This is a genomic window from Acidovorax sp. LjRoot66 (assembly GCF_964253305.1).
Taxonomy (GTDB): Bacteria; Pseudomonadota; Gammaproteobacteria; order Burkholderiales; family Burkholderiaceae_C; genus Acidovorax.
In genome coordinates this window covers 57,672-113,944 of record NZ_CAXUQU020000002.1, presented here as the reverse complement: position 1 = coordinate 113,944, position 56,273 = coordinate 57,672, and the positions used below count along the sequence as shown (strand labels likewise).

Here is a 56,273-nt window from a genome sequence, read left to right as displayed (position 1 = left end):
CCGCGGTGGCAAGCGCCGCTGGTTTCAAGCAGCCCATCCTGCACGGCCTGGCCACCTACGGCATCGCCGGCTGGGCACTCACCCAGCACGTCTGCGGCGGCGACCCGAGCGCCCTGCAGTCGCTGGATGTGCGTTTTTCGTCACCCGTTTACCCCGGCGAAACGATACGCACCGAGCTCTGGGTGGATGGCAAGGTCGTTTCCTTTCGCGCCCGCGCCGTCGAACGCGACATCGTCGTGCTGAACAACGGACGCGCCGAGCTGCGCTGACCGTCCTTTGCCTTTCATTTTCGTTTTCGTTTTCAATTTTTTTCAAGGAGCCTCAACATGAACTACGCTGACTTTCAATTCCTCAAGTTCGACCACAAGCCCAACGGCGTGCTGGTCATCACCATCAACCGCCCCGAGGTCATGAATGCCACCAATGGCCGGCTGCACTGGGAGCTGACCAAGATCTGGGGCGTGGTCACTGACGATGCCAAGACCAAGGTGGCGGTCATCACCGGCGCGGGCGACCAGGCCTTCTCGGCCGGCGGCGACCTGGAATGGGTGGCCGGCATGGTCGGCAACCCGAAGGAAATCGCCAACACCATGACCGAGGCTTCGGACGTGGTCTACAACATGATGGCCTGCGACAAGCCCATCATCTCGGCCATCAACGGCGTTGCCGTCGGTGCCGGTCTGGCAGTCGCCTTCCTGGCCGACATCAGCATCATGGCCGAGGAGGCCAAGATTACCGACGGCCATGTCAAGATCGGCGTCGCCGCCGGCGACCACGCAGCCATTCTGTGGCCGCTGCTGTGCGGCATGGCCAAGGCCAAGTACTACCTGATGACGGCCGAGTTCGTGAACGGCAAGGAAGCCGAGCGCATCGGTCTGGTCAGCCTGTGCGTGCCGCGCGCTGAGCTGATGGACAAGGCCATGGCCGTGGCCAACAAACTGGCCAATGGCAGCCAGCAGGCGATCCGCTTCACCAAGCGCTCGCTCAACGGCTGGATGAACGTGGCGCGCCCGATCTTCGAGAGCTCGCTGGCGATGGAAATGCTGTGCTTCCTGGGCGAAGACGCCAAGGAGGGCGTGGCCTCGGTGCGCGAGAAGCGCGCGCCCAAGTTCCCCTCGGCCCAGGTCTGATTGAGTTCGCTCCTTCTCCCGCTGGGGGAAGGAGCCAAAACGCCCTACCACACAGGAGAACACCCCATGGATTTCGCACTGACCCAAGAACAACGGATGATCTACGAGTACGGCGACCGTATCTCGAAGCAGTTCGACCACAATTACTGGCGCGGCTACGCCGACAAGAACGAGCGCCCCACCGAGCTGTACCAGCAGATCACCAACGACGGTTTTCTCGGCATCATGGTGCCCGAGGCCTATGGCGGTGCCGGCCAGGGCATGACCGAGATGCTGCTGTTCATGGAGGGACTGGCCAACAACGGCATTCCGCTGCTGAACTTGGTGGTCGGCCCGACCATGACCATGGGTTTGCTGGCCAAGCACGCCAGCGAGGACATGAAGCGCCGCTTTCTGCCGGGCGGCTGCTCCGGCGACATCAAGTTCTGCTTCGCCATCACCGAACCGAACGCCGGCTCCAACTCGATCGAGATCACCAGCATCGCCAAGTCCGATGGCCAGGGCGGCTTCAAGCTCAACGGCCAGAAGGTCTACATCACCGACGCCAACTGCGCCGACTACGCCATGGTCGTGACCCGCACCACAGCGCGCGCTGACGTGAAGAAAAAGACCGACGGCTTCACCATCTTCATGGTCGACATGAAGAAAAAAGGCATCAGCAAGACACTGATTCCGATTGCCTTCCCGGTGCCAGAAACGCAGTGGCAGCTGTTCTTTGACAACGTGGAGCTCACCGAGGCCGATGTGCTGGGCGAAGTCGGCAAAGGCTTCAACATCCTGTTCGACACGCTCAACCCCGAGCGCATCATCCTGTCGGGCTTGTGTACCGGCGTCGGACGCTTTGCCTTGAAGAAGGCCGTGGCCTATGCCAACGACCGCAAGGTGTTCAACAACACCCCCATCGGCGCCTACCAGGGCGTGCAGCACCCGCTGGCGATTGCCCGCTGCGAGATCGAGATGGCCTCACTGATGGCGCTAAAGGCCGCCTGGGCCTTCGACCAGGGCCTGCCTGCCGGGGAGTTTTCCAACATCGCCAAGTACGCGGGTGCCGAAGCCGGCATCCACGCCGTTGACGCGGCGATCCAGACCCATGGCGGCAACGGTTTCACCAAGGAATACGGCATTTACGACCTGTACGGTCTGGTGCGGTTGCTGCGCACGGCCCCGTTGAACCGCGAGCTGGTGTTGAACTACATCGCGGAGCATGTGATGGGCCTGCCGCGCTCCTATTGACAGGCCACCATGGGTAACAACGCTCCCCTGCCCGCCTTTGGTGCCCTGGCCGGCCTGAAGGTGATTGACCTCTCACGCGTGCTCGGTGGCCCGTACTGCGGACAGATTTTGGCCGACCACGGCGCGCAGGTCATCAAGGTCGAGCCGCCCGCTGGCGACGAGACCCGCGCCTGGGGCCCACCCTTTGCCGACGACGGCACGGCGGCCTACTACAACGGCCTGAACCGCAACAAGCGCGACATCGTGATCGACCTGTCCAAGCCCGAAGGGCGCGAGATTGTGCTCAAGTTGCTGGCAGACGCTGACGTGCTGATCGAGAACTTCAAGATCGGCACGCTGGAGCGCTGGGGCATCGGCTATGAACAGACGCTGCGCGAGCGCTTCCCGCGCCTGATCCACTGCCGGGTCAGCGGCTTCGGCGCCGATGGGCCGCTCGGCGGCGCGCCTGGCTACGACGCGGTGGCACAGGCACTGGGCGGCCTGATGAGCGTCAACGGCACGCCGGACACCGGCCCGCTGCGGGTCGGTGTCCCGGTGGTCGACATCACCACCGGCCTGTCGGCCGTGATAGGCGTGCTACTGGCGGTGATCGAGCGGCAGCGCTCCGGGCGCGGGCAGTTCGTCGAGGCCACGCTGTACGACACCGCCGTGTCGCTGCTGCATCCGCAAAGTGCAAACTGGTTGCAGTCGGGCCAGACACCCAGGCTCAGCGGCAATGCGCACTCCAACATCGTGCCCTACGACAAGTTTCCGACCCGGACCTGCGAGGTCTTCCTGGGCATCGGCAACAACGGGCAGTGGAAAAAACTGTGCGAGTTCCTCGGCCATCCCGACATGGCCAGCGAGCCGCGTTTTGCCACCAACGCCGAGCGTTTTCGCCATCGCGACGAACTGCGCGCCTTGCTAGAGGCGCAGTTGCAAGAGGTGGATGGCGAACAGCTGTGCCGTGACCTACTGGCCGCCGGTATTCCGGCCGGCGCCGTCAGGGCCATTCCGCAGGTATTGACGGACCCCCACACCCTGCATCGGGACATGGTGGTGCAGGTCGAGGGTGTGCCTGGCATCGGCATCCCGGTCAAGCTGTCACGCACACCGGGGCGCGCCCACAGCGCGCCGCCGCGCTTCGGCCAACACACACGTGAGCTGCTGACGGAGCACGGCTACGGCGCCGCCACCATTGATGCCCTGATCGCACGGGGAAGCATCGTAGAACACGTTGCGACATGAACTCTGCCTGCCAGAGGCTAGGGCAAACCCCGTAGATCTAACTAATGTTAGGTGAAACAATAAAATCCTTTATGCAGAACAGAAAATCGGATCGGCAAGCTGCGCACAGGCAGGTGGTCGACCGTGCTATGTCATAGGCACCCTCAGTGATAAACACCATCAGTACCAAAGAGCAGCGGCCAACTCCGATGAAAGCCAGCAACGCGGCGGCAGTGCCCGCCCTCGAATGCCGAGGGCTGGAGCGGCGATTCGGCGGACTCGTCGCGTTGAAGGATGCCAATTTGCGCATTGAGCGTGGGGAGATCTTCGGCTTGGTCGGCCCCAACGGCAGCGGCAAGACGACCATGACCAACGCCATCACCGGCTTCTTTCCACCCCAGGTCGGCAGCATATGGCTCAATGGCCGCGACATCACCGGCATGGCGCCGCACAAGGTCGCAGCTCTGGGCGTCGCGCGCACGTTCCAGAACCTGGCGCTCTTCAACGGCATGAGCGTGCTTGACAACATCCTGCTGGGGCGTCACATCCACATGAAGCCCGGCGTGGCAAAAACCGCCCTCTACTGGTGGCTGGGTCGCAAGGATGAGATGGCGAGCCGGCTCAAGGTCGAAGAGATTATCGATTTCCTGCAGCTGCAGAGCGTGCGCGACGAGCTGGTGGACAGCATTCCGATCGGGCTGAAAAAGCGCGTCGAACTGGCACGCGCGTTGGTGGCCGAACCCAGCTTTCTGGTTCTTGACGAACCGATGGCTGGCATGAACCAGGAGGAAAAGGAATACATGGCCCGTTTTATCCTCGATGCGCGTGCCGAGCGCAATGTCTCTGTGCTGCTGATCGAGCACCACATGGATGTGATCACCGGTATCTGCGACCGCATGATGGTGCTCAGCTATGGTGAAACCATCGGAACCGGTATTCCTGCCGACGTGATGAAGGATGAACGTGTGATCAAGGCCTACCTGGGGGGTGCGCATGCAAAGCACTGAAACCAATGCTGCCAAGGGCAGCAACACCACATGGGATATGGGCACCGACACCACCCTCATCCACATTCTGGCTCGCAACGCCGAGTTGCTGGGCAATCGCGTGGCCATGCGCGAAAAGCACCTGGGAATATGGCAGGAGACCACCTGGTCGCAGATGCTGGATACCACGCTCGCCTACGCGGCCGGTATGGAAAGCCTGGGTTTTAGCGCAGAGGATGCCTTGCTGGTCCTGGGCGACAACCGACCCCGGCTCTACATGGGCATGCTCGCGGCCGGCGTGCTGGGCGGCTACGCGATGCCCGTCTACTCTACTGCAACACCCGACGAAATCCGTCACTTCATGCATGAGACGCATGTCCGCTTTGTCCTGGCAGAAGACCAGGAGCAAGTCGACAAGGTGCTTGATCTGGGCGATCAGGGTGCAACGATCAAGAACATCATTTACGACGAGCCACGCGGCTTGACCAACTATTCGAATCCCGGACTGATTTCGTGGGAAAAGTTGCAGGCCATCGGTGCAGATCGCTTGCGTGCCGAGCCGAAACTGCGAAATGCCTTGATCGAACGGGCGTTGCCCGACGGACCGGCGGTGTTCGTGCACTCGTCGGGGACCACGGGCAAGCCGAAGGGCGTGGTACTGAGCCACCGCAATTTCCTCGCGGGGGTGCGCAACGCCCATCGCGGGGGCGCCTTCACATTTGGCGAGACCATCCTCGCCTATCTGCCCATGGCCTGGGTGGGCGACTTTGCCATCACGGTCGGCGCCGGTGTTGCGCTGCACTTCACCATCAATATCCCCGAACGCCAGGAAACGGTGCTGCACGACCTGCGCGAGGTGGCTCCCACTTTCTATCTGGCGGCACCCCGCAGCTGGGACAACATGCTTACCACCATCCAGGTTCGCATGGAGGATTCGACGCCGCTCAAGAAATGGCTCTACGATGTTTTCATGAACTCGGCGCTGGCGTCCGAACGACGCAAGCTCGAGGGAAAACAGCCCAGCCTGACAGAGCGTCTGATGCGGCAACTGGGAGAGTGGTTGATCTTCGGACCGATCAAGGACCAGTTGGGCCTCACCCGCCTGCGAGGTGCTTTCACCGGCGGCGAGGCCATTGGCGAAGACACTTTTGTTTTTTACCGCGCACTGGGCGTGAAATTGCGACAGTTTTATGGTCAAACTGAAAGCAGCGCCTTCACTGCCTTGCAGGACACCGAAGAAGTACGCCTGCACACGGTCGGCAAACCGCTGCCCGGTGTGGAAGTCAAGATCGGCGACAACGGAGAGGTCTTGATTCGCTCCGGGAGCGTGTTTTCCGGTTACTACAAACTTGAAAATGCCACCCGTGAAGCACTTGAGGACGGCTGGCTGCACACGGGCGATGCAGGTTATATCGAGCCTGATGGACACATGGTGGTGCTCGGACGGTTGTCGGAGGTGGTGTATACCTCCAAAGGCGAACGCTACATTCCGAACTACATTGAGAACCGCCTCAAATTCAGTCCGTACATCAAGGATGTGGCCGTGCTCGGGAGCGGCCGCGACACGCTGGCGGCCATCATCTGCATCGACATGGAGCCGGTGGGCCATTGGGCTGAGGTACGGGGCATTTCCTACATGTCCTATGCCGACCTGTCGCAAAAACCCGAGGTGATCGAACTGGTCACGGCAGCGGTCAAGCGCGTCAACAGCATCCTGCCAGACGGGTTGAAACTGCATCACTTCGTGTCCTTACACAAGGAGTTCGACCCCGACGACGGAGAGGTCACGCGAACCCGCAAGCTGCGCCGCAACGTGGTCGAGGAGCGTTATGCGCCCATCATTGATGCGATCTACGGCGGCCAGCAGACGGTCACGATGAAGGCGCAGATTACGTATGAATCCGGTGAAGTCGGCACCATCGAGCGCCAACTCTCGGTGCAGGAGATTTAAATTATGGATTTTTCACTGTTTGCCGAATTGGCCATCAATGGCGCGCTGTCGGGGCTCATGTATTCACTGGTCGCCATGGGCATCGTGATCATCTACAAGTCATCCTCGGTGCCTAACCTGGCGCAAGGTGCGATGACTATGCTGGGTGCCTATGTCGTGCTGGCCATCGCCAATGGATTGGGCGTGTCGATGTGGGTCGCCATCCCGCTGGCCATGGGAACGATGTTCTTTCTCGGAATGGGCATCGAGCGGGTGGCGTTGCGCCGGCTGGCGGGCCGCCCCATCATCATGATCCTGATGATGACACTGGGGCTGGACATCTTTATACGCGCGACAACAATGGCCATCTGGGGCGGCTCTGGCCTTCCGCTGTCCATTGGCATTAGCGACGACCCGCTGTTTCTGGGGCCGGTGCTGCTCAGTCGGGCTAATGTGGTGGGCGCCGTGGTGGCCATCGCGCTGTTTTTGGTCTTGATGTTCTTCTTTCGCACGCGCAGGGGCATTGTTCTGCGCGCCATCTCCGACGATTACATCGCATCGTGGTCGATCGGTATTTCGGTTGAACGCGGGGTGGCGTTTTCCTGGGCCATGTCCTCGGTTCTGGCCACCACGGCCGGCGTGTTGTGGGGCTCGGTTCAAGGGGTCAGCCAGGCGCTGGCGCTGCTTTTGCTCAAGGGCTTGACCGTCGCCGTTTTGGGCGGACTTGACAGCATCGGCGGCGCCATTCTGGCCGGCTTGCTGCTGGGCCTTCTTGAAGGCGTGGCATCTGGCTATCTCGACCCCTTGGTTGGCGGTGGTAGCCGCGACCTGGTGGTTGCCACAATACTGATTCTGACCATCCTGATTCGGCCGCATGGCCTGTTCGGGCGCCACGACATTGAAAGGATCTGAAGGTCATGCTATTTCGTCAATCAGGAATTTTCCATACCGATTACGCCAACGCGCGCTCGCTTTTTCCGCTCCCCGCGGATCGCTGGATGATCGGCTTGTTGCTGGCCTTTGCGTTAACTGCGCCATTCACCATGAGCACGCTCGTCCTCAGCACCCAGTTGTTACCGTGGCTGGTGTGGACTGCGGCCGTGCTCGGCTTGAACCTGATCCTGGGCTGGACCGGACAGTTCCACTTCGGCTATGCCGCCATCATGGGCATCGGCGCCTACACGGCGGTGCACGGCGTACGCAACGGCATTCCCTGGGAGATCGCGATGGTGCTCGGCGGCGTGATGGCCGCTGTGATCGGCATCGTTTTCGCTTTCGCGGCGCTGCGCGTGAAAGGCCTGTATCTGGCGCTCAGCACGCTGGCCCTGCAGTTCGTGATGGACTGGGTGATCTCCCACGTGCCGGCCATCAGCGGCGGCACCCAGGCCACACTGCAGGCACCTGACATCAGCCTGCTCGGCCAGGCCATCACCTCGGATACCGGACTCTATTACGTGGCGCTGGGCTGGTGCCTGATCGTCACCGTGTTCATGCTCAACTTGCGCCGCACCGGGCTTGGCCGCGCGCTCATTGCGGTGCGTGAAAAGGACTTCGCTGCAGCGGTCATTGGCGTGCACAGCCTGTATTACAAGCTGGTGGCGTTCGCCACCTCGTCCTTTATTGGCGGCATCAGCGGCGCCATCCTGATCTTCACCTTCTACCGAGCAGCCACACCGGAGCAATTTGCCGTCAATGTCTCCATCGAGTTGCTGGCCATGGTGATCGTCGGCGGACTGGGCAGCATTATCGGCAGCTATTTTGGGGCCGCCTTCATTCTGTTGATGCCCGGCCTGATGAACAGTCTGATCGGCTGGCTGGCGCAGCTCCTGGGCATCTCGCTCGGGATCGAAACGCTGGCCCACATTCCACATGCGGTTTATGGCGCGCTGATCATTATTTTCCTGCTGGTTGAGCCTATGGGGCTGGGCAAGATGTACACCAATCTGCGCAACTACCTGCTGGTCTGGCCCTTCGGCTACGCCCGAAAGTAAAAACGACATCATGGCGACTGACAACTTGACTTCCACCCCAACGCTGATGCAAAACCAGACTGCGGAACCTGCCTTGATATTGTCACTGAACAACGTCGAGGTCATCTACGATCACGTATCGCTCGCCATCAAGGGCGTTTCGATCGATGTGCCGCAAGGCGCCATGGTGGCACTGCTGGGCGCCAACGGCGCTGGCAAAAGCACGACGCTGAAGTCGATCAGCGGCCTGCTGCGCCCTGAGCGCGGCCTGGTAACCCGCGGTGAGGTGCAATTCCTGGGTCAGAACATCGATGCACTGGCGCCGCAGGAGCGCGTCAGGCTCGGTATCGTGCATGTGCTGGAAGGGCGGCGTGTGTTCGAACACATGACGCCTGACGAAAACCTGGTGGCGGCCTCGGCGGTTCGTGGCACCCGCCAAGACATGCTGCGTAACAAGGATATGGTTTACAGCTATTTCCCGCGCTTGCATCAGCGGCGCACCGCGCAGTCCGGCTACCTGTCAGGCGGCGAGCAGCAGATGCTGGCCATTGGCCGTGCCTTGATGACGCAACCCAAGCTGCTGATGCTTGACGAGCCGAGTCTTGGTCTCGCGCCTTTTCTGGTGGCCGAGATTTTCGACATTGTTCGGCGCATCAACAAGGAAGAAGGCCTGTCCGTTCTGCTGGTGGAACAAAACGCAATTGCAGCTTTAGAGGTCGTCTCGCATGGCTATCTGATCGAGAACGGACGCGTGGTGATGCATGACAGCGCAGAAGCCATGAAGAAAAACCCGGACATCCAGGAGTTCTATCTAGGAGGCACCGAAGGGCGAAGCTTCCATGACATCAAACACTATAGTCGGCGCAAACGCTGGCTCACCTGAAACTAGTTTCTCGTAGCATGGACACCTCCACATCGCGTCGAGCTCTCGCATTAAGTCTTGGGCACGACCGGCATGCCTACTACAGACTGCATTTCACCCCGTGCTAGCTAAACAGGAGACATCACCATGAAAATCAAACTGCTTTCAATTCTTGCTGGCGTGGGGATGGCGATGTCCAACGTCCAGCCCGCGCTGGCCCAGGCCCAGACCGAACCGATTAAATTTGCGCTATGTTACGACCTGAGCAAGGTTTACGCCTTCGCCGTACCGCAAGTTGCCCAGGCCGCGCGCGACTATGCGCAGATACTCAACCAGAAAGGCGGCATCGAAGGCCATCCGGTCGAGATTCTGGTTCAAGACCATGGCAACGAACCGCAGCGGGGCATCGAGTGCTATGAAAAGATGAAGCGCGAGGGTGCGATCACCTTCGACTTCTTTTCCACGCCGGTCGGGCGCGCGCTGCTGCCGCGCGCAATGCAGGACAACAATGTGATGATTTCATCCTTTACTGGCCGCAGCGATGCAGTCGACGGCGATGTGTTCAAGTGGATATTCCCCATCGGGCCCACCTATTGGAGCCAAGCAGCCAATAACATCCAGTACATCAAGTCCAAGTCGAACAACAACCTGAAGGGGGTGAAGATCGCATTCTTTTACCTGGACACCGCGTTTGGGTTGGAACCCATCGGCGTGTTGAAGACACTCGCGGCCAAGGAAGGCTTCGACCTCCAATTGTTCCCGAACCCGCTGCCTGGTAACAATCAGTCAGGGGCGTGGTCCCAGATCCGCCGCTTCAACCCCGATTGGGTCATCAGCTGGAATCTGGGCAACATGCACGTTGTTGCCTCGCGCGAAATGAAGCGCAACGCCATGCCGATGGACAAGTACATCGCCGTCAATTGGTTCAACGAAGTGGACATCGCGAACATTGGCGCCGACGCAGCCAAGGGCATCAAGCGCGGCACTAATGTGGTGGGCGGTCAGGAGCACCCGCTGATCCAGCAGATCCTGAAGGATCTGTATGACAAGGGAAAGGGCAACGGCGACCGAAAGCATACCAATGACATATTCTACAACACTGGGCTGGCCACCTACGCTCCTGTTTTCGAAGGCGCGCGTGTGGCAATCAAGCAGTATGGCTGGCCTCTGACATCCGACAAGATGAAGCGCGGGCTGGAGAGCCTGCGCAACTTCGACGCTAACGGCCTCATCGCCCCTGTAACTGTGACGACCAAGGACCATGGCGGCGGCGGCAAGACGCGCATCGACATGTGGGATGGCGCGAAGTGGGTGCCAGAGACTGACTGGTTCTCCGCATACGACGATGTAGTCCAGGAAAGCGCCAAGAAGGAATCGGCGGAGTTCGCCAAGTCGAAGCAGTAGCGATACGCCTCGGTCAGGCCTCGGACACGACTGTACGGCGTGCCTTCTACAGACTGCATTTCACCCCGTACTAACTAAACAGGAAACATCATCATGAAAATCAAACAGCTTTCCATTCTTGCTGGCCTGGGATTGGCGCTGGCCGGTCTGCAGTCCGCGCAGGCGCAGGCACCAGCCCAGCCCGTCAAATTCGCGCTTTGTTATGACCTGAGTAAATCCTACGGCTTTGTGACGCCACAAATTGCCCAGGCGGCGAATGACTATGCCAAGATATTGAATCAGAAAGGCGGCATTGAAGGCCACCCAATCGAGATACTGGTTCAAGACCATGGCAACGAGCCGCAGCGTGGCATTGAGTGCTATGAAAAGATGAAACGCGAAGGCGCCGTTGCCTTTGATTTCCTGTCCACGCCGGTTTCCCGCGCCGTTCTGCCGCGCGCCATGGCGGATGGCAATGTGATGGTGCAATCCTTTGTAGGTCGTGGCGATGCGGTCGATGGTGATGTGTTCAAGTGGATTTTCCCCATTGGGCCCACCTACTGGGGTCAAATGGCCAACAATATCCACTACATCAAAACCAAGTCCAACAACAACCTCAAGGGCGTGAAGATTTCGTTCATCTACCCCGACTATCCGTTCGGGCAGGAACCGATCGGCGTGTTGACGACACTTGCGGCCAAAGAGGGCTTTGACCTGCAGTTGGTTCCCAACCCGATGCCGGGCAATGACCAGGCCGCCGCTTGGTCCCAGATCCGCCGCAACAACCCCGACTGGGTGATCAGCTGGAACCTGGCCGGCATGCACGTCGTCGCCTCGCGCGAAATGAAGCGCAACGGCATCCCGATGGACAAGTACATTTCCGTCAATTGGCTCAACGAAGTTGACCTTGCCAACATTGGTCTGGAAAACGCAAAAGGCCTCAAGCGCGGCACCAACGTGACGGGTGGACAGAGCCACCCGCTGATGCAGCAGATCATCAAGGACCTGTATGAGAAAAACAAGGGCAGCGGTGACCGCAAGCATCTCAACGATGTTTACTACAACACCGGTCTGGCCATCTATGCCAGCGTTTTCGAAGGCGCTCGCCTAGCCATCAAACAAAGTGGCTGGCCCGTCAACCCTGACAAAATGAAGCGCGGACTGGAAAGCTTGAAAAACTTTGATGCCGAAGGCCTGATCGCCCCCTTGACGGTGACCGCCAAAGACCATGGCGGCGGCGGCAAAACCCGCATCGACATGTGGGACGGCGCCAAGTGGGTGCCCCAGACTGACTGGTTCTCGGCGTATGACGACGTGGTCCAGGACATAGTGAAGAAAGAATCTGGCGAGTTCGCCAAGAACAAACAGTAATTGCCTTCCCTTGGGATGGATCACGGTCAGACGCGTTGCGCACTGATAGTGAACCATCCCATCTTGTTTCTCGGATTTTCATCCCTCTCTTGAATCGATAGGTGGCAGCCTATGCCACAGTGGATTGCAGTGGTAGCTGCCAGGCGCACCATCCAACACAGGAAATCTCGCCCGCTATCTAACTATCGTTAGATAGTTATAATTTCATCCTCACCAATGTGGCGCCTAAAGCGCAAGGAGCAAGCAGTATGAATCTCGAACTAAAAGGAAAATCGGTCATCGTCACGGGTGGCGGCTCGAACATTGGCCGCGGCATCGTGCTCGGCTTCGCCGCGGAAGGCGCCAACATCACCATTGGCGACATCGACGAAAGTCAGGCGCAAAAGACGGCACAACTCGCGCTGGCGAGCGGCGCGGCGTCGGCGCAGGTTGTCAAGACCGATGTCACCCAACTTGACCAGGTGCAAGCCATGTTCAAGGCAGCCTCGGACAAGTTCGGCGGCGTCGATGTCCTCGTCAACAACGTCGGCTGGGACCAGTTGATGTTCTTCACGCAGACGACCCCCGATCTGTGGCAAAAGATCATCAACATCAACTACCTCGGCGTTCTCAACTGCACCAAGACCGCGCTTGAAGTCATGGTTCCTCGCAACGCTGGCTCAATCGTCTCCATCAGCTCTGATGCCAGTCGGCAAGGTGAGCCACGTGAAGCGGTGTATGGCGGCGTCAAGGCTGCCATCAACAGCTTCATGAAAACGATCGCCAAGGAAAACGGGCGTTACGGCATCCGCTGTAACGTGGTATGCCCCGGCGTCACTATCCCCAGTACCACCGACGAAGTGGGCGGAAGCAGCATGTGGATTGATGCTGACAGTATGTTCACGCCGGAGCAACTGGAAAAAGTCGCCAAGGCGCTGCCGTTGCGCAAGGTGGGACGGCCGCAGGATATTGCCAATGCCGTCGTCTTCCTGTCTTCAGCGAAGGCTGCGGGCCATGTCACCGGGCAGGTTCTTTCAGTGTCTGGCGGTTACAGCATGATTGGGTAAACGCCCGGGCACGGTCGAAAGACATGCGGCATTGAAATAACAGACAAAAAGGAAAACCCATGGAATTCAAGGACATCCTCTACGAAGAACTCGACTCGGTGGCCTACATCGCGATCAACCGCCCCGAAGTGATGAATGCGTTTCGCGGCCAGACCGTCGAGGAACTGCTGCAGGCATTCATGAAAGCAGGCTGGGACAAGCGAATCGCCGCCATTGTGCTCACCGGGACGGGTGACCGTGCTTTCTGCACCGGCGGCGATCAGTCGGCTCATGCCGGCCAGTACGACGGCCGGGGCACCATCGGTATCCCGGTGGAAGAGTTTCACAGCGCCATTCGTGACGTGCCCAAGCCCGTGATCGCCCGCGTGCAGGGTTACGCCATTGGCGGCGGCAATGTCCTGGCCACCTTGTGCGACATGACCATTGCCTCGGAAAAGGCCGTGTTTGGCCAAGTCGGCCCGAAAGTAGGCTCGGTCGACCCTGGCTGGGGCACGGCTTACCTGAGCCATGTGGTTGGCGAAAAGAAAGCCCGCGAGATCTGGTACATGTGCCGCCGCTACAGTGCACAGGAGGCCTTGGCCATGGGTCTGTGCAACACCGTCGTGCCCCACGACCAGCTCGACGCCGAAGTCGCCCGCTGGTGCAAGGAAATTGTCGAAAAAAGTCCGACGGCTCTGGCGATCGCGAAACGTTCGTTCAATGCATCCACCGAGCACATTCGCGGGATCGGCAGCCTGGGACTTCAAGCGCTGAGCCTGTACTACGACACGGCAGAGTCCAAAGAAGGCGTGAGCGCTTTCCTGGAAAAACGCCGGCCTGATTTCAGGCAGTGGACCAACGGGAGCAAGTGAGCAACTACTTGCGACGCGCCAGTGCACGAGTCTGCCCCTTCGACCAAAGCCAAGTTTGATACGATTTGCTTTTTTGGATCTAACTATTGGTCATTATGAAGCCAAGTACAGAAGCAAATCTCAGCAAAAATAACGCAGATGGCCCCGCTACACGTGAACGGGTGCTGCTCGAAGCTGCACGGCTGTTCAGGCATCATGGCTATGCGGCAACTACTTTGCGCGAGGTTGCGGATGCTGCCGGCGTCAAAGCCGGCAGCATCTACTATCACTTCGAATCGAAAGAGCAGATCCTGGGCGAGGTACTGGACAAAGGCATCACCATCGTCGCCGATGCCGTGCGCACCCGTGTTGCGGCTCTTCCCGAAAGTGCACCCTGGCGAGACCGAATCGCCGCTGGCATTGAAGGCCATCTCTGGGGAATGCTGCATTATGGCGACTTTACGTCAGCCAACATCCGCATCTACGGCCAAATCCCGACCAACGCAAAAAATCGCCACCGGATCGTGCGGCGGGCCTACGCAGACTATTGGGATCGGCTGTTCGAATCAGCGCTCGCCAGCGGCGAGTTGCGCCAGGACACCAGCATGGCCATGATTCGGCTTTTCGTGATTGGGGCATTGAACTGGACCGTTGAATGGTACAACCCCCAACGCGGCTCTTTTCAGGACTTCTCACGGCAAATCACAGCGATAGTGTTCGATGGAATCCTCATGCATGACAAAGCATAGCCGCAATGCATTTCCGGCAACTTCAATAGGCTGCGCTGAGAGACGGACAACCATGGTCCCCATGTCGCCTACGTGGCTCAGTGGCACGCAAACCGACTGCATCTTGGAAATCGCAAATTGAACAACACACCGAAGGATCAAAAAATGACTGTCAAGGAAGGGTGGCGCGGCCGGTTCTATGAAGACTTAGAGGTCGGCGACGAGTATCGGCATGGCCTCGGTCGCACACTGACCCAGAACGACAACATCTGGTTCACGTTGCTGACGCAAAACACGGCTCCGCTGCACTTCGATGCCCACTACGCCGCGCAGACGGAGTTCGGCCGTCCGCTCATCAATTCCTGCCTCACGCTGGCCCTCGTGACGGGGCAGACGGTGAGCGATGTCTCGCAAAACGTCATGGCCAACCTGGGGTGGGACGAAGTTCGACTTCCGAATCCGGTGTTTGAAGGCGACACGCTCTATTCACGTTCCACGGTGCTGGACAGGCGCGAGTCGCGGTCGCGAACCAATGTCGGCGTCGTCACGGTGCGCACCGAAGGCTGTAACCAGAGCGGCGTCATTGTCTGCACCTTCAAACGCACGGTGATGGTCTACAAACGTGACGGCGCACCGCGCACCGCACAGCCGCTGCCGGTCGCCAACCGACCCTAACCCCCCCTTTTTTTCGTCAACTTCGGCCCCAGGGTCGCCACCTTTTTGACCCTCTCCGCATGAAGCCCACCTCCCTGCTCGAACAATACGGCCCGCGCGAGGCGATGGAATACGACGTGGTGGTGGTGGGTGCCGGCCCCGGCGGTTTGGCCACAGCCATCCGCCTCAAGCAGCTCGCGGCAGCAAAGGGCGCGGACGTCTCCGTGGTGCTGCTGGAGAAAGGCTCCGCGCCCGGTGCTCACATTCTCTCCGGCGCGGTCATAGACCCCATCGCGCTGAACGAACTCTTCCCCAACTGGAAGGAGCTGGGCGCACCGCTGAACCAACCCGTCACCGGTGACGACGTGCTTTTCCTGAGCGAAACCGGCTCCAGGCGCACGCCCAACTTCCTGGTGCCCGACTGCTTCCACAACGAGGGCAATTACGTCATCAGCCTGGGCGCCCTGACCCAGTGGCTGGGCGAGCAGGCGGAAGCCCTGGGCGTGGAAATCTTCCCCGGCTTCACAGCCGCCGAGGTGCTGTACAACGACAACGGTTCGGAGAGCGGGAATTTACCTTCGGTAAAGGGTGTCGCCACCGGCAACCTTGGCATTGGCAAGGACGGCCTGCCGCACGACGGCTTCCAGCTCGGCATGGAGTTGCATGCCAAATACACCATCTTTGCCGAAGGCGCGCGTGGCCATCTGGGCAAACAGCTCATCACGAAATACAAGCTCGACGAAGGCCGCGATCCACAAAGCCATGCCATCGGCATCAAGGAACTGTGGGAGATCGACCCGGCCCGCGCCCAACCTGGTCGGGTGGTGCACACGGCCGGCTGGCCGATGGACAGCCAGACCTACGGCGGCGGTTTTCTCTACCACTTGGAAGGCAACAAGGTCACGCTGGGCTTCGTCACCGGGCTCGATTACAAGAACCCATGGCTCAGCCCCTTTGAGGAAATGCAGCGCTGGAAGGCCCACCCTGCCATTCGCGCCCACATCGAAGGCGGCAAGCGCATCGGCTACGGCGCGCGCGCCATCACCGCCGGTGGCCTGCTCAGCCTGCCCAAGACCGTGTTCCCGGGCGGCGCGCTGATCGGCTGTGATGCCGGCTACCTGAACGCCGCACGCATCAAAGGCAGCCACGCCGCCATCAAGAGCGGCATGCTGGCCGCCGAAGCCGCGTTTGAAGCCCTGGCCGCCGGACGCAGCGGCGACGAACTCAGCGCCTACCCCGCTGCGTTCGAAAACAGCTGGCTGCACACCGAACTCGACCAGTCGCGCAACTTCAAACAGTGGTTCAAGAAGGGCAGCCTCGTCGGAGCCCTGATGACCAGCATTGAACAGTGGCTGCTGCCCAGGCTTGGCATCAAGCGTCCGCCCTGGACGATCCACCGCACCCAGGCCGACCACGCCAGCCTGCGCCCGGCCGCCGAGATGCCGCAGATCAGCTACCCCAAGCCCGACGGCAAGCTCACCTTCGACCGGCTCTCCAGCGTGTTCGTCAGCAACACCAACCACGAAGAAAACCAGCCCGCGCACCTGACGCTCAAGGACGCCAGCGTGCCGGTGCAGATCAATCTGGCGAAATACGCCGGCCCCGAGAGCCGTTACTGCCCGGCCGGCGTTTACGAATTCGTAAAGAACGACGACGGCTCGGACCGGCTGCAGATCAACGCGCAGAACTGCGTGCACTGCAAGACCTGCGACATCAAGGATCCGACGCAGAACATCGTCTGGGTGACGCCCGAAGGCGGCGGCGGGCCGAACTACGCGGGAATGTAGCCGAGGGTGATTCAAATCTAAAGTGCAATACCCTGGGTTTCAATGAACGAGGGTGGGTGTTGCGTGCTATTGAGCAGGAGGTCCCGATAGAGTCTGCTGGCGCCCACTGACACCCGCAACGCACTGGGCATGGCACTCTCAGCCGCCGCACACGCCCCGATCGCCGACCCGTACTACGGAATTTTCCGATTCTGAAGGGACAACATGACAGAAGACACCACCTTCGGCTTCGACGATGAAGCCCTCGCAACCCGCCCCACCGTCTACCAGAGCGGACTCTTCGAAGGCCAGGTGGTGATGGTCAGCGGCGCCGGCAGCGGCATCGGCAAAGCCATCGCCTTCCTGTACGCGCGCCTGGGCGCCAAGCTGGTCATCTGCGGGCGCGACCCAGCCAAGCTAGAGAGCTGCGCCGAATGGCTGCGCCGGCTCGGCAGCCCTGATGTGCTGGTGCACCCCATGACGATCCGTGATCCCGAGCAGGTGGAACAGTTGATCGACGTGGCCTGGCTGCACTTCGGACGCATCGACGTGCTCGTCAACAACGCCGGCGGGCAATTCCCGCAGCGGGCGCTGGACTACAGCGTCAAGGGCTGGAAGGCGGTGATCGACACCAACCTGAACGGAACCTGGTACATGATGCATGCGATGGCGCGCCGCTGGCAGGGCACCGGCACGCGGGGCAACATCGTCAACATCGTCGCCACCTTCCAGCGGGGCATGCCGGGCGTGGCGCACACCTGCGCTGCGCGCGCCGCGGTGACTCACCTGTCTAAAACTGTTGCAGTGGAGTGGGCGCAGCATGGCATCCGAGTCAATTGCATAGCGCCTGGAGCGATCGCCAGCACCGGCTTTCGTCAGTACTCCCCCGAGGCGGTGAAGGCCTTCGCCGGAGCCAACCCGATGAAACATGTCGGTGACGTGCAGGACGTGGCCGAGGCCGCGGTCTACCTCAGCGCGCCCAGCGGCAAGTTCGTCACCGGCGAACTGCTCACGGTGGATGGCGGCGGCGTGCTCTGGGGCGAAGTCTGGACCATCGCCAAACCCGATTACTTCAAGGTGAACACATGAATTCGGCTGACTCGCAACACCCCAAGTTCGGCCCGGGCGACGAGGCCCTGGCCGCACTCCCGACGGTCTATCGCGACGACCTTTTCGCCGGCAAAGTGGTGCTGGTGTCGGGCGCCGGCAGTGGCATCGGCAAGGCGATTGCCTTCCTGTTCGCGCGGCTGGGTGCCACGCTCGCCATCTGCGGGCGCAAGGCCGACAAACTCGAGGACTGCGCCGAAAAACTGCGCGCGCTGTCGGGCCGTGAGGTAATCACCTACCCGATGACCATCCGCGACCCCGAGCAGGTGGACGCCATGCTCAGTGCCGTGTGGGAACGTTTGGGCGGCGTCGACGTGCTGGTCAACAACGCTGGCGGCCAGTTTGCCGCCCATGCGATGGACTTCAACGTCAAGGGCTGGAACGCGGTGATCGACACCAACCTCAATGGCAGCTGGTACATGATGCAGGGCGCGGCCAGGCGCTGGGTGGAGCAAGGCCGGCCCGGCAACATCGTCAACATCACCGCCGCCATCGACCGCGGCCTCACGGGCATGGCGCACACCACCGCCTCGCGCGCGGGCGTCATTGCGCTGTCGCGCACGCTGGCCATCGAGTGGGCAGAGCACGGCATCCGCCTGAACTGCATTGGCGCCGGCGCCATCGAGAGCAACGGTTTCAACAACTACCGCGAAGAAAACGTTTCCACTTTCTACTCGTGCAATCCGATGAAACGGGCCGGCGACGTGCAGGACATCGCGGAGGCGGTGGTCTACCTCGCCGCACCCTCGGGCAAGTTCATCACCGGCGAGGTGCTCAACATCGAAGGCGGGATGCTGCTGTGGGGCGAGTTCTGGCCAGCCGGAAAACCCGACTACTTCAAGGTCGATCAAGCGTGACCTCACAGCCCCCTCTTCCGTCGGCAACGTACTCCCACGGGCCTTTTCAGCAGCTCGTCGGTTACGACATCCTGCCCAACGAGCGCGGCCTGTATTTCCGGCTGCCGATCCGGCGCGACCACCTCAACCCCCACGGCGTGCTCCACGGCGGCGTGCCCCTGACCTTGCTCGATGCGGTCGGGGGCAGAACCCTGATCGACCGGCCGATCCCGGGCAGCGGCCAGCTCATCCAGTCGTCGGTAACGGTCACGCTCACCGTGGATTTCATCCGTGCGGTCGGCACAGGAATCCTGTTTGCATCGGCAACGCCTGACCACATCGGCAAGACGCTGGCATATGTGTCGGTGAAGGTCACGCTCGACGCACTCGACGGAGACATCGTGTCGCGCGGCATCGGCACCTACCGCATCTACACCAAGTCACTGGTCAAAGCGGTCTGATCGGTGCTCGGCGGAGACCGCCCGGCAAATCACTGCCGCTCAATGCAAATGATCATCGGGCGGCGGAAGGATTTTCAGCTCGCGGTTGAAGCGTTCGATTTGGTCGGGCTGAAACTGCGTCGAACGCCTGTGGTCCATTTTCCCCAGCCCCCACCATTCTTCGACTACAAGAGTTCGTCGTCGTGTTCGCCAATGAACGGTGCGGGGCCTGGGCGATCAGTCACCGTCCGGCTGAACCTTGGTGCCGGCGAAGGTTGGAGCACGCCGTCTCGCTCAAAGAAAGTGCCGCGCGCGCTGTTGTGTGGATGATGTGCAGCCTCTTCCAGAGTCAGCACCGGCGCAAAGCACACGTCGGTCCCTTCCAGCAACGCACACCAGTGCGTGCTCGGCTGGGTGCGGAAGATGTCGGTGACCTGGCGTTTGAGTGTCGGCCAGACGGCCGGATCGCGTTGCCGTTGAAACTCGGGATCGCTGATGCCCAGCTTCTCCAGCAGCAGCACATAGAATTGGGGTTCCAGTGATGCGATCGAGATCCATTTCCCGTCAGCGCACTCATAGGTGTCGTAGAAATGCGATCCGCCATCCAACAGGTTGGCCTGCCGCTCGTTCTTCCACAATCCCAGCGCCTTGAGGTCGCAGACGATGGAGGTCAGCAGCGCAGCGCCGTCGGTGATCGCAGCATCGACCACCTGACCATGGCCAGAGGAGCGCGCTTCAAGCAAAGCGCAAACGATGCCAAAGGCTAGAATCATGCCGCCGCCGCCCAGGTCGCCAACCATCGCCGGCGGCGCTACTGGCCCGCCGTCCGAGCGGCCAATCATGCTGAGCGCGCCCGACAGCGCAATGTAGTTGATGTCATGCCCGGCGGCCTGCGCGAGCGGGCCGTCCTGACCCCAGCCGGTCATGCGTCCGTAGACGAGTCGCGGGTGGCGTGCCAGCAGCACGTCCGGGCCCAATCCCAGCCGCTCCATCACGCCCGGGCGAAAACCCTCGATGATCGCGTCGGCCCCGTCGACCAGCTCCAGCACCCGCTGTATGTCTGCAGGCGACTTCAGATCGACCGCCACCGAACGCCGGCCGCGGTGCAGCACGCTGCGCCGACCACTGGCCAGGAAGGCGCCTTCCCCGCGGTCTTTGCCCTTGTCGCCCTTGCGGTCCAGGCGGATCACGTCCGCACCCATGTCGGACAGCATCATCGCGCAGAACGGTCCGGGGCCGATGCCGCCGAACTCGATCACTTTCAACCCCTGCAAGGGACCACTCATTTGTCGTTACTCCTGAAACTGAATTAGAACCACAAGCCAGCCGTTTGTTACCCCAGCCAGCGCTTGCGCCGCTTGTAGTGCTTGACCTCTCGGAAACTCTTGCGCACCCCCTCGCGGTCCAGGCCGAGATAAAACTCGCGCACATCCTCGTTGTCGCGGAGTTCCTGGGCCTGCCCCTCCAGCACGATGCGACCGCTCTCCATGACATAACCATAGTCGGCGATCTCCAGGGCCACGCGTGTGTTTTGTTCGACGATGAGCAGCGACAGCCCCTGCTCACGCAGGTGGCGCAGCACGCTGAAGACTTCTTCGACCATGCGCGGCGCCAGCCCGAGTGACGGCTCGTCGATCAGCATGAGTTTCGGCTCGGCCATGATCGCGCGCCCGATCACCAGCATTTGCTGCTCGCCGCCCGACAGAAAACCGGCCGTGCGTTTTCGCAGTTCGGCCAGGCGCGGAATCGCTTCGTACACGCTGTCCATCGCCTGGCGCATCGCCTGCGCCGATGGAAACATGTGGCCGCCGATGATGAGGTTTTGCTCGACCGTCATGTGCTGCAGCACGCGCCGCCCCTCCATCACATGAACCAGACCACCGCGCACCACGGTCGCCGGATCGTGCCCCTGAATCGGTCGGCCGTCGAAGGTGATCACCCCCCCTGAGACGCGGCCATCTTCCGAGTCAATGACGCCGGAGATGGCTTTCAGGGTGGTGCTCTTGCCTGCGCCGTTGGCGCCCAGCAGCGCCACGCACCCGCCTTCGGGGACCTTCATCGACACGCCCTTGAGCGCCAGGATCACCTCGGCATACAACACCTCAACGTTGGATAAAGTCAGCACCGCCGGATCGGCAGCCGCATGGGACGTGGTCCGTTGATCCGGTGCTGCAGCAATGGCTGAATTCACCATTTAGGCACCACTGGCACGTTCACATCGGCTGCAGCCCGAACGACCTTGCCGTCCTTCATGGTCGCGATGTTGACCTTGGCGGTGCCGGTGGGAAAGGGGGTATCGTTGCTGAAGTCCACGCCTGGCAGTATGCCCATCAGGTCGTTGCTGGTGAACTGGCTGTTCATCAAGGTCTCGCGCACCGCTTCGCCCGTGACTTTGCCGGCACCCTTGGCCTTGATGGTGGCCTCAATCGCGCGCACTGCCACGACGCTTTGGCCCAGGCCCATGATGGTCATGGCATTCCAGCCCGATTTCAGGCCATGCTTTTCCTGCAACATGCTGTAGAACTTGCGTGCGGTCGTGTCGTCTTCGCTGGCATCGGCGATGGCGCCCACTTCGAAATCACCGGCAAAGCCATTCGGGTCGCCTAGTGCCTTAGATGATCCCACCACGCCGTTGTGCAGCGAGAGCATGATCGGGACGTTTTTGCCCAGCGCCTGCAGCGCACGTTTGGTGGCCACGGCCTGGGCGGTGTTGGTCTGGATCACGATCACATCGGTGCCAGCATTGACCAGGCGACGCACCGCCAGGGTCAGGTCGGCCGGTTGCACTTCGGTCCAGATCGCCTCGACGAAGGTGGCTTTGTCCGGGTTGGCCTTGGTGTAGCTTTGCAGGCCCTTGGCCATGTCGGCATAAGCCGGGGTGGCTTCGGAGGTGATGATCGCAACCTTGACAGGGCGCTTGCCATCGAGTTTGGTGGTGCGGAACCATTCCAGGAATCCGCCCGCCTCGTGGGCGTAGGTGGGGCGCAGGTTCAGGGCCCATTGGTTGGATTTCCAGCCGAAGCCGTAGGTGGCGGTGGCCATGACCATGGGAATCTTGTCTTCCGGCAAGCGCTGCTGCAACGCGGCGGCATCCGGACCACCGAGGCCGAGCAGGATCGCGGGCTTGACTTCGGCCTTAATGCCGGGCCACAGGCTGGCGGTTTGCGCAACGTCGTAGCGGGTGTCGAAGGTTTTGACGACGATCTGCACGTTGAGTTTGCTGCCGACTTCCTTGTTCCACCACTCGATCACTGCGAGTCGCCCGCCCTGCATCTGGGACATGACGTTGGCATAGGGGCCGGCGAAGTCGGCAAAGGCGGCCACGTTGATCGTCGTCGATTGCGCATGGGCGGGCGCATTCAGCAGCAGACCAGAGGCCAGGGCGACCGTGAGTTTGAGAAAGGTATTGCGTTGCATGCTTGTCTCCAATTGTGGTTGTGGTGAGAAAAAGGGGCGGGGGATTGCGACTCGCTGTGCCGGGCGGGCTCAGTGGTGAAACGGCCAGAGCCGGTAGTTAGTTTTCAGGATGTTCCAGCGGTGCATCAGGCCTTTCGGTTCAAGCAGCAGGAACAGCGTGATGATGAGGCCGAGAAACACATTCATGCTGGCGAAGATCAGGTCGCTGCTCAGGCTGGGGATGCGCTCGACCAGGTCGGGCCCGAGGCTGGTGATGGTTTCCTGCACACCACGGATGAGCACGGTGCCTATCAGTGCCCCGACGATCGAGCCGAGCCCGCCGACGATCATCATGGCAATGAACCAGATCGAGTTGAACAGCGTGAACTGATCGACCGAGACGAAGCGCACCTGGTAGGCCCACAGGGCACCACCGATGCCAGCGTAAAAAGCGCCGAGCACGAAGGCTCGCGACTTGGCGCCGGCCACCTCAACGCCCATCATGCCGGCGGCCACATCGTCGTCGCGCACGGCGACAAAGGCGCGCCCGTGGCGGCTGCGCAGGATACCGAAAGCGCCGATGACCATCACCATGGTGACGACAAGAAACAGGTAGTACAGCGAGCGGTCGGTGTTGAACAAAAATGTGCCCATCCGCGCCGGCTCCAGGCTGAAGCCATTGACGCCGCCGAGCCAGGCTGAAGGCAGATTCAGCACAATGAAGTGAAAGATGAACTGGGCCGCGATGGTGGTCAGCGCGAGGTAAAAGCCCTTGATGCGCGCCGCCGTCATGCCAAACAACCAGCCGGCCAGCGCCGCTACCAAGCCAGCCACCGGCACCGCCACCCAGAACGGCAGCCCGGCCTTGACCTCGACCACGCTGGCGGCGTAGGCGCCGACGCCCATGAAGGCGGCCTGGCCCAGGTTTATTTGCCCGGCGTAGCCGGTGGTGATCTGCAGCCCGACCACCACGATGGACGTGACCAGCATCAGGTTGGCTACGGCTACCAGACGCGCCGAGGCGAACCAGGGGAGGAACAGGAGAATTGCGATGAACAGTCCCAGGGTGACCCATTGGGCGCGCGTACGGATCAGCGCGCGGTCGCGCGCATAACTGGTGGAAAAAATGCCGGAGGGATCCATGGGTCAAACTCTTTCAATGCGTTTCCAGCCGAACATACCGGTCGGACGAACCACCAGCACCACCAGCATGAAGATATAGGGGACGACGGCGGCTGCATTGCCGCCGATCAGCGGGTCGATGTAGGCGGCGGTCAGTCCCTGCACGACCCCGACGATAATGCCCGCCAGCAGCAGACCGCCGATGGACTCGAGCCCGGCCAGCAGGGCCACCGGCAGGGCGGCGAAGCCGATTTCAGAGGACAGGAAGGTCAGCGACTTGCCGCTCAGGTAAACCATCGAAGTGATGACCGACAGAACGCCGCCAAGCGCCCAAGCGAAGGCGATGGAGCGGCGCACGCTGATGCCCATGGCCAGAGCGATCTGGTGGTCTTCGGCGACCGCCGACATCGCCAGACCGCTGCGACTGCGGTTGAAGAACCAGTGCAGCGCCACCGCCGCGAGCACCGCGATGAGGCCACCAATGGCGAGCGAGCGCGGGATGATCATCTCGCCAAAGATGATTGGCGTGAGGGGAAAGATGGCGGGGAACTGACGCTCCTGCGGACCCCAGATCGCCAGTACCAGTCCACGCATCAGGATCAGCAGCCCGATGGTGACCATGATCATAGAGAACACCGACTCGCCAATCAGGCGCCTGAACAGCAGGCGTTCAATCACTAGCCCGATCAGCATCGAAATGCACAGTGCAACAGCGATGCCCAGCACCGGATGCATGCCGCGCGACTGGATGGCCCACCATAGCAGAAAGGCGCCCAGCACGATCATCTCGCCAATTGCCATATTGAAGACCTTGCTGGCGCGGTAGATGACGACAAAGCCCATGGCCACCAGTGAATACAGCAGGCCAAGAAGCGCGCCGTTGATGGTGTAGTTGATGAATTCGATGATCATGGTGTGTGTGTCTGGTCGATGTCTGTGGCCACCACGGTTGCGCGCAACGCGCCCTGGCGGCCGTCCTGGTAGGTCACGGCTATTTCGCAGGCAATGTCGGCGACACCTGCATACAGTCCGTCAATCAGCGCTCCATAGCGCACCTCGAGAAACTCTCGGCGCAGCTTGCGCGTGCGGGTGAGTTCGCCTTCGTCGGGGTCGAGCTCCTTCGGAAAATTAGCGAAACGCACCACCCGCGAGCTCTCGGGCATCAGTTTGTTGATGCGGCGGATTTCGCCCTGCACCAGTTGCCGCACCTCGGGCCGCTGCGACAGGTCGGTGAAGGTGGAGAATGCAATGCGCCGCTCCTCGGCCCAGCGGCTGGTCACCGCCATGTCGATGTTGATCAGCGCTCCAACCCAAGGCCGGGTGGTGTCGCCCAGCACCATCACATCCTTGATGAAGGGCGAAAAGCGCAAACGCGTCTCGATGAACTGCGGGGGATACGAGTGACCGCTGGCGAGTTTGACCAGGTGTTCCGCGCGGTCGAGGTACACGAGTTCTCCGCGCTCGGTCTCGCGCACTGCGTCACCGCTGACGTACCAGCCATCGCGCTGGATGCTGGCGGTTTTGTCGGGCTTGCCCCAGTAGCCGAGAAAGCCGGTGCCGCCGCGCAGCAGCAGCTCGCCGTTGTCCTCGATGCGCGATTCCAGCGGCGCGCCGAAGGCTGGGTCCACATCCAGCAGCGGGCCTACGGTTTCGAGGTCGTAGCGCTCGCCGCGGTGGCCAGCAATCAGACCAAACTCCGAGCAGCCATAAATATTGCGCAAATGGACGCCCATGGCGTGAAACAAGCGAAACACGTCGGGCGCCATGGCGGTGCCGCCTGAAACCGCGACATCGCTGCGAATAAAGCCGAACTGATCGCGTACCGGGCGCAGGGCCAGCGCCTCGGCCACAGGCAGCAGCAGGCGCGACAGCCACGGTGCCGCGCGCCCTTCGAGTCGCGCCACATGCACGTCATGGCCGATGCGGATGCCCCAGCGGTAGATGCCGCGTGCCATCCAGCTCGCGGCGAGCATGCGCGCCTCGATGGTGGCGGCGATGTTCTCCCATTGGCGCGGGCCAAACAGCACGATGTGCGGCGCAAGTTCGCGCACGTTGGGCAAGACCTGGTCGGGGCCTTCCGGGAAGTTGACCACCAGCGGCGTGATCAGCCCGAGGGTCACGCCCAGCAACTGCTCGGTGATCCAGGCCAGCGGCGTGTAAGACAAATATTCCATGCCGGCTTCCAGCGGCAACGCGCTCCTCATCCGAACCGCGTTATCCATCAGCCAGCGGTGGCTGATCATCACGCCCTTGGGCTTGCTGGTGGTGCCGGAGGTGTAGGTCAGTAGTGCCAAATCATCCGCTTGGCCGGCGTTAACTTCACGTTCGAAGCGCTGCGGGTGCCTCTCGTGCTGGCGCCGACCTTCAGCGGTCAGGTCATCAAAGGATTGCAGCAGCGTATGCCGGTACGACCACATGCCCGAGTTGTCCCAGTAGGCGATTCCCCGGATGTCGGGCAGCCGCTCCAGCAGCGCAAGCGCCTTGTCAACCTGCTCCTGATCCTGCGCGAAGATGAAGCGGGCGTTTGAATCCTCGCACAGGTAGTGCAACTCGTCGACGGTGGCGTCAGGGTAGACCGATACGATTTTGACGCCCAGTGACTGGGCCGCAAACAGCGCCCAGTAGTGCTCTGGTTCGTTCTCGCCGATCACAATCGCGGTTTCGCCACGCTGCAGGCCCTGCGCCGCCGCGCCAAGTGCAATGCTGCGCGTTCGATCAAACACGTCGGCCCATGTATGGCAGCGCCACATACCTTTGCGCTTGACGCGCTGCGCCAGCAACTGTGGATGTTCCCGGGCGTGGGCGAACAACTTCTGCGGCAGGGTCATGACGACTTCTGGGGAGGGGTCGGTCGCACTCATGCCGCAGCTCCCAAGTAGGCCTGGATCACGGCCGGGTCGGCCTGCACTTGTGCAGGTGTGCCGTCGGCGATCTTGCGGCCAAAGTCGAGCACCGCCACGCGGTCTGCCAGATCCATGACCACCCCCATGTCGTGCTCCACTAGCACAACCGGGATGCGCTTGGCCTCGCGCACGTCTATGATGAAACGGGCCAGATCTTCTTTTTCTTCGGTGTTCATGCCGGCCATGGGTTCATCCATTAACAGAACCTTGGGTTCCATCGCCAACGCACGGCCCAGGTCAACGCGCTTGCGAAGACCGTAGCCGAGCGCGCCTACCGGCTGGTGGCGGATATTCTCAATTTCAAGGAAGTCGATGATTTCCTCGACTGCCTCCCGGTGCAGCGTTTCTTCACGCTGGGTCCAGGGAAAGTAGAGAAATGCCTGCGCCAGATTGGATCGCATCTTGCTGTAGCGGCCGACCAGGATGTTGTCGATCACGCTCATGTTGGAGAACAAATGGGTGCCCTGAAAAGTGCGCACCACGCCTTCGCGCGCGATCTGGTGCACCGCGCGGCCTTTGATGTCTTGACCACGATAGTGAACGCTGCCTTGTTGCGGCAGGTAGAAGCCGCTGAGCACGTTCATCAAAGAGCTCTTGCCCGCGCCGTTGGGCCCAATGATGGCCAGCAGCTCGTTGTCACGCACATCGATGGCGACCTCGGCCAGCGCGGTGACACCGCCAAAGCGCAAGGTGATGTCCCGCGCCTGCAGCACCGAAGCCTCGCTGGATGGGCTAATCGAGGAGTTAGAGGTCATGGGTTAGGAGAAGGCGTTGATGCCGGTCAAGGCGCGGCCAATGATGAGTTTCTGGATTTCGGTGGTGCCGTCGGGAATCGGCATCATGCGTGCGTTTCTGAACAACAATTCAACGCCGAAGTCTCTGGTTATGCCGTTGCCGCCGTGAATCTGCACTGCTTTCGACGTGACATTGACCGCCATCTCGGTCGCGTACCATTTGGCCATGGCGCTTTGCACCTCGCTGCGCACGCCGTGGTCGATCAGGTTGAAGGCGCGGTAGACCAGCAGACGCGCGGCGTCGAGTTCGGTCGCGGCTTCGGCAAGCATGCCCTGGATCAATTGATGGCCGCCGATGGGCTTGCCATGCTGGCGGCGTTCCTTCGAATAGGCCACCGCCTTGTCGAGCGCCGCCTGTGCGATGCCCACCGAGGTAAGACCGACCATAGGACGCGCTTTCTCGAACAGCACCATGGTGTTCTTCAGGCCGGTGCCGGGGGCTATCATCATGTTGGCGGCCGGCACGCGCGCGCCATCGAAGAACAGCTGAGCGGTCGAGGTGCTGTTGAGCCCGAGCTTGTCGATGTTGCGGCTTTCGTAGCCGTGTTCGGCGCGGTCCACCAAGATCATCGAGATGGCGCCAGAACCTTCTTGTGAGGTACGCACGATGACCATGCAAAAGTCGGAGTAGTGGCCGTTGGATATCCAGGTTTTCTCCCCGGTGACAATGTAGTGGTCGCCATCGCGCTGGGCACGGCAGGTGACTTCAGCCACGTTGGAGCCGACCCCGGGCTCGCTGATGCCGCTGCAGGCAATGATTTCGGCGCGCACCATGCGTGGCAAATATTTCTCACGCATGGCCACGTTCGTGCAGACCTCCAGCGAATAGGCGCCGAGCTGCTGAATCAACAGCGAGATTGCCACGTCGCCGGAGATGCGAGCGAGTTGCTCATACATCAGTGCATAGGTGAGCCAGGGCATGCCCAGGCCACCATGTTCCTCGGCAATGATGCCGTTGCCGCCCATGCCGTAGGGCAGCATCTTCTGGAAGATCTCCAGCATCACCTCTTTTTCAATTAGCTTCTCGGGCTGGTAGCGTTCGACAATCGGACGCAGTTCGGTCTCCAGGAAGCGAGTGAAGCCTTCCACGGCCATGCGCTGTTCTTCGGTGGGGAGGAAATTCATGGTGCTGGTCTCGGTGTGTTGTCGGTCTCGTTCAGCGAGTGCTCATGCGTGCACCGGCATCAATGTGCAAACAGGTCGCATTGATATAGGGGTTCTCGACGATGGAGCGCACCAGGTGGGCCAGCTCGCTGGCTTGACCCATGCGGCGCGGGAACAGAATCATGCGGTCAACGATGGCCTGTGCGACCTTCTTTGGCAGGCCCGCGACCATCGGCGTTTCGAACAAGCCCGGCGCAACCGCTACGCAGCGGATGCCCAGATCGGCCAAGTCCCGTGCCACCGGCAGCGTGAGGCCGATCACCCCGGCCTTGCTGGCGGCGTAGGCCGCCTGGCCCATCTGGCCGTCCTGTGCGGCACCGGACGACAGGTTGATGATGACGCCGCGCTCATCACCCTCAGGCTCATTGCGCGCCATCGCCACGGCTGCCAGGCGCAGCACGTTGAACGTGCCGGTCAGGTTAACGGCAATCACCTTGTCCCACAGTGCCAGGGGAAAGGGTTTTCCATCGGAGAAGGTCTTGGCTGCGTCGGGCACGCCAGCGCAGTTGATGCAAATGTGAATGGCGCCAAAACGGGCCAGGGTTGCGTCGATGCCCGCCTGCACCTGTGACTCACTGGTGACATCAACCTGCTCGAACATGGCGGCAGAACCCAGTTCGGTGGCTGCCTGTACACCACGCTCGCTATCGCGGTCGAACAATGACACCCGCGCGCCGCCTTCGGCGAGCGCATCAGCCACCGCGCGTCCCAGGCCTGAAGCACCACCTGTGATGATAGCCACCTTGTCGTGAACAATCATTTTTGCCCTTCAGCGACCGAGAATGGTGATGGCGGCCACGGCTTCTTCAATTCCGAACAGGCCCCCACCGTTTTCTGCAATGGCAAGGCGGGCCCCTTGCACCTGGCGGGCCCCCGCTTCGCCGCGCAACTGCACGACCAGTTCGTGCAACTGACCCAGCCCGGTGGCGCCGATCGGGTGCCCCTTGGACTCCAGTCCGCCCGAGGTGTTGATCGGGATGCGTCCGCCAATCGTGGTGTCGCCGCGCTCGGCGAGCGGCCCGCCTTCGCCGAACGCACAGAAGCCAAGGTTTTCACTCTGCACGATTTCGCCGATGGCGGTGGCATCGTGGACCTCGGCCAGCGAAATGTCTTGCGGGCCAACGCCTGCGAGTTCGTAGGCTTGTTTGGCAGCCTTGACGGTGATGTGTTGATCCAGGTCTTCAGGGCGGCGGGTGCTGCCGGTGGCAATGACCGATGCCAACACCTTGATGGCGCGCCCACGCTTTGCCAGGCGCGCCAGTGCTGCTTCGGAACACACGACGACTGCGGCAGCCCCGTCGCTGATGGGTGCGCACATCGGCAGCGTCAATGGGTAGGCGATGGGGGGCGCGGCCAGTACCTCGTCAATGGTGTATGCATTGCGGTATTGCGCCAGCGGGTTGTGCACCGAATGGCCATGATTCTTGGCCGACACGGCGGCAATTTGTCGCTGCGTGGTGCCGAACTCGCGCATGTGAAAGCGACCAAAGGCGGCGTAAATGTCCATGAACAGGCTGTAGGGCGCCTTGGACATGGACCCTTCCGGCGGCTCAATACCGTGCCCCATGTGCAGCAGCCTGCGTTTGTTCTCCTCGACCGTGGCCACGTCCCAGGCGCCGTCGAAGACGCTGAACATTTTGGCTTTGTCGGCGCAAAACATTTTCTCGGCACCAATGGCCAGCGCTATCTCTCCTGCCCCCGAGCGCACATACTGCACCGCCAGGTTGAAAGCCGAACTGGCACTGGCGCAGGCGTTCTCGATGTTGAAAATCGGGATGGACTCGAAGCCCATCGAACGCAACGCAATCTGGCCGCGGATCATGGTCTGGCCTTCGAGTGCGCCCTGTGTTGCGTTGGAAAAGTAGGCCGACTGGATGTCGCTGACGGACAGTCCGGCATCGGCCAGCGCGGCGTTCACGGCAGCGGCGGTCAGTTGCTTGATATCGCGGTCAAGAAACTTGCCGGTCGGCGTCATGCCGACGCCGACTATGTAAACGGCGGCTTGCGGGTTGGTCATGGTAATGCGTCCATTCAGAAGAAGCGGTGTGAAATCAGTAGCCCTTGAAATCGGGCGTGCGCTTGCCGACGAAAGCCGCGAGGCCCTCTTGTATGTCGTGCGAATGGCGGTGCGCGTCGAGCACCAGTCGCTCCAGCCGCAGTGCCGAAGCCTGTGGCTGCTCCAGCCCGTCGGCCACGACCTGTTTCATGCGGCGCAGCACCAACGGGCTCTTGCTGGCGATGCGCAAGGCGATTTTTTCGACCTCGGACACCAGCTCGGCATCCGGCACCACGCGATTCACCAGGCCCAACGGAACCAGTTCGCGTGCGGGCATGGTGTCGCCGGTGAACAGCAGGTATTTGGCGGCGGTGGCGCCGATGCGCCGTGGCAGGATCGCCGCGCCGCCCGCGCCCGGAAACACGCCGAAGTTGGCATGCGCATCGCCGATGCGGGCACTTTCGGCGGCGATGATGAGGTCGCAGGCCATGGCCAGCTCCAGTCCGCCGGCCATCGTCAGGCCATTCAGCGCGGCGATGGTGGGTTTGGGGCACACGCGCAGCCGATCCATCATGCCGCCGACGAGATCGAGAAACTCACCCATCGGGTCGCTCGGGCCGGGGTCGCCAGCGCTGCTCTCGAACACGCCTTTGAGATCGGCGCCGGCGCAGAAGGCTCGGCCTGCACCGGTCAGCACGATGACGCGGATGGCCGGGTCACGCTCGCAACGTTCGGTCACATCGCGCAATTCGGCGCACATTGTCTCCGACAGGGCATTCATCGCATCGGGCCGGTTCAGCGTGATCCACGCCACGGCACCACGTTGTTCAAAGCGGATGGTCAACGGGGGTTGCATCTTCAAGGCATCCTTGCTTATGTGGGGGTCAGCTGCGCTTGCCATGCGGGTTTGGGAATCAACCGCGCAGGAGTTCTTCGGCAATGATCATCTTGCGCACCTCGGATGTGCCTGCACCGATCTCGAGGATCTTGATGCAACGGAACAGGCGGTTGATCTCGGACTCCCAGATGTAGCCGCTACCGCCATGCACTTGCACGGCCTTGTTGAGCACCCGGTTGCAGGCTTCGCCGGCGTAGAGGATGGACGCTGCGGTGAGCTTGTGCGCATCGCCGCGGCCACCGCCGCCCACTTCCAGATCATTGACCTCGGCCAGGGTGCGCCAGACCAGGGTTTTCATGGCTTCGATCTCGGTGTACATCTCGGCCAGCATGGCCTGCACCATCTGGAAGCTGCCGATGGGTTTGCCGAACTGCACGCGCGTCCTGGCGTACTCGACGCTCAATTCGAGCGCACGTTCGCAGATGCCCACGCACAAGCCAGCCACCAGCGCGCGCTCCAGATCGAGCCCGCTCATGACGATTTTGACGCCTTCGTTTTCCTTGCCCACCAGGTTGGCTGCCGGCACGCGGCAGTTGTCGAACACCAGCTCGCCGGTCTGGCTGCCGCGAAAACCCATCTTGATGAGCTTTTGAGCCACCTTGAAGCCGGGGAAATTCTTCTCGACGATGAAGGCCGAAATGCCCTTGGCACCCAACTCCGGCGCGGTCTTGGCGTAAACCAGCAGCACGTCGGCCACCGGGCCGTTGGTGATGTAGATCTTGGTGCCGTTGAGGATGTAGAGGTCGCCCTCGCGGCGCGCGCTGGTGCGCATCGCGCCCAGCGCATCCGAGCCGGCGCCGGGTTCGGTCAGGCCGAGCGCGCCGATTTTTGTGCCGTTGCACAGATCGGGCAGGTATTGGCGGCGCTGCGCCTCGTTGGCGTTGCGGTAGATGTTGTTGACGCACAGGTTGTCGTGCGCCGCCCAGGACAAGGCGATGGCGGGGTTCCAGCGCGCAAAGGCCTGGCAGATCAGGCCCGAGCTGAACAGGTCCATGCCCGCGCCACCATGCTCGGCAGGCACGGTGGCCCCCATGAAGCCAGCCGCTCCAATTCTCTGAAAGATATCAGACGGCCACCACTCCTCGTCGTCCATGCGGCGCGCGAGTGGCACGAATTCCTTGCGCGCGAACTTGTCGGCGGCTTCGAGCACGGCACGGTCGTCGGCGGAGAGGGCAAAACTGCGAGGCGTGGACATAAAGGATGCCTATCAATGCGTGGGCTGCGGGTCAAGGAGTCACGGCGCGCGCCCAAGCTGCGGGGACGAGGTCTCTTTGGGTTTGCGCGAATTTAATGAGGGATTGCCACACTGTCAAGCGTTAGGTAGGATTCGTTGCAGGCGCTCACCTGAAGTGCCAGAGATCCGGAGACTTCGGCCATGGGAGGCGGAATCGGTGCGGATTCATTGGCGGGGGCCGACCTGTTGCTCAAGCAGGTGGTCACCCGTGCCGCATTCACCCGTGACACCTATCGGATCACGCCGCTCGCGGCGCGACCCTTCATCAGTGACAAACGACGCTTCGACCTAAGGAAACAGCCTTGACCCACGAACTCGGGATGAACCTGCTGCGCCGCCAGAACGTGGGCGACAACTTGCGCCTCGCGGTGAAGGCAACCGGAGAAAAACATACGGTCATCTTCGAGTTCTGTCGTGGCCGCCTGCCCGGCTTCGAGGCGCCGAAGCGGATTCACTTCCGCAGCTCGCTGCCAATCAGTGCGGCCAACAAGATCCTCAAGAAGGACCTCAAAACCGAGTATGCCAACGCGGACAAGGGCGGCTGAGGCCGTCGGCCTCCCAGTGTCCGAGTCCAAAACGTTTCGATCGAAACATTTCAACCCAAGGAGTCAGTGCGATGAACCAGAAAGTTATTGTTGCCGGTGTGGGCATGATCCCGTTCACCAAACCGGGCGCCAGCGAGCCCTATCACGTGATGGGAGAAAAGGCGGTGCGCCAGGCCATGGCCGATGCGCGCGTCGAATACCCCATGATCCAGCAAGCCTATGTGGGCTATGTGTATGGCGATTCCACCTGCGGCCAGCGGGCGCTCTACCCGGTGGGCATGAGTGGCATCCCCATCGTCAACGTCAACAACAATTGCTCCACCGGCTCGTCGGCGCTGTTCCTGGCGCGCCAGGCAATTCAAAGCGGTGCCGCCGAGTGCGTGCTGGCCCTGGGCTTCGAGCAGATGGCCGCCGGTGCCATCAAGGCCCAGTTCGAGGACAGGCCAACGCCGTTCGAGGAGTTTGACCGGGCCACCGCCGAGCTCGTCGGGCACCCGGAAATTCCGCTGGCCCTTCGTTACTTCGGCGGCGCCGGCAAGGCGCACATGGACAAGTACGGCACCCAACTGTCGACCTTTGCCAGCATTCGCGCCAAGGCCAGCCGCCATGCCGCCAACAACCCGCTGGCGCTGTTTCGCAAGGAGGTCTCGGTCGATGACGTGATGAACGCACCGATGCTGTGGGAGGGCGTGATGACCCGCCTGATGGCTTGCCCGCCGACCTGCGGCGCCGCTGCTGCGGTGATTTGCTCCGAAGCCTTCGCCAAAAAGCATGGGCTCGACACCCGCGTGTCGATTACCGCCCAGGCAATGACGACCGATTTCCCCAGCACCTTCGAGTCGCACGACATGATGCGCGTGGTCGGCTTCGACATGGCGCGCGATGCGGCGCAAAAGGTCTACAAGCAGGCCGGCATCGGCCCGCAGGACGTGAACGTGGTTGAGCTGCACGACTGCTTCGCGCAGAACGAACTGATCACCTACGAGGCGTTGGGCCTGTGCCCGGAGGGCGGCGCCGAGAAATTCGTGCTGGACGGCGACAACACCTATGGCGGCAAGGTGGTGACCAACCCGTCGGGCGGCCTGTTGTCGAAAGGTCATCCGCTGGGCGCGACCGGCCTGGCGCAATGTTTCGAGCTGACCCATCAACTGCGCGGCACGGCGGACAAACGCCAGGTCAAGGGTGCGCGTGTGGCCTTGCAGCACAACCTCGGGCTGGGCGGCGCTTGCGTCGTCACGCTTTACCAGGCCGGCTGAGCTCAGACGCAGCAAACCAGGAGCTGAAGTCCCATGATTGACAAACAATTCATCGGTTACGAGGTGCCGCCCACGCTGTGGGATGTGGAGAAGGGGCGCATCCGCTTTTTCGCCGAGGTGATCGGTGCCACCGACCCGATCTACTTCGACGCGAGCGCCGCCCAGGCCGCTGGCTACCGCAACGTCGTGGCACCACCGACCTTCATCTTTGGCGCCGAGAGCGATTCGGGGGTGTTGATGACGTTGCTCGACACGCTCAAGATCGACTTGCGCAAGGTCTTGCACGGCGAGCAACGCTTTGACTACCACGCCCCGGTGTGCGCTGGCGACACGCTGCGCTTCCAGACCCGCGTCACCGACATCTACGACAAGAAGGGCGGCGCGCTCGAGTTTGTCGTCAACGACACGAAAGTCACCAATCAGCTCGGCGAGCATGTCTCTGACCTGCATTCGGTGGTCGTCGTGCGCCACGCCTGAAGGACTATTCATGAACACTCAAGTAAAAATCCTGGATGTTGGTGACGACATGCCTGTACTGGAATTGCCACCGATCAGCCGCACCACACTGGCACTGTTCGCCGGTGCGTCGGGTGACCACAACCCGATCCACATCGACATCGACTTCGCCCGCAGCGCGGGTATGAAGGATGTGTTCGCGCAGGGTATGTTGTCGATGGCCTACCTCGGGCGTGCGCTCACCGAATGGGTGCCGCAGCGCCAGCTCCTCAGCTATGGCGTTCGCTTCGCGGCCATGACCCACCTCGGCGACCGCATACGCTGCACGGGCAAGGTGCTTGAAAAGATTGAGCATGCAGGTCGGCCCTGCGTGCGAGTTCAAATCAGCGCGACGAAGGCGACAGGCGAAATCACGCTGGCCGGCGAGGCACTGGTTGCCTTGAACTGAGGCCTCCGTTTGGCGGCCCGACTTTTTATTTATTTCCTTTTAATCACAAGCAAGGACACACCATGAAAACACTTGAAGGCAAAGTTGCCATCGTCTCCGGATCGGGTCGCGGCATCGGCCGCGCCATCGCCATGAAACTCGCCAGCGAAGGCGCCAAGGTGGTCGTCAATGACCTGGACGCCGGCCCGGCCGAGCAGACCGTGGCCGACATCAAGGCCGCTGGCGGCATGGCGCTGGCTTGTGCCGGCAGCGTCACTGCCGACGGCTTCGCTGAAAAGTTCGTCAAGACCGCGATCGACGGCTTCGGCGGCCTGGACATCATCATCAACAACGCCGGCTACACCTGGGACAACGTGGTTCAGAAGATGACGGACGAGCAATGGAACGCGATCATCGACGTGCATCTGACCGCGCCGTTCAAGATTTTGCGCGCTGCTTCGGAGTTCATCCGCGTCGCCTCGCGCAAGGAAGCCGAAGCGGGGCAGGAGGTGTTTCGCAAGGTGGTCAACATTTCGTCCATCGCCGGCACCGGTGGCAACGCCGGTCAGGCCAACTACTCGGCGGGCAAGGCCGGCATCATTGGTCTGACCAAGGCGCTGTCCAAGGAGTGGGGTCGCTACAAGGTGAACGTCAACGCCGTTGCTTTTGGCATGATCAAGACGCGGCTGACCGAGGCACCAGCCAGTGGCGATGCCTCCATCGACGTCGAGGGTCGCAAGATCAAGGTCGGCGTCAACCCCGAGCTGCTGGAAATGATGGAGCGCACCATTCCGTTGGGTCGCGGCGGCACGCCCGAGGAGGCAGCCGGGTCGGTCTACCTGCTGTGCATTCCCGAGTCGAACTACGTCAGCGGACAGACGCTGATCTGCGGCGGCGGCATCTCTATCTAAAGCGCAAGCCGAACGCAGAAAGGCCCACGATGGACATCGATTTCAGCCCGGAAGACATGGCGTTCCAGCAAGAGGTTCGCGCCTGGTTCAAAGCCCACACACCGTCCGATCTCAAGCGCAAGGCCGTCACCGGAGAGATGCTGCAGAAGAACGACATCGTTCAATGGCAGCGCCGACTCGATAGCCAGGGCTGGCTGGTCACCGGCTGGCTCAAGGAGCATGGAGGGCCGGGCTGGACGCCGACGCAGCGCTACATTTTCGACCTGGAGCGCGCGGCGGCCAGCGCGCCGGTGGGGCTGTCGATGGGCGTCATCATGCTCGGACCGGTGCTGATTGCCTTCGGCACGCCAGAGCAAAAGGCGCAGTACCTGCCGCGCATCCGCCGCTGCGAGGACTGGTGGTGCCAGGGCTATTCCGAGCCCGGCGCCGGCTCCGACCTGGCCAGCCTGAAGACCACGGCCGTGGCCGATGGCGATGATTACGTCATCAACGGCTCCAAGATCTGGACCACCTACGCGCACTGGGCCACGCACATGTTCTGCCTGGTGCGCACCGCCAACAGCGGCAAAAAGCAAGAGGGCATTTCCTTCCTACTGATCGAGATGGACCGCCCCGGCATCGATGTCAAACCTATTGTATCGATCGACGGCGAACACCACCTGAACCAGGTTTTTCTGACCGATGTGCGCGTGCCCAAGAGTAATCTGGTGGGTCGCGAAGGTCAGGGCTGGGACATTGCCAAGTACCTGCTCACACACGAGCGCACCAGCATTGCCGGCGTGGCCGACTGCAAGGCGCACCTGTCCAACCTGCGCGTGGCCGCCGCCGAGCGCCGCTCGGGTGGCCAACCGCTGATGGAGGACGCGGCGATGCGGCTCAAGCTGGCGCGCGCCGAGATCGAACTGATGGCGCTCGAATACACCAACTTCCGCGTGCTGGCCGCCACCGCCTCGGGCAAGGCGCCGGGGCCGGAATCCTCGCTGCTCAAGACCATGGGCACGGCGGTGCAACAGACCTTGGCCGAGTTGGGCGTCGAGATCGCCGCCGAGCAAGCCTGGCCCTGGCATGACGGCGGCGAGTTTGGCAGCGGACGCCATGCCCATGCAATGCCGCACTACTGTTTCTCGCGCGCTGCCACGATTTACGGCGGCAGCGACGAGGTGCAAAAGAATGTATTGGCCAAGATGCTGCTGGCCGGCGGCACGCGCTAAGGATCGTCATGAACTTTGATCTCTCCGAAGAACAAAAGATGCTGCGCGACGCGGCACAGAAATTTCTGCGCACCGAATACCGTTTCGATGCCCGCAACCAGATCGTTGCGTCAGCGTCCGGCATGAGCCGGGAGCACTGGCAACGATTCGGCGAATTCGGCTGGCTTGGGCTCGGGCTGCCCGAGGCGCATGGCGGCTTTGGCGGCGTGGTCGAGTTGATCCAGATCGCCGAGGCGATGGGGGCTGCGCTGGTGGTCGAGCCCTACCTGGCCAGCACGGTGCTGGGCGCGCAGGCGCTGACGCGCGCGGGCAGTGCTGCGCAGCAGGCGGCTTGGCTGCCCGGGCTCGCGTCCGGCCAGCGGATACTCGCATTGGCGCACGGCGAGGCCGATGCCCGTCATGAACTCAGCTATGTGATCACGCGTGCCACGGCCAAGGACGGTGGCTGGCTGCTGTCGGGTCGCAAGAGCGGCGTGCTGGGCGCCCCTTGGGCCGATGGCTTCGTGGTCGTCGCCAGAACCTCGGGCGCAGCGGACGAGCGCCAGGGCATCAGCCTGTTTCTGGTCGATGCCAAAACGCCGGGCGTGCAGGTGGCGGGCTACCGGTCCTACGACGGCAGTCGCGCCGGTGATCTGATACTGGAACAGGTCGTGCTCGGGGCCGACGCACTGCTGGGCACGGAAGGCGAGGGCCTGGGGCTGCTTGAGCACCTGGTTGATCTTGGCATTGTTGCCGCCTGCGCCGACGCCCTGGGTGCCATGGGCGCGCTGTTGCGCAAAACTGGCGAATACGTCAGCACGCGCAAACAATTTGACGTGCCGATTGCCAGCTTCCAGGTCATCCAGCACCGGCTGGTCGACATGTTCGCCGCGGTCGAGGCCAGCCGCTCCCTGGTGCTGATGGCGGCCCTGCATGCCGAGCACCCCGACGCGGCCACCCGTTCGCGCGCCGTCTCGGCCGCCAAGGCCGCCATTGGTGAGCGCGCCCGCTTCGTGGCACAGCAAGCGGTGCAGTTGCACGGCGGCGTGGGCATGACCGAGGAGCTGGACATCGGCCATTACTTTCGCCGCCTGACGCTCTTTTGCAACCTGTTGGGCAGCACCGACCACCACCTGCAGCGCTTTGCGACGCTGCGTGCGGTGGCCTGATTGCCTGATGACCGACCCATACCGAGTCACTGGAAGGGCTGCCTAAATGAGCTTGATGACATCCACCGCCACGCCGAACTCGCCCGAATTTCAGCGCAACCGCGAAGCCTATGAGCTGCGCATTGACGACTTGCATGAACGCCGCGCACGTGCCCTGATCGGCGGCCCCGAAAAGGCGCGCCTGCTGCACAAGAAGCGCAAGCAATTGCTGCCGCGCGAGCGCCTGGCTGCCGTACTCGACCCCGGCTCGCCCTTCCTCGAGTTCGGGCAGCTTGCCGGCGACGGCCTGTACGAGGGCGTGCCGCCGGGCGGCAGCATCATCACCGGCGTGGGGCTGGTGTGCGGGCGCGCCTGCATGCTGATGATCCACGATGCCACGGTCAAGGGCGGCACCTACTACGGCATCACCGCTAAAAAGCATGTGCGGGCCCAGATGTTCGCCTGGCAGCACCGGCTGCCGTGCATCACCATGGTCCAGTCGGGCGGCGCCAACCTGCCGGAGCAGGCGCATATTTTCCCCGACGACGGCCAGTTCGGCTCCATTTTCTACAACCAGATCCGCATGTCGGCCGAGGGCATCACCCAGATCGCGACCGTGCACGGGCCGTCTACCGCCGGCGGCGCCTATCTCCCGGCGCTGTGCGACGAGGCGGTGATCGTGCGCAACCAGGGTGCGATGTTCCTCGCCGGGCCCGAGCTGGTGTACGCCGCCACCAAGGAAGAGGTTGACATTGAAACCCTGGGCGGCGGCGAGATGCACAGCCGCATCAGCGGCGTCACTGACCACCTGGCCGAGAACGATGGCCATGCCATCGCCATCGTGCGCGGCATCGTGGCCAACCTCGGTACCGCAGCCAAGCAGCGCTGGGACGTGGTGCCGCCGCTGCCGCCGCGCCATGACCCGCGCGAGATCTACGGCATTGTCAGCGCCGACAACCGGCATCCGACCGACAACCGCGAAGTGCTGCTGCGGTTGATCGACGACAGTGACCTGCAGGAGTTCAAACCCCTGTACGGCGACACCATGATCTGCGGCTTTGCTCGCATCAAGGGCTTTCAGATCGGCATTCTGGCCAACAACGGCGTGATCTTCTCCGAGAGCGCGCTCAAGGGCGCGCACTTCATTGAGTTGTGCTGCCAGCGCGACATTCCGCTGCTGTTCATGGCCGATGTGTCGGGCTTCATGGTCGGCAAAGCCGTGGAGCAGCAGGGCATTGCCAAGCACGGCGCCAAGTTCATGACGGCCATGGCCTCGGCCAACGTGCCGCGCTACACGCTGATCACCGGAGGCTCGTACGCGGCGGCCTACTTGGCGATGTGCGGGCGCCCGTTCAAGCCCAACGTGATGATGATGTGGCCTACCGGCCGCGCCGCGCTGATGGGCCCAGAGCAGGCCGCCACCACCCTGGGCCTGGTGCGCGAGAACATCCACCGGCGCGAGGGCACTAGCTGGAGCGACGAAGAACGCGAGCAATTCAAGCAACCGATACGCGAGCAGTTCGAGAGCTTTTCCAGTCCCTACAACTACGCCTCCAACCTGTGGTGCGACATGGTGATTGACCCGCTGGAAACACGCGACACCATGGCTTTGCTGCTGGAGCTGGCGGGCCGCGTGCCGGCGCGCGACACGCACTTCGGCGTGTTCCGCATGTAATCCTTTGGCCCACCGAATTGAACATGCTCGACGCCATTCTCTCCGGCTGCCGCGTGCTCGACCTGACCCAAAACGTGGCCGGCCCGTTTTGCACCCAGACCCTCGGCGACCTCGGCGCCGAGGTTATCAAGATCGAACGCCCCGGCAGCGGCGACGATGCGCGCCAGTGGAAACCGCCCGAAGTGGCCGGCGTCTCGACCGGCTTCGTGGCGCTGAACCGCAACAAGAAGAGCGTCTGCATCGACCTCGACAGCGCGGCCGGCCAGCAGCTGGTTGCGCGCCTGGCGGCCGGTGCCGACGTGCTGGTGCATTCGCTCAAGCCCGGCAGCGCCGAAGCGCGCGGCCTCGGCGACGAACACCTGCGACCGACCAATCCGCGCCTCGTGTACTGCGCGATCAGCGCCTTCGGCGAGGTCGGCCCGATGCGCGCGCTGCCCGGCTACGACCCGCTGATGCAGGCCTTCACCGGCATCATGAGCGTCAGCGGCCACGAAGGTGACGAGCCGGCGCGCGTCGGCGTGTCGCTCATCGACATGGGCACCGGCATGTGGGCCGCGATGGCCATCCTGGCCGCGCTGCTGCGCCGCGCCACAACGGGCGAAGGCATGCGCGTGCACGCCAGCCTGCTCGAGACCGGGCTGTCGTGGATGACGGTGCCGGTGGCGAACTACCTGGCCACCCAGCGCCTACCGCGCAAGATGGGTTCGGCCATGGCGATGATGGCGCCCTACGAGCTCTTCGACAGTGCCGACGGCAAGGTCTTCATCGCCGCGGCCAACGACCGGCTGTTCGGCCGCATCTGCAGCGCGCTGGCTTGCCCAGAGCTGGCGCAGGACCCGCGCTTCATCGACATGTCGGCGCGCATCGGCCACCGCGAGGCGCTGCACGACGCGCTGGAAGCGCGCACCCGGCAGCGCAGCACCGCCGACTGCGTGGCGGCGCTGCGCGCGGCCGGTGCGCCCTGCAGCGAGATGCACGACGTGGCCCAGATGCTGGCGCACGAACAGGTGCAAGCGGTCGGCATGCTGGGCGCGCTGCCGCTGCCGGGCGCACCGCAACACCAGACGATGGGCCTGCCCATCAGTTCGCAGGGCCGTCGCGGGCGCAGCGGCCCGCCGCCGCCAGTGCTGGGCGGGAACACCGACGAGGTGTTGACGGCACTGGGCCTGCATGCCAATGAACTGGCGGCGCTGCGACAGCAACGCGTCGTCGATTGAATGACAAGGCCGACATCCCCATGAACTTCGACTACACCGAGACCCAGGGCCAGATCCGCGCCGCCGTCAAGGAGTTGTGCAAGGGCTTCGGCCCCGAATACTGGCGCCAGTGCGCGCAGGACGGCGCCTATCCGGAAGCCTTCGTCGACGCGATGGCCAAGGCCGGCTGGCTGGCTGCGCTGATTCCCGAGGAATACGGCGGCGCCGGGTTGCCGCTGCTCGACGCCTGCCTGATCCTGCAGGAGATCAACCAGAACGGCGGCAGCGCGGTGCACTGCCATGCGCAGATGTACACGATGGCGTCAATCATGCGCCACGGCTCCGAGGCACAGAAGCGCCGCACGCTGCCGCGCATCGCTGACGGCAGCCTGCGGCTGCAGGCCTTCGGCGTGACCGAGCCCGACGCGGGCTCCAACACGCTGGCGATCAAGACCTTCGCGCGCAAGGTGCCGGGCGGCTACGTCGTCAACGGCCAGAAGATCTGGACCTCGCGCTACAGCCACTCGCACATGTATCTGCTGATCGCGCGCACCACGCCGATCGACGCGGTGAAGAAGAAGACCGATGGCCTGAGCCTGTTCCTGATCGACATCAAGAAGGCGGGCACGTCGCTCAAGGCCACGCCGATCCGCACGATGATCAATCACCACACCTTCCAGGTCTTCATCGACAACCATGAACTGAGCGACGACGACCGCATCGGCGAGGAAGGCAAGGGCTTTTACTACCTGCTGGATTCGCTGCATTCCGAGCGGCTGCTGGTGGCCAGCGAGGCCATCGGCGACGGCCACTGGTTCGTCGGCAAGGCCGCGCGCTACGGCAGCGAGCGTGTCGTCTTCGACCGCCCGATCGGCGCCAACCAGGGCGTGCAGTTTCCGATCGCGCGCGCCCACATGAACATCGAGGCCGCCGAACTGATGCGCAACAAAGCCGCGACGCTGTTCGACGCCGGCCTGCCCTGCGGGCGCGAGGCGACCATGGTCAAGTACCTGGCCAGCGAAGCCGCCTGGGAGGCAGCCGAGGCGGCCATGACCACCTTCGGCGGCTATGGCGTGGCCTGCGAGTACGACATCGAGCGCAAATGGAAAGAGAGCCGGCTGTTCCGCACCGCGCCGATCTCCAACAACCTGGTGCTGGCGCAGGTGGCCGAGCATCTGCTGGGTATGCCCCGCTCTTACTGATGGCCCAGATGCACCACGAAACCCTGCTGATCCACCCCGCGCCGGGCACCGCACCGGAGGACGGCATCCGCTGCCTGGTGCTCAACCGCCCCGAGGTGATGAACGCGATGAACACGCAGATGTTCGTCGACCTGCGCAACGCCCTGCACGAACTGGCCTTCGACGACGGCCTGCGTGTGCTGATCATCACCGGCGCCGGTGAACGAGCTTTCTCGGCCGGCGGCGACCTCAAGCAGCGCGACGGCATGACCGACGGTCAATGGCGGCGCCAACACCAGCTCGCCGAAGAGGTGTTGCTGGCGGTCAAGGATTTCCCGCAACCGGTGATCGCCGCCGTCGAAGGCCACGCACATGGCGGCGGCTGCGAACTGGCGTTGATGTGTGACTACATCGTCGCTTCGCGCGCTGCGGTATTTTCGCTGCCCGAGCTGCGGCGCGGCATCATGCCCGGCGGCGGGGGTATCCAGAACCTCGTGCGCGCCGTCGGTGCGCGGCGCGCCAAGAAGCTGCTGTTCACCGCGCGCCGCTTCTCGGCCGAAGAAGCCGCCGAATGGGGCATGGTCACCGACCTTGCCGAGCCGGGTACGGCGCTGGCCGCCGCAGTCGCCGACGCGCGCGACATCGTGCTGGCCGCACCGATGGCCACCCACTACGCCAAACTCGCCGCCTCGCGCGGCGGCGAGATTGACTTCCACAGCGGCTACATGCTCGACATCGCCGCCTACAACGTGCTGGTGTCCTCGGCCGACAGGCTGGAGGGCGTGAAGGCCTTCAATGAAAAGCGCCCACCGCGCTGGAGCGGACTCTGACATGTTCAAAAAAATCCTGATCGCCAACCGCGGCGAAATCGCCTGCCGCATTGCACACACCTGCCGGCGCCTCGGTATTGCAGTGGCCGGTGTGCATTCGAGTGCTGATCGCGATGCGCTGCACGTTGACCTGATCGGCGAGTCGATCGAAATCGGTGGGGCAACGCCAGCCGAGAGCTACCTGCGCATTGATGCGGTGATCGATGCGGCCCGGCGGACCGGGTCGCAGGCCATTCATCCTGGTTTTGGCTTTCTGGCCGAAAACGCGGTCTTCGCGCGCACGGTCGAGGCGGCCGGCCTGGTCTTTATCGGCCCGACGCCCGAGGTCATTGAGCGCCTGGGCGACAAGGCGTCGGCCAAGCGCGAGGCGCGCGCCGCTGGCGTGGCCGTGCTCGGCGGCAGCGAGCTGCCCAGCCGCGACGCGGCTGAAGTGGCGGCCACCGTACGCGGCCTGCCACTGCCGGTGATTCTGAAAGCGGCCGCCGGTGGCGGCGGCAAGGGCATGCGGGTGGTGCAGCAATTGGACGGGTTGATGGAGGCCATCGAGGCGGCCATGCGCGAAGCCAAAAGTTCCTTTGGCGACGCGGCGTTGATCGTCGAAGCCTTTGTCGAGCGCGGGCGCCACATCGAGGTGCAGATTGTCGGCGACGGCCACGGCGAAGTGATTCACCTGTTCGAGCGCGAATGCACGTTGCAGCGGCGCCATCAGAAAGTCATCGAAGAGGCTCCAGCGGTGAATCTCGCCCCGGCGCTGCGCGAGGCGATGCTCGGTGACGCGGTGCGCCTGGGGCAGCGACTGCGCTATCGCGGTGTCGGCACGGTGGAGTTCATCGTGCAGGGCGACAGTCACCATTTTCTCGAAGTCAACCCGCGGCTGCAAGTTGAGCATCCGGTGACTGAAGAGGTGACTGGCATCGACATTGTGGAGGTCATGCTGCGCATCGCTGCCAACGAGGGATTACCCTTGCGTCAGAGCGAAGTGCAGATGCGCGGCCACGCGATTGAGGCGCGGGTCTGCGCTGAAGACGCAGCGCAAAATTTCCTGCCATCCACCGGTGAACTGATCGCGGTGCGGTTCCCGACTTCGGGTGTGCGGGTTGAATCGGGGGTGCGGGCCGGCATGGTGGTCACGCCCTACTACGACTCGATGCTGGCCAAGCTGATCGTTCATGCGCCCACGCGCGAGGCTGCGCTGGACCGTCTGAGTGGGGCGCTGGGCGAAACCCAGGTGCACGGCGTCGAAACCAATTGCGCTTTTCTGCAGCGTCTGCTGGCCCTGCCTGCAACGCGGGACGCCAGCTTCCACACCCGTCTGATTGACGAGGTGCTGGCAGAGGGGGGTCAGGGCACGGGTAGCGCGCCGCTGGAGCGGCTGGCTGCAGCGGCGGCCTGGTGGTTGCTCGATGCGCGGCGCAGCAGCAAGCCATTCGGAGCCTGGTCGGCCTTGGACGTGACGGGTTGGCAGATGCACGCTGGCGACGATCGGCTCACGCCGGTTCCGGCGCTGTTGCTGCGCTCGGGAGGAACAACACACGAAGCCCGGTTCGGCGCCGTCTCGCCCGAGTCCGAAGTGACGGTGCAAATCGGCACCGAACGGGTTCGCCTGGCGCTGACCGCCAGCGCCGGGAGCGATTGGCGTTTGCGCATAGGGAATTGTCATGAGGTACTGACCATCGTGCGCAGCGACGATGCCGTGTTTGTGCAGAGCGGCGGCACCGCCCACGCCATCGGCGTGACCTCCTACCTCAGCCAGGTCGCCACTGGCCGCCAGGCCAGCGGACAGTTGCGCACGCCGATGATGGGAATGATCCTGAAGACCCATGTGGAGGTTGGCGAGCGGGTACGTGCCGGCGACGTGGTGGCGACGATGGAGTCGATGAAGATGGAGATGCGCATCAACGCCGATCACGATGGCGTGGTGCGCTCGCTGTCGGTGCAGCCCGGGCAGATGGTCGAGCGCGGCCTGGTGGTGGCCGTGGTTGAGTCCGAGGGCGCCGCGGAATGAGCGGCAGCAAATCCAGCATGCGCGCCCCTCTTTGCAAACCTGGTGTTATCCACCGCTCAAAATGACGTGCCCGAGACGGCCCATGACCGGCATCCAACTTCCGAACGGTATTCAGGTTTTTGAGCGCGGCTGGCTGTCCTCGAACAATATTTTGTTCATCGGAGCACAGTCCAGCGCACTCGTTGACAGTGGCTACAGCACGCACGCGGAACTAACGACCGGGCTGGTCAGCGCCGCTTTGCAGCAGGGTCCGCTGGACTTGCTGCTCAACACGCATCTACACAGCGACCACTGCGGCGGCAATGCCGTCCTCCAGGGCAATTACCCTGAACTTCAAACCCTCATTCCGCCAGGCCATGCATCACTTGTCTCGTCATGGGACCCCGTCGCCCTGAACTATGTGCCATCCGGGCAACACTGCCCCCGGTTCAAGTTCGATGGTCTTCTTTTACATGGCACGGAAATTCAGCTGGCCGACACGGCGTGGCAAATTCATGCGGCGCCGGGCCACGATCCCCATTCAGTCATTCTGTTTGAGCCGCAGTCCCAAACCCTGATCTCGGCAGATGCCTTGTGGGAAAAAGGCTTCGGCGTGGTGTTTCCGGAGCTTGAGGGCGACGCCGCATTCGACGAAGTGGCCGCCACCTTCGACCTGATCGAGCGGCTTGACCCGTGCTGGGTCATTCCTGGCCACGGCCCGGTATTCCGCTACCGCGCCGAGGTGCTGGCCTACGCGCGCGCGCGCCTCAACGCCTTTGTCAAGAGCCCTGACCGACATGCGCACCACGCAGTCAAGGTGTTGCTGAAGTTCAAATTGCTGGATCAGCAGCAACTGCCTTTTGCCGATTTTGTCGACTGGGTCGCCAACACCCGCTACTTCCAGCTCATTCACCAGAGGTTTGTTCCTTCTGTTCCCATCGACCGCTGGATGGAGCAGTTGACGCAAGAGCTTGTGCGTTCAGCAGCCGCACGAAGAGCAGGTGACATGGTCTACAACGCGTGAAATCGGTCACGGAGTGAATCATGCGACGAAGGCGCTGACGAATCAGCGTTCGTATGAGCAGAGCAAGCAATTTTTTAACAGGAGATCAGGATATGAGTGCAGCAGAAACGGTTTTGTACGAAGTGCGCGATGGCATTGCCACCGTGAAGATCAACCGCCCCGAGATGCGTAACGCGCTGTCACCGGCCGCCGCCAACCGGCTGCACGATCTGTGGGGTGAAGTCGATGCCGACAAAAACGTACGCGTGGCAATCCTGACTTCTGCCGACTGCGGCACCTTCTGCGCCGGGCTCGACCTGCGTGAGGCTTCGCGTGTCAAGAAGGAAGAAGGCGTGGACATCCTGACCAAGATGAAGGACCCGTTCCATGGCCGCCAGCGCCGTGTGGCCAAGCCCATCATCGCGGCCATGACCGGGCACCTGATTGCCGGCGGCATGATGCTGAGCCTGAACTCGGATTTGCGCGTCGGCCTCAAGGGCACGCAGGTCGGCATCACCGAAACCCGCATCGCCGGGCGCGGTAGCCCGTGGGCCATTCCCCTGCTGTGGATGCTGCCGCAGCCGCTGCTGATGGAGATGGTGCTGACCGGCGACCTGTATCCGATCGAAACCTTTCATGGGCTCGGTTTCATCAACTACCTGGAAGACACGCCGGATGCCGTGCGCGCTCGCGCCACCGCATTGGCCGAACGCATCCGCGACAACGCGCCGCTGTCGGTGATGGCGGGCAAGGAATCGATCATGACGGCGATGAGCGCCGGCTGCGAGGCCGGTATGGCGCTGGCCCACAACATCTACCGTGCCGCTTACGCCAGCGAGGACGCGCAGGAAGGTCCGCGTGCCTTCGCCGAGAAGCGCAAGCCGGTGTGGAAGGGGCGTTGATGTCGCTCCGTGGAGATGCCATGTCCAGCCTGGCCCCTCTGCTGGAGAACAACCGTGCCTGGTCGGCGCGCTGCGCTGCGGAAGATCCGCAGTACTTCGAGCGGCTGGCGCACCAGCAGATGCCGCGCTACCTGTGGATCGGCTGTTCCGACAGCCGGGTGCCGGCCAACGAAATCCTGGGCCTGCGGCCTGGCGAGGTGTTCGTGCACCGCAACGTCGGCAACCTGGTGGTGCACTCCGATCTGAACTGCCTGACGGTTCTGCAGTATGCGGTCGAGGTGTTGAAGGTCGAGCATGTTCTCGTGGTGGGCCACTACGGCTGCGGCGGCGTGCAGGCGGTGATAGAACAGCGCCGCACCGGTCTGGCCGAGAACTGGCTGCGCCATCTGGAGGACGTGGCGCGCAAACACGCTGATCGGTTCGACGGCATTTCCAGCGTTGACGAGCGCGCAGCGCGGCTTTGCGAGATGAACGTGATCGAGCAGGTCAGCAACGTGTGCCGCACCACCACCCTGCGCCGCGCCTGGGAGTGCGGGCAGCAAGTCGAGGTGCACGGGTTGGTCTACGGCCTGCGCGACGGCTTGCTGCGGCCGGTCGGGGGCAGCGTCAACCGCGGTCAGGACCAGCAGAAGCAATACGCCCAGTCTCTTGCTGCGCTTGGCACACTCTGAGTGATACGAAGAATACAAGAAAGGTTATTCCACATGCCAGACGACACGACAACCCTCCCTGCCCCCAGCATCGCCGCCCAACTGGCCGCCTTCGCGCACGGCCTGACGCCAGACATGCTGCCCGCAGCCGTGGTCGAACAGGCCAAGCTGCTGATGCTCGACGCACTGGGCATCGCCTTGGCTTCGTCCCAGCACGACTTCGCGCACTGCGCTTACCGCGGCTTGCACGCCCTGGGCGGCGCGGGTGACAGCGCCGTCATGGGTGCCTTTGCCCCCCTGCCGCTGCGCGATGCGGTGCTGATGAATGGCATCCTGGTCCACGGGCTGGATTTCGACGACACCCACCCCGGCGCGATCACCCACCCCAGCGCCAGCGCCTTTCCGCTGGCGCTGGGTCTGGCGGCGCAGCGGCATGCCAGCGGGGCCGAGATGATCATGACCTATGTGCTGGCGATCGAGGTGGCGGCACGTCTGGGTGCAGCGGCCCAGGGGCGCTTCCACGACGTGGGCTTTCACCCGACCGGCCTGGTGGGGGCTTTTGGGTGCGCACTGGCGGCCGGCAAGCTGATGGGACTGGATCAGGCGGGCCTTGAGCACGCGCAAGGCGTGGTGCTGTCGATGGCATCAGGCAGCATGGAATTTCTGAGCGACGGCGCCTGGACCAAGCGCATGCACCCGGGCTGGGCCGGTGTCAGCGGGCTGACCGCCACGGCGTTGGCCGGTGCCGGATTCCGCGGCCCGTCGCAGCCCTATGAAGGCCGCTTTGGTCTGTACGCCAGTCACCTGGCCGCGCGCGGCCTGAACGCCGATTTGTCCTTGTGCGCGCGCGGCCTGGGCGAGCGCTGGGAACTGATGGATGTGGCGGTCAAGTTGTATCCAACCTGCCACTTCACGCACGCCAGCATCGATGCCGCGCTGGCGCTGCGCGCGGCCGGTCTGCGCACTGACGAGATCGCTTCGGTACAGGTGCTGCTGCCGCAAGGGGTGCACCCGGTGGTGTGCGAGCCGGTGGCGGCCAAGCGGCGACCGGCCAACGTCTATGAATCGCAGTTCAGCATTCACCATCTGGTCGCGCTGGCCCTGCTGCGCGGCGAGCTGGGGCTGGCCGAACTGGATGCCGCCAACCTGAGCGACCCGCAGGTGCAGGCGCTGGCTGACCGCATCGAACACGCGGCCGACCCCGATGCCGATTACCCCACCTTCTTTTCCGGCGAGCTGCGCGTGCGCACGCACGATGGGCGCGAGCTGCGCCACCGCGAGGCCGCGCACCGCGGCGCGCCGGGGCGCCCCATCACGGCCGCTGACATCGAAGCCAAATTCATGGGCAATGCGCTACTGACCTTGCCGCGCGAGCAGGCGCTACGCCTGCTCGACGCGCTGCTGACGGCCGACCGCGCCCCAGATGCCGCCGTCCTGGCGCAGACCCTGACCCATTCCAACACTTCCGGAACCCTCTGATGACGACCAGCCAGTCCGTGGCCTTTGATGCCGAAAAAGAAACTCTGGTGCTCGACGCCGTCGAACGCTTTGTGGACCGCGAGATCAAGCCGGTGGCGCAGCGGCTCGAGCATGCCGACGAATGGCCGGCCGACATTGTGGCCGGCATGCGCGAGATGGGCCTGTTCGGCTGCATCATCCGCGAGGAATATGGCGGCCTCGGCCTGTCGGCCAGCAGCTATGCCAAGGTCGTGGAGCGCATCGCGCGGGTATGGATGTCGGTTTCGGGCATCATCAACTCGCACCTCATCATGGCCGCCTGCGTGCAGCGCAACGGCACCGAGGCGCAGCGCCAGCGTTTCCTGCCGCGCTTTGCCAGCGGCGAACTGCGCGGCGGGCTGGCGCTGACCGAGCCCGACTGCGGCACCGACTTGCAGGCGGTGCGCACGGTGGCGCGCCGTGACGGCGACCACTACGTCATCAACGGCACCAAGACCTGGATCTCCAACGGCGTCCATGGCCAGGCCTTTGCCGTGCTGGTCAAGACCGACCCCGCAGCGCAACCGCGCCATCGCGGCATGAGCCTGTTCATCTGCGAAAAAGGCCCCGGCTTCACGTCCACTCGCAAGCTCGAAAAGCTCGGCTACAAAGGCATCGACAGCGCCCAGCTGGTGTTCAACAACTTTCGCGTGTCGGCCGCCAACTTGGTCGGTGGCGTGGAAGGACAGGGTTTCAAGCACGTGATGGGCGGACTGGAACTTGGGCGCATCAATGTGGCTGCGCGCGGCGTGGGTGTGGCGCGCGCCTGCCTGGAGGAGTCGGTAGCCTATGCCCAACTGCGTCGCACCTTCGGCAAGCCGATCTGCGAACACCAGGCGATCCAGCTCAAGCTGGCCGACATGGCCACTCGGGCGGAGGCGGCGCGTCTGCTGGTTGAACAGGCCGCGCGGGCTTATGACGCTGGCCAGCGTTGCGACATGGAAGCCGGCATGGCCAAGCTGTTCGCCAGCGAGGCGGCGGTCGAGAACTCGATGGAGGCCTTGCGCATCCACGGGGCTTATGGCTACTCGAAGGAAATGAACGTCGAGCGCTACTACCGAGACGCGCCTCTGCTGTGCATTGGCGAAGGCACCAACGAATTGCAGCGCTTGATCATTTCCGCCCAGCTGGTGGAGCGCAGCCCGATCTGATGTATCGCCTGGGGCGGCGCCTCAACTCGGCGGTGAATGAACCCCTCGGAGGAAAATTTCTTGAACAACCTGCTGTCCGCTTTCCGGTTCGCCGCCCTGCCCGCCGGGACGAATTCATTTCGCGCCGAGGTGAAGGCCTTTCTCCAATCCAGCTTTGAGCCAATGCCCGCCGACATCCGGGCCCGTTCATGGATGGGTTTCAATGCCGCTTTCAGCAAGAAGCTGGCCGCACGGGGCTGGGTCGGCGTGACCTTGCCGGCGCAATACGGTGGCGCCAGCCTGGACGCCTTCTCGCGCTTCGTGCTGGTGGAAGAACTGCTGGCCGCCGGCGCCCCGGTTTCCGCGCACTGGATCGCCGACCGCCAGAGCGGGCCCTTGATCCTCAAGTTCGGCACGGAGGCGCAACGCCAGTTCTACCTGCCGAAAATCTGCGCCGCCGAGGCGTTTTTCTGCATCGGCATGAGTGAGCCCAATGCCGGCTCCGACCTCGCCAGCGTCGGCACGCGGGCCACGCGCTGCCAAATTGACGGTTCAAGCTGCTGGCGGCTGAACGGCCGCAAGATATGGACCACCAACGCGCAGCACTGCCACTACATGATCGCGCTGGTGCGCTCGTCGGGCGAGCCGCAGGACCGGCAAAAAGGCTTGTCGCAGTTCATTGTCGATCTGGCATTGCCCGGCGTGACGGTGCGCCCGATCCGTGACCTGGCGGGTGATGCACATTTTTCCGAAGTGTTCTTCGACAACGTGCTGCTGACCGACGACGCGCTGATCGGCCATGAAGGCAGCGGCTGGGCGCAAGTCAATGCCGAACTGGCCTTCGAGCGCAGCGGCCCGGAGCGGGTGTACTCCAGCATCGTGCTGCTGGAGCACTGGATCACCTGCCTGCGCAAGACACCGGCGGTCTCGGTCCATGCCGCCACCATCGGGCGTTTCGCCACGCACCTGGCCACGCTGCGCAACATGTCGATCGCCGTCACGGCCAAGCTCGTCAACGGGGACAGCCCGTTGGTCGAAGCGGCCCTGGTCAAGGACATTGGCACCGAATTCGAGCAGAGCATTCCCTCTGTGATCGAAGCCGCCCTCGCCATGGACCCGGACGCCCTGGTCGATGCCGAGTTGTACCGCGCCGTGGCTTATGTGAGCCAGATGGCGCCCACCTATTCCCTGCGCGGCGGCACGCGCGAGATCCTGCGCGGCATGATCGCGCGCGGTCTGGGTCTGCGCTGAAAAAGAAAGCATTCCATGTTTGCACAAGCGATTGAAGATATCCTCCAGGACCAGTGCACGCCCGCCGTGGTGCGCGCGATTGAAGCGGGCGGCTCGCCGCTTAAGCTGTGGCAGGCGCTGCAAGGTGCCGGCTTCCTCGAACTGCTGGCGTCCGAGGACGCTGGCGGTGCCGGCCTCCCGCTGACCGATCTGTTCCCGATACTGTGCAGCTTCGGCCGCTACACGGTGCCGGTGCCGGTGGCGCAGACGATTGTGGCGCGAGCGCTGCTGGGGTCGCAGTTTGCGATGCCCAGCGGCATGATTACGCTGGGCGCTGCGTTGCGGCGCGAGGCCGGTGGCGCTATCGTGTGCTCATTCACACCTTACGGCATGCTGGCGGATTTCGTGCTGGCCCAAGATGGTGATGCCTTGTTGCTGCTGCATTGCGCAGCGGCGCAGCGTGAAGCAAGCGGCGTGCACGGGAGCCTGACGGCCACCCTGCGCTGGTCCGATGCGCGCGTCGCGACGCACGTGCCCGGCGCTGGCCAGCTGCTGCCGACGTTCGCGGCGGCCTTGCACGCCGCCCTGCTCAGCGGGGCCATGACCCGTGTGTTCGAAATGACACTGAAACACTGCAATGACCGCATCCAGTTCGGCAAAACCCTGGGCAAGTTCCAGGCGGTGCAGCACCAGTTGAGCGTCATGGCCGAACATGTGGCTGCTGCCTCGATGGCAGCCGAAGCGGCCTTCCACACCGACGCTGCGGCACCGTCCCTGCTCGCCGCAGCGATGGCCAAGTCCCGCACCAGTGAGGCGGCGGTTCTGGTCGCCTCCATCGCGCATGCACTGCACGGCGCTATCGGTATTGCGGAAGAATACGACCTGCAATTGCTGACCCGGCGCCTGCACGAGTGGCGCATGGCGCATGGCTCGGAGGCGCACTGGAATGTGTTGATCGGCCAGCGCGTGCTTGCTGCCGATGTGTCCATCGTTGATTTTGTGCGGTCTGTTTAGCCGCCGCTTTTGTGCCCACGATCAGCGGCGAAGTGATCGACACCCGGGGCTTGCAACAGTTTCGGTTCATCGATCCGGCTGTTGCGCTAACGACTTGCCCCCGCCAAGCGCTTCACTGAAGAAGTCGATGAAGGTTCTCAGCTTGGGTGTCACGTACTGCCGATTCGTGTAAACCGCATACAGCGTGAAAGGGGGCACCGTGTAGGTCGGCAGCACGCGCGCGAGGCAGCCCGCGGCCAGATCGTCGTCGACCGTCCATTCGGGGAGGAACGCCATGCCCATGCCGGCGTGCATCGCGTGATAGGTGAGCGTGCTGTCGTCCGAGCGCATCACCGCATTCAGCTTGATCCGCGCCTTGCCGGCAGGTCCCTGCATTTCGAGGCCATCGAGGTTCACGTAGTTGGGTACCACGGCGCTGCACCTGACCAGATCGGAGGGTCTGCGCGGAGAGCCTTCGCGCTTCAGGTAAGCCGGGGTTGCGACCAGGTGGAACTGCACGGGACAAATCGGCCGTGCAATCAGCGCCGGGGACAGTTCGCGCGTGGCGCGCAGCGCGAGGTCGTAGCCGTCGGCGACCAGGTCGATCTTGCGGTTCTCCAGTCGCATGTCGACCAGCACCTCCGGATAGGTGTTGCGGTAGGCCGCGAGTACGCTGGCGAAATGCCGGTTTGCACACCAGACGGGCGCGCTGATTTTCAATTGTCCGCGTGGTGCCTGCGCGCTTTGCCGAAGCGCCGCTTCGGCAGCCTGCAGCGTGTCGAGCGCCTCGCGGCATTGTGCGTAGTACATCGCGCCGGCCTCCGTCAGGCTGAGCTTGCGGCTGGTCCTGTGCAGCAACCTCGCACCGAGGTCTCGTTCGAGCTGGGCGACATGCTTGCTGGCCATCGGAGCGGACATGGTGAGGCGCGCCGCGGCGCGGGAAAAGCTGCCAGCCTCGACCACTTCCCTGAAAACGCGAAGGCTGGTCAGACGATCCATGGCGGATTCTTGTGAGGAAATGATGTGTTAATAATACAGCTATTGATTAACCAAAATTAAACATTAAGCTATTCCTCATGGTCAGTCGGGTAGACATCCAGTCTCAAAGAGGCTGCCCATCAGCCGCGCTTTCGTTGATGCCTTCAACCAATGCCGTATCACTTCTTAATCATCCTCAGGAGCTCAACATGAGTAAGCCGCATATCGCCGCCACCACGCCGTTCGCAATCGACGTGGAAAAAGGCAAGGACTACTACTGGTGTGCCTGCGGTCTCAGCAAATCGCAGCCGTTCTGCGACGGCAGCCACAAGGGCGGCGAGTTCGTGCCGACCAAGTACAGCGCCGACGAAAGCAAGACTGTCTATTTTTGCGTCTGCAAGCAAAGCAAGAACGGCGCGCTTTGCGACGGCACGCATAAAGCTCTGTGAGAGCGGACCATGCCCGTGACAACGGAGCGATTGCCGACCTACTTCATCTCGCACGGCGGCGGACCCTGACCATACATGATGGCGCAGTCCAACGGCATGTACGACCGTCTGGCGCAGTCCCTGCGGGATATGCCACGCCAGCTCGGCGCCCAACCGAAGGCCGTGCTCGTGATCTCCGCCCATTGGGAGGAGCGCGAGTTCACCGTGATGGCCGCCGAACGGCCGCCCATGGTTTACGACTACTCTGGCTTCCCCGAACATACCTACCATGTCCAGTACCCGGCACCGGGCCTGCCAGCGCTGGCCGAGCAGGTGCGGCAGTTGATCCAGAGCGCAGGGTTCTCGGCGCTGCTTGATGCCCAGCGCGGTTTTGACCACGGCAGCTTCGCGCCGCTGGTGGTGATGTACCCGCTGGCCGATGTGCCGGTCGTGCAACTGTCACTGCGCGCGGGCTATGACCCGGCGGAGCATTTGGCCGTCGGCCGTGCCCTGGCGCCGCTGCGCGAGCAGGGCGTGCTGATCGTCGGCAGCGGCCTGAGCTACCACAACCTGCGCCGCATGGGGCCGTCCGCCGCGGTGCCGTCAAAGCAATTCGACGACTGGCTGCAGCAGACCTTGGTCACCACCGAGCCGCACCAGCGTGCGCAGCGGCTGATCGACTGGCAAGACGCGCCGGCCGCCCACGTGGCCCATCCGCAAGAAGACCATCTGCTGCCCCTGATGGTGGCGGTGGGTGCCGCCGGGCATGATGAAGCCGTGTGCGTGTACCACGAGGAAGGCTTCTTTGGCGGCGTCACCGTCTCCGGCTTCAGGTTCGGCCAGGAAGGCGGGGTCTGAGTGGCGGTGGCTTGCTGGGCCGGTAGGCGCCTGTCGCCGAGGGGTGTTTCCTGTAACCCACGCGGCAGGTGTGCAGCGACAAACGATGAAGCGCGAAGACGGAGAACCGCATGACAAGTTATCTCAGCCATCAGCGCCGTGGCGCTCGCCCGCGGACGACGCCAAGCAATCCGCATACGCAGCTTGAACAGAATGCGCCGGTAGAACTGCAAGAGCTGGTTTTCGAGAGGGGGCAGTCCCTGGGCGGCGTGGAAGTTGGTCCGAGCCAGGTGTCTGTTCCCGGAGCGCGCGCCTTATATTTACCGCGATGCGGATGCCAGTCCTTCGGCGCCTTCATGTTCGGCAAGGAGTTTGCCCACATCCACCCGCCCAGTGACGGCAGTCTGCACATGACCTTGCCGCCCGAGATCGTTCCCCAGGTCATCGAAAACGGCTGGGCGGAGTTGCATCCGCTGGCGGGTCAATATGGCCTGCCCGGGAACATCGTGATGGTCTATGGGCCGCGTGACGACGAGGAACTGCAGGTTGTTTGCGATTTGCTTACGGCGTCGCATACTGCGGCGACATCGTCAGAGGCGTGAAAAATCCGGGGCCACATCCTGCCCGTCAGGGCAGGATGTGGCGCACAACCAGGCTCAAGCTTTTGCAAGTTTGCCCTGCAGCTCGGCCACCGTTTCCGGGTTGACCAGCGACGACAAGTCGCCCGGACTGTCGCCCTTGTACACCGCCCGCACCACGCGGCGCATGATCTTCATGTTGCGCGTCTTGGGCAGGTCGCTGACCAGCAGCACCTGCCGGGGGCGGTAGGAGGCGCCCATGC

Annotated in this window: 55 protein-coding genes (2 of these 55 cut by a window edge); 41 read left to right on the top strand and 14 right to left on the bottom strand. The window is 62.8% G+C overall.

The features are described 5' to 3' along the window. From ACSQ3Y_RS32815 to ACSQ3Y_RS32725, 19 genes are all read left to right on the top strand, one after another. Positions 1 to 269: the 3' end of a MaoC/PaaZ C-terminal domain-containing protein gene (locus tag ACSQ3Y_RS32815; RefSeq protein ID WP_436180268.1), read on the top strand. It extends 589 nt beyond the left edge of the window; 269 of the gene's 858 nt are visible here — the last part of the coding sequence; the start codon falls outside the window, past its left edge; its stop codon occupies positions 267 to 269. A 57-nt stretch (positions 270 to 326) separates the two neighbouring features. Beyond that, positions 327 to 1,130, top strand: coding sequence for an enoyl-CoA hydratase/isomerase family protein (locus ACSQ3Y_RS32810; RefSeq protein ID WP_056278228.1), 804 nt, complete (start codon positions 327 to 329; stop codon positions 1,128 to 1,130). Positions 1,131 to 1,196: 66 nt separating this feature from the next. Continuing rightward, complete coding sequence (locus ACSQ3Y_RS32805) at positions 1,197 to 2,363, top strand: acyl-CoA dehydrogenase family protein (protein ID WP_056278231.1); 1,167 nt, start codon at positions 1,197 to 1,199, stop codon at positions 2,361 to 2,363. A gap of 9 nt (positions 2,364 to 2,372) precedes the next feature. Continuing rightward, positions 2,373 to 3,590 (top strand): CaiB/BaiF CoA transferase family protein, encoded by a 1,218-nt coding sequence (locus tag ACSQ3Y_RS32800; protein ID WP_056278232.1) that lies wholly within the window; start codon positions 2,373 to 2,375, stop codon positions 3,588 to 3,590. A gap of 188 nt (positions 3,591 to 3,778) precedes the next feature. Further along, on the top strand, positions 3,779 to 4,576 hold the full coding sequence (locus ACSQ3Y_RS32795; RefSeq protein ID WP_436180267.1) for an ABC transporter ATP-binding protein: 798 nt from the start codon (positions 3,779 to 3,781) through the stop codon (positions 4,574 to 4,576). Further along, positions 4,563 to 6,506 (top strand): AMP-dependent synthetase/ligase, encoded by a 1,944-nt coding sequence (locus ACSQ3Y_RS32790; RefSeq protein WP_436180266.1) that lies wholly within the window; start codon positions 4,563 to 4,565, stop codon positions 6,504 to 6,506. Before ACSQ3Y_RS32795 ends, ACSQ3Y_RS32790 begins: the two co-directional genes overlap by 14 nt. Before the next feature lie 3 nt (positions 6,507 to 6,509). Continuing rightward, on the top strand, positions 6,510 to 7,397 hold the full coding sequence (locus tag ACSQ3Y_RS32785) for a branched-chain amino acid ABC transporter permease (protein WP_436180265.1): 888 nt from the start codon (positions 6,510 to 6,512) through the stop codon (positions 7,395 to 7,397). A 5-nt stretch (positions 7,398 to 7,402) separates the two neighbouring features. After that, on the top strand, positions 7,403 to 8,476 hold the full coding sequence (locus ACSQ3Y_RS32780) for a branched-chain amino acid ABC transporter permease (protein ID WP_436180264.1): 1,074 nt from the start codon (positions 7,403 to 7,405) through the stop codon (positions 8,474 to 8,476). A 10-nt stretch (positions 8,477 to 8,486) separates the two neighbouring features. Beyond that, the gene (locus ACSQ3Y_RS32775) at positions 8,487 to 9,338 is read left to right on the top strand and encodes an ABC transporter ATP-binding protein (RefSeq protein ID WP_436180263.1); all 852 of its coding nucleotides are present in this window, start codon (positions 8,487 to 8,489) and stop codon (positions 9,336 to 9,338) included. Between the two features lie 126 nt (positions 9,339 to 9,464). Further along, on the top strand, positions 9,465 to 10,721 hold the full coding sequence (locus ACSQ3Y_RS32770; RefSeq protein ID WP_436180262.1) for an ABC transporter substrate-binding protein: 1,257 nt from the start codon (positions 9,465 to 9,467) through the stop codon (positions 10,719 to 10,721). A 93-nt stretch (positions 10,722 to 10,814) separates the two neighbouring features. Then, positions 10,815 to 12,071, top strand: coding sequence for an ABC transporter substrate-binding protein (locus ACSQ3Y_RS32765; RefSeq protein ID WP_436180261.1), 1,257 nt, complete (start codon positions 10,815 to 10,817; stop codon positions 12,069 to 12,071). 248 nt (positions 12,072 to 12,319) lie between these two features. After that, positions 12,320 to 13,117 (top strand): SDR family NAD(P)-dependent oxidoreductase, encoded by a 798-nt coding sequence (locus ACSQ3Y_RS32760; RefSeq protein ID WP_436180260.1) that lies wholly within the window; start codon positions 12,320 to 12,322, stop codon positions 13,115 to 13,117. Positions 13,118 to 13,176: 59 nt separating this feature from the next. Further along, on the top strand, positions 13,177 to 13,968 hold the full coding sequence (badI, locus tag ACSQ3Y_RS32755; protein ID WP_127806045.1) for a 2-ketocyclohexanecarboxyl-CoA hydrolase: 792 nt from the start codon (positions 13,177 to 13,179) through the stop codon (positions 13,966 to 13,968). Between the two features lie 95 nt (positions 13,969 to 14,063). Beyond that, entirely contained in the window at positions 14,064 to 14,696 is a 633-nt protein-coding gene (locus ACSQ3Y_RS32750) for a TetR/AcrR family transcriptional regulator (protein ID WP_436180259.1), read from the top strand. A 144-nt stretch (positions 14,697 to 14,840) separates the two neighbouring features. Beyond that, positions 14,841 to 15,350: a MaoC family dehydratase gene (locus ACSQ3Y_RS32745; protein ID WP_436180486.1), complete on the top strand. Its 510-nt coding sequence runs from the start codon at positions 14,841 to 14,843 to the stop codon at positions 15,348 to 15,350. Positions 15,351 to 15,409: 59 nt separating this feature from the next. Further along, positions 15,410 to 17,116 (top strand): electron transfer flavoprotein-ubiquinone oxidoreductase, encoded by a 1,707-nt coding sequence (locus ACSQ3Y_RS32740; protein WP_436180258.1) that lies wholly within the window; start codon positions 15,410 to 15,412, stop codon positions 17,114 to 17,116. A gap of 204 nt (positions 17,117 to 17,320) precedes the next feature. Then, a complete protein-coding gene (locus ACSQ3Y_RS32735) occupies positions 17,321 to 18,184 on the top strand; it encodes an SDR family oxidoreductase (RefSeq protein ID WP_008905438.1) in 864 nt (287 codons plus the stop codon). After that, positions 18,181 to 19,059, top strand: a complete 879-nt coding sequence (locus ACSQ3Y_RS32730; protein ID WP_436180257.1) for an SDR family oxidoreductase — start codon at positions 18,181 to 18,183, stop codon at positions 19,057 to 19,059. The genes ACSQ3Y_RS32735 and ACSQ3Y_RS32730 overlap by 4 nt, the downstream gene beginning before the upstream one ends. Next, complete coding sequence (locus ACSQ3Y_RS32725) at positions 19,056 to 19,499, top strand: PaaI family thioesterase (RefSeq protein ID WP_127806058.1); 444 nt, start codon at positions 19,056 to 19,058, stop codon at positions 19,497 to 19,499. Before ACSQ3Y_RS32730 ends, ACSQ3Y_RS32725 begins: the two co-directional genes overlap by 4 nt. Positions 19,500 to 19,663: 164 nt before the next feature. Here the strand turns inward: ACSQ3Y_RS32725 and ACSQ3Y_RS32720 are convergent, their stop codons facing one another. The 12 genes from ACSQ3Y_RS32720 to ACSQ3Y_RS32665 form a co-directional block, all read right to left on the bottom strand. Then, complete coding sequence (locus tag ACSQ3Y_RS32720; protein ID WP_436180256.1) at positions 19,664 to 20,764, bottom strand: CaiB/BaiF CoA transferase family protein; 1,101 nt, start codon at positions 20,762 to 20,764, stop codon at positions 19,664 to 19,666. Positions 20,765 to 20,811: 47 nt separating this feature from the next. Beyond that, positions 20,812 to 21,672 (bottom strand): ABC transporter ATP-binding protein, encoded by an 861-nt coding sequence (locus ACSQ3Y_RS32715; RefSeq protein ID WP_436180255.1) that lies wholly within the window; start codon positions 21,670 to 21,672, stop codon positions 20,812 to 20,814. After that, positions 21,666 to 22,895 carry an ABC transporter substrate-binding protein gene (locus ACSQ3Y_RS32710; RefSeq protein ID WP_436180254.1) on the bottom strand — a complete coding sequence of 410 codons (1,230 nt, stop codon included), beginning with the start codon at positions 22,893 to 22,895 and terminating at the stop codon, positions 21,666 to 21,668. The genes ACSQ3Y_RS32715 and ACSQ3Y_RS32710 overlap by 7 nt, the downstream gene beginning before the upstream one ends. Before the next feature lie 69 nt (positions 22,896 to 22,964). Next, a complete protein-coding gene (locus tag ACSQ3Y_RS32705) occupies positions 22,965 to 24,017 on the bottom strand; it encodes a branched-chain amino acid ABC transporter permease (protein ID WP_436180253.1) in 1,053 nt (350 codons plus the stop codon). A 3-nt stretch (positions 24,018 to 24,020) separates the two neighbouring features. Further along, a complete protein-coding gene (locus ACSQ3Y_RS32700; RefSeq protein WP_436180252.1) occupies positions 24,021 to 24,908 on the bottom strand; it encodes a branched-chain amino acid ABC transporter permease in 888 nt (295 codons plus the stop codon). Next, a complete protein-coding gene (locus ACSQ3Y_RS32695; protein WP_436180251.1) occupies positions 24,905 to 26,857 on the bottom strand; it encodes an AMP-dependent synthetase/ligase in 1,953 nt (650 codons plus the stop codon). Before ACSQ3Y_RS32695 ends, ACSQ3Y_RS32700 begins: the two co-directional genes overlap by 4 nt. Then, a complete protein-coding gene (locus ACSQ3Y_RS32690; RefSeq protein ID WP_056278313.1) occupies positions 26,854 to 27,654 on the bottom strand; it encodes an ABC transporter ATP-binding protein in 801 nt (266 codons plus the stop codon). The genes ACSQ3Y_RS32695 and ACSQ3Y_RS32690 overlap by 4 nt, the downstream gene beginning before the upstream one ends. 3 nt (positions 27,655 to 27,657) lie before the next feature. Next, positions 27,658 to 28,818, bottom strand: coding sequence for an acyl-CoA dehydrogenase family protein (locus ACSQ3Y_RS32685; protein ID WP_436180250.1), 1,161 nt, complete (start codon positions 28,816 to 28,818; stop codon positions 27,658 to 27,660). 31 nt (positions 28,819 to 28,849) lie between these two features. Further along, positions 28,850 to 29,617, bottom strand: a complete 768-nt coding sequence (locus ACSQ3Y_RS32680; RefSeq protein WP_056278319.1) for an SDR family NAD(P)-dependent oxidoreductase — start codon at positions 29,615 to 29,617, stop codon at positions 28,850 to 28,852. A 9-nt stretch (positions 29,618 to 29,626) separates the two neighbouring features. Further along, the gene (locus ACSQ3Y_RS32675; RefSeq protein WP_436180249.1) at positions 29,627 to 30,874 is read right to left on the bottom strand and encodes a thiolase family protein; all 1,248 of its coding nucleotides are present in this window, start codon (positions 30,872 to 30,874) and stop codon (positions 29,627 to 29,629) included. A 34-nt stretch (positions 30,875 to 30,908) separates the two neighbouring features. Beyond that, positions 30,909 to 31,709, bottom strand: a complete 801-nt coding sequence (locus ACSQ3Y_RS32670) for an enoyl-CoA hydratase/isomerase family protein (protein WP_050813860.1) — start codon at positions 31,707 to 31,709, stop codon at positions 30,909 to 30,911. Positions 31,710 to 31,767: 58 nt separating this feature from the next. Next, complete coding sequence (locus ACSQ3Y_RS32665) at positions 31,768 to 32,946, bottom strand: acyl-CoA dehydrogenase family protein (protein WP_177134667.1); 1,179 nt, start codon at positions 32,944 to 32,946, stop codon at positions 31,768 to 31,770. 341 nt (positions 32,947 to 33,287) lie between these two features. Here ACSQ3Y_RS32665 and ACSQ3Y_RS32660 point away from each other — a divergent pair, with 341 nt between their 5' ends. The 19 genes from ACSQ3Y_RS32660 to ACSQ3Y_RS32570 all read left to right on the top strand — a co-directional run bounded on the left by ACSQ3Y_RS32660 (position 33,288) and on the right by ACSQ3Y_RS32570 (position 53,210). Then, on the top strand, positions 33,288 to 33,530 hold the full coding sequence (locus tag ACSQ3Y_RS32660; RefSeq protein WP_177134668.1) for a hypothetical protein: 243 nt from the start codon (positions 33,288 to 33,290) through the stop codon (positions 33,528 to 33,530). A gap of 71 nt (positions 33,531 to 33,601) precedes the next feature. Next, positions 33,602 to 34,786: a lipid-transfer protein gene (locus ACSQ3Y_RS32655; RefSeq protein WP_177134671.1), complete on the top strand. Its 1,185-nt coding sequence runs from the start codon at positions 33,602 to 33,604 to the stop codon at positions 34,784 to 34,786. Between the two features lie 33 nt (positions 34,787 to 34,819). After that, complete coding sequence (locus ACSQ3Y_RS32650) at positions 34,820 to 35,263, top strand: MaoC family dehydratase N-terminal domain-containing protein (RefSeq protein ID WP_177134673.1); 444 nt, start codon at positions 34,820 to 34,822, stop codon at positions 35,261 to 35,263. 10 nt (positions 35,264 to 35,273) lie between these two features. Beyond that, a complete protein-coding gene (locus tag ACSQ3Y_RS32645) occupies positions 35,274 to 35,690 on the top strand; it encodes a MaoC family dehydratase (RefSeq protein ID WP_177134676.1) in 417 nt (138 codons plus the stop codon). A gap of 62 nt (positions 35,691 to 35,752) precedes the next feature. Continuing rightward, positions 35,753 to 36,580, top strand: a complete 828-nt coding sequence (locus tag ACSQ3Y_RS32640; RefSeq protein ID WP_127806066.1) for an SDR family NAD(P)-dependent oxidoreductase — start codon at positions 35,753 to 35,755, stop codon at positions 36,578 to 36,580. A 29-nt stretch (positions 36,581 to 36,609) separates the two neighbouring features. Beyond that, complete coding sequence (locus tag ACSQ3Y_RS32635) at positions 36,610 to 37,791, top strand: acyl-CoA dehydrogenase family protein (protein ID WP_436180248.1); 1,182 nt, start codon at positions 36,610 to 36,612, stop codon at positions 37,789 to 37,791. A gap of 8 nt (positions 37,792 to 37,799) precedes the next feature. Continuing rightward, a complete protein-coding gene (locus tag ACSQ3Y_RS32630) occupies positions 37,800 to 38,939 on the top strand; it encodes an acyl-CoA dehydrogenase family protein (protein ID WP_127806068.1) in 1,140 nt (379 codons plus the stop codon). Between the two features lie 46 nt (positions 38,940 to 38,985). Then, positions 38,986 to 40,593 carry an acyl-CoA carboxylase subunit beta gene (locus tag ACSQ3Y_RS32625; protein WP_069047310.1) on the top strand — a complete coding sequence of 536 codons (1,608 nt, stop codon included), beginning with the start codon at positions 38,986 to 38,988 and terminating at the stop codon, positions 40,591 to 40,593. Positions 40,594 to 40,616: 23 nt separating this feature from the next. Continuing rightward, positions 40,617 to 41,810 (top strand): CaiB/BaiF CoA transferase family protein, encoded by a 1,194-nt coding sequence (locus ACSQ3Y_RS32620; protein ID WP_436180247.1) that lies wholly within the window; start codon positions 40,617 to 40,619, stop codon positions 41,808 to 41,810. Between the two features lie 20 nt (positions 41,811 to 41,830). Beyond that, complete coding sequence (locus ACSQ3Y_RS32615; protein ID WP_436180246.1) at positions 41,831 to 42,991, top strand: acyl-CoA dehydrogenase family protein; 1,161 nt, start codon at positions 41,831 to 41,833, stop codon at positions 42,989 to 42,991. An 8-nt stretch (positions 42,992 to 42,999) separates the two neighbouring features. Then, entirely contained in the window at positions 43,000 to 43,800 is an 801-nt protein-coding gene (locus tag ACSQ3Y_RS32610) for an enoyl-CoA hydratase/isomerase family protein (protein ID WP_247655961.1), read from the top strand. A gap of 1 nt (position 43,801) precedes the next feature. Further along, a complete protein-coding gene (locus tag ACSQ3Y_RS32605; RefSeq protein WP_436180245.1) occupies positions 43,802 to 45,805 on the top strand; it encodes an acetyl/propionyl/methylcrotonyl-CoA carboxylase subunit alpha in 2,004 nt (667 codons plus the stop codon). Positions 45,806 to 45,887: 82 nt separating this feature from the next. Further along, entirely contained in the window at positions 45,888 to 46,808 is a 921-nt protein-coding gene (locus tag ACSQ3Y_RS32600) for an MBL fold metallo-hydrolase (RefSeq protein WP_436180244.1), read from the top strand. A 53-nt stretch (positions 46,809 to 46,861) separates the two neighbouring features. Next, positions 46,862 to 47,689, top strand: a complete 828-nt coding sequence (locus ACSQ3Y_RS32595) for an enoyl-CoA hydratase/isomerase family protein (protein WP_436180243.1) — start codon at positions 46,862 to 46,864, stop codon at positions 47,687 to 47,689. 20 nt (positions 47,690 to 47,709) lie between these two features. Beyond that, entirely contained in the window at positions 47,710 to 48,360 is a 651-nt protein-coding gene (gene can / locus ACSQ3Y_RS32590; protein WP_034694598.1) for a carbonate dehydratase, read from the top strand. A gap of 33 nt (positions 48,361 to 48,393) precedes the next feature. After that, on the top strand, positions 48,394 to 49,818 hold the full coding sequence (locus ACSQ3Y_RS32585; RefSeq protein WP_177134689.1) for an MmgE/PrpD family protein: 1,425 nt from the start codon (positions 48,394 to 48,396) through the stop codon (positions 49,816 to 49,818). Next, positions 49,818 to 50,987, top strand: a complete 1,170-nt coding sequence (locus tag ACSQ3Y_RS32580) for an acyl-CoA dehydrogenase family protein (protein ID WP_436180242.1) — start codon at positions 49,818 to 49,820, stop codon at positions 50,985 to 50,987. The genes ACSQ3Y_RS32585 and ACSQ3Y_RS32580 overlap by 1 nt, the downstream gene beginning before the upstream one ends. 60 nt (positions 50,988 to 51,047) lie before the next feature. Continuing rightward, positions 51,048 to 52,217, top strand: coding sequence for an acyl-CoA dehydrogenase family protein (locus tag ACSQ3Y_RS32575; RefSeq protein ID WP_436180241.1), 1,170 nt, complete (start codon positions 51,048 to 51,050; stop codon positions 52,215 to 52,217). A gap of 15 nt (positions 52,218 to 52,232) precedes the next feature. Then, positions 52,233 to 53,210, top strand: coding sequence for an acyl-CoA dehydrogenase family protein (locus ACSQ3Y_RS32570; RefSeq protein ID WP_436180240.1), 978 nt, complete (start codon positions 52,233 to 52,235; stop codon positions 53,208 to 53,210). Between the two features lie 66 nt (positions 53,211 to 53,276). On the opposite strand, the gene ACSQ3Y_RS32565 is transcribed toward ACSQ3Y_RS32570, so the two are convergent. Then, positions 53,277 to 54,188 (bottom strand): LysR family transcriptional regulator, encoded by a 912-nt coding sequence (locus ACSQ3Y_RS32565; protein WP_008905403.1) that lies wholly within the window; start codon positions 54,186 to 54,188, stop codon positions 53,277 to 53,279. A gap of 188 nt (positions 54,189 to 54,376) precedes the next feature. Between ACSQ3Y_RS32565 and ACSQ3Y_RS32560 the strand changes: the two genes are divergently transcribed. The 3 genes from ACSQ3Y_RS32560 to ACSQ3Y_RS32550 all read left to right on the top strand — a co-directional run bounded on the left by ACSQ3Y_RS32560 (position 54,377) and on the right by ACSQ3Y_RS32550 (position 56,034). Continuing rightward, complete coding sequence (locus ACSQ3Y_RS32560) at positions 54,377 to 54,616, top strand: CDGSH iron-sulfur domain-containing protein (protein WP_436180239.1); 240 nt, start codon at positions 54,377 to 54,379, stop codon at positions 54,614 to 54,616. A gap of 75 nt (positions 54,617 to 54,691) precedes the next feature. Beyond that, the gene (locus ACSQ3Y_RS32555) at positions 54,692 to 55,453 is read left to right on the top strand and encodes a DODA-type extradiol aromatic ring-opening family dioxygenase (RefSeq protein ID WP_246309221.1); all 762 of its coding nucleotides are present in this window, start codon (positions 54,692 to 54,694) and stop codon (positions 55,451 to 55,453) included. Positions 55,454 to 55,563: 110 nt separating this feature from the next. Further along, positions 55,564 to 56,034: a luciferase domain-containing protein gene (locus ACSQ3Y_RS32550; RefSeq protein WP_177134699.1), complete on the top strand. Its 471-nt coding sequence runs from the start codon at positions 55,564 to 55,566 to the stop codon at positions 56,032 to 56,034. 54 nt (positions 56,035 to 56,088) lie between these two features. Here ACSQ3Y_RS32550 and ACSQ3Y_RS32545 read toward each other — a convergent pair whose 3' ends face one another. Beyond that, positions 56,089 to 56,273, bottom strand: partial view of an AMP-binding protein gene (locus ACSQ3Y_RS32545; protein ID WP_436180238.1) — the 3' end only. It continues 1,786 nt past the right edge of the window; the window shows 185 of its 1,971 coding nt (coding positions 1,787-1,971); its start codon lies off the right edge, out of view; it ends in the stop codon at positions 56,089 to 56,091.

Excerpts from the sequence above, each read along its gene's own strand:
- ACSQ3Y_RS32560 (WP_436180239.1), top strand. The coding sequence starts at position 54,377 with ATGAGTAAGCCGCATATCGCCGCCACCACGCCGTTCGCAATCGACGTG.
- ACSQ3Y_RS32635 (WP_436180248.1), top strand. The coding sequence starts at position 36,610 with ATGGACATCGATTTCAGCCCGGAAGACATGGCGTTCCAGCAAGAGGTT.
- ACSQ3Y_RS32565 (WP_008905403.1), bottom strand. The coding sequence starts at position 54,188 with ATGGATCGTCTGACCAGCCTTCGCGTTTTCAGGGAAGTGGTCGAGGCT.
- ACSQ3Y_RS32740 (WP_436180258.1), top strand. The coding sequence starts at position 15,410 with ATGAAGCCCACCTCCCTGCTCGAACAATACGGCCCGCGCGAGGCGATG.
- ACSQ3Y_RS32570 (WP_436180240.1), top strand. The coding sequence starts at position 52,233 with ATGTTTGCACAAGCGATTGAAGATATCCTCCAGGACCAGTGCACGCCC.
- ACSQ3Y_RS32615 (WP_436180246.1), top strand. The coding sequence starts at position 41,831 with ATGAACTTCGACTACACCGAGACCCAGGGCCAGATCCGCGCCGCCGTC.
- ACSQ3Y_RS32620 (WP_436180247.1), top strand. The coding sequence starts at position 40,617 with ATGCTCGACGCCATTCTCTCCGGCTGCCGCGTGCTCGACCTGACCCAA.
- ACSQ3Y_RS32715 (WP_436180255.1), bottom strand. The coding sequence starts at position 21,672 with ATGGTGAATTCAGCCATTGCTGCAGCACCGGATCAACGGACCACGTCC.
- ACSQ3Y_RS32760 (WP_436180260.1), top strand. The coding sequence starts at position 12,320 with ATGAATCTCGAACTAAAAGGAAAATCGGTCATCGTCACGGGTGGCGGC.
- ACSQ3Y_RS32670 (WP_050813860.1), bottom strand. The coding sequence starts at position 31,709 with ATGCAACCCCCGTTGACCATCCGCTTTGAACAACGTGGTGCCGTGGCG.
- ACSQ3Y_RS32600 (WP_436180244.1), top strand. The coding sequence starts at position 45,888 with ATGACCGGCATCCAACTTCCGAACGGTATTCAGGTTTTTGAGCGCGGC.
- ACSQ3Y_RS32625 (WP_069047310.1), top strand. The coding sequence starts at position 38,986 with ATGAGCTTGATGACATCCACCGCCACGCCGAACTCGCCCGAATTTCAG.
- ACSQ3Y_RS32720 (WP_436180256.1), bottom strand. The coding sequence starts at position 20,764 with ATGAGTGGTCCCTTGCAGGGGTTGAAAGTGATCGAGTTCGGCGGCATC.
- ACSQ3Y_RS32550 (WP_177134699.1), top strand. The coding sequence starts at position 55,564 with ATGACAAGTTATCTCAGCCATCAGCGCCGTGGCGCTCGCCCGCGGACG.
- ACSQ3Y_RS32800 (WP_056278232.1), top strand. The coding sequence starts at position 2,373 with ATGGGTAACAACGCTCCCCTGCCCGCCTTTGGTGCCCTGGCCGGCCTG.
- ACSQ3Y_RS32555 (WP_246309221.1), top strand. The coding sequence starts at position 54,692 with ATGATGGCGCAGTCCAACGGCATGTACGACCGTCTGGCGCAGTCCCTG.
- ACSQ3Y_RS32695 (WP_436180251.1), bottom strand. The coding sequence starts at position 26,857 with ATGAGTGCGACCGACCCCTCCCCAGAAGTCGTCATGACCCTGCCGCAG.
- ACSQ3Y_RS32810 (WP_056278228.1), top strand. The coding sequence starts at position 327 with ATGAACTACGCTGACTTTCAATTCCTCAAGTTCGACCACAAGCCCAAC.
- ACSQ3Y_RS32680 (WP_056278319.1), bottom strand. The coding sequence starts at position 29,617 with ATGATTGTTCACGACAAGGTGGCTATCATCACAGGTGGTGCTTCAGGC.
- ACSQ3Y_RS32795 (WP_436180267.1), top strand. The coding sequence starts at position 3,779 with ATGAAAGCCAGCAACGCGGCGGCAGTGCCCGCCCTCGAATGCCGAGGG.
- ACSQ3Y_RS32655 (WP_177134671.1), top strand. The coding sequence starts at position 33,602 with ATGAACCAGAAAGTTATTGTTGCCGGTGTGGGCATGATCCCGTTCACC.
- ACSQ3Y_RS32805 (WP_056278231.1), top strand. The coding sequence starts at position 1,197 with ATGGATTTCGCACTGACCCAAGAACAACGGATGATCTACGAGTACGGC.
- ACSQ3Y_RS32745 (WP_436180486.1), top strand. The coding sequence starts at position 14,841 with ATGACTGTCAAGGAAGGGTGGCGCGGCCGGTTCTATGAAGACTTAGAG.
- badI (WP_127806045.1), top strand. The coding sequence starts at position 13,177 with ATGGAATTCAAGGACATCCTCTACGAAGAACTCGACTCGGTGGCCTAC.
- ACSQ3Y_RS32790 (WP_436180266.1), top strand. The coding sequence starts at position 4,563 with ATGCAAAGCACTGAAACCAATGCTGCCAAGGGCAGCAACACCACATGG.
- ACSQ3Y_RS32675 (WP_436180249.1), bottom strand. The coding sequence starts at position 30,874 with ATGACCAACCCGCAAGCCGCCGTTTACATAGTCGGCGTCGGCATGACG.
- ACSQ3Y_RS32645 (WP_177134676.1), top strand. The coding sequence starts at position 35,274 with ATGAACACTCAAGTAAAAATCCTGGATGTTGGTGACGACATGCCTGTA.
- ACSQ3Y_RS32595 (WP_436180243.1), top strand. The coding sequence starts at position 46,862 with ATGAGCAGAGCAAGCAATTTTTTAACAGGAGATCAGGATATGAGTGCA.
- ACSQ3Y_RS32735 (WP_008905438.1), top strand. The coding sequence starts at position 17,321 with ATGACAGAAGACACCACCTTCGGCTTCGACGATGAAGCCCTCGCAACC.
- ACSQ3Y_RS32780 (WP_436180264.1), top strand. The coding sequence starts at position 7,403 with ATGCTATTTCGTCAATCAGGAATTTTCCATACCGATTACGCCAACGCG.
- ACSQ3Y_RS32775 (WP_436180263.1), top strand. The coding sequence starts at position 8,487 with ATGGCGACTGACAACTTGACTTCCACCCCAACGCTGATGCAAAACCAG.
- ACSQ3Y_RS32730 (WP_436180257.1), top strand. The coding sequence starts at position 18,181 with ATGAATTCGGCTGACTCGCAACACCCCAAGTTCGGCCCGGGCGACGAG.
- ACSQ3Y_RS32685 (WP_436180250.1), bottom strand. The coding sequence starts at position 28,818 with ATGAATTTCCTCCCCACCGAAGAACAGCGCATGGCCGTGGAAGGCTTC.
- ACSQ3Y_RS32690 (WP_056278313.1), bottom strand. The coding sequence starts at position 27,654 with ATGACCTCTAACTCCTCGATTAGCCCATCCAGCGAGGCTTCGGTGCTG.
- ACSQ3Y_RS32580 (WP_436180242.1), top strand. The coding sequence starts at position 49,818 with ATGACGACCAGCCAGTCCGTGGCCTTTGATGCCGAAAAAGAAACTCTG.
- ACSQ3Y_RS32610 (WP_247655961.1), top strand. The coding sequence starts at position 43,000 with ATGCACCACGAAACCCTGCTGATCCACCCCGCGCCGGGCACCGCACCG.
- can (WP_034694598.1), top strand. The coding sequence starts at position 47,710 with ATGTCCAGCCTGGCCCCTCTGCTGGAGAACAACCGTGCCTGGTCGGCG.
- ACSQ3Y_RS32785 (WP_436180265.1), top strand. The coding sequence starts at position 6,510 with ATGGATTTTTCACTGTTTGCCGAATTGGCCATCAATGGCGCGCTGTCG.
- ACSQ3Y_RS32710 (WP_436180254.1), bottom strand. The coding sequence starts at position 22,895 with ATGCAACGCAATACCTTTCTCAAACTCACGGTCGCCCTGGCCTCTGGT.
- ACSQ3Y_RS32605 (WP_436180245.1), top strand. The coding sequence starts at position 43,802 with ATGTTCAAAAAAATCCTGATCGCCAACCGCGGCGAAATCGCCTGCCGC.
- ACSQ3Y_RS32630 (WP_127806068.1), top strand. The coding sequence starts at position 37,800 with ATGAACTTTGATCTCTCCGAAGAACAAAAGATGCTGCGCGACGCGGCA.
- ACSQ3Y_RS32585 (WP_177134689.1), top strand. The coding sequence starts at position 48,394 with ATGCCAGACGACACGACAACCCTCCCTGCCCCCAGCATCGCCGCCCAA.
- ACSQ3Y_RS32650 (WP_177134673.1), top strand. The coding sequence starts at position 34,820 with ATGATTGACAAACAATTCATCGGTTACGAGGTGCCGCCCACGCTGTGG.
- ACSQ3Y_RS32770 (WP_436180262.1), top strand. The coding sequence starts at position 9,465 with ATGAAAATCAAACTGCTTTCAATTCTTGCTGGCGTGGGGATGGCGATG.
- ACSQ3Y_RS32705 (WP_436180253.1), bottom strand. The coding sequence starts at position 24,017 with ATGGATCCCTCCGGCATTTTTTCCACCAGTTATGCGCGCGACCGCGCG.
- ACSQ3Y_RS32640 (WP_127806066.1), top strand. The coding sequence starts at position 35,753 with ATGAAAACACTTGAAGGCAAAGTTGCCATCGTCTCCGGATCGGGTCGC.
- ACSQ3Y_RS32750 (WP_436180259.1), top strand. The coding sequence starts at position 14,064 with ATGAAGCCAAGTACAGAAGCAAATCTCAGCAAAAATAACGCAGATGGC.
- ACSQ3Y_RS32765 (WP_436180261.1), top strand. The coding sequence starts at position 10,815 with ATGAAAATCAAACAGCTTTCCATTCTTGCTGGCCTGGGATTGGCGCTG.
- ACSQ3Y_RS32665 (WP_177134667.1), bottom strand. The coding sequence starts at position 32,946 with ATGTCCACGCCTCGCAGTTTTGCCCTCTCCGCCGACGACCGTGCCGTG.
- ACSQ3Y_RS32700 (WP_436180252.1), bottom strand. The coding sequence starts at position 24,908 with ATGATCATCGAATTCATCAACTACACCATCAACGGCGCGCTTCTTGGC.